This is a genomic window from Mesorhizobium sp. FG116 (genome assembly GCF_057809835.1).
This window is the reverse complement of sequence record NZ_JBMDKS010000026.1, coordinates 1-57,671: the sequence shown is the minus strand read 5'-3', so window position 1 is coordinate 57,671 and position 57,671 is coordinate 1. Positions and strand designations below refer to the sequence as shown.

Annotated in this window: 46 protein-coding genes (1 of these 46 running past the window's edge); 31 read left to right on the top strand and 15 right to left on the bottom strand. The window is 62.4% G+C overall.

What is annotated here, in order from left to right; all coding sequences use genetic code 11:
- From ACODTY_RS18660 to ACODTY_RS18640, 5 genes are all read left to right on the top strand, one after another.
- Positions 1 to 665: the 3' portion of an acetoacetate decarboxylase family protein gene (locus ACODTY_RS18660; RefSeq protein ID WP_488995706.1), read on the top strand. The gene continues 169 nt to the left of window position 1, outside the view; the window shows 665 of its 834 coding nt (coding positions 170-834); the start codon falls outside the window, past its left edge; the stop codon is at positions 663 to 665.
- The gene (locus ACODTY_RS18655; RefSeq protein WP_488995705.1) at positions 662 to 1,636 is read left to right on the top strand and encodes a 3-hydroxyacyl-CoA dehydrogenase NAD-binding domain-containing protein; all 975 of its coding nucleotides are present in this window, start codon (positions 662 to 664) and stop codon (positions 1,634 to 1,636) included. The genes ACODTY_RS18660 and ACODTY_RS18655 overlap by 4 nt, the downstream gene beginning before the upstream one ends.
- Before the next feature lie 122 nt (positions 1,637 to 1,758).
- Complete coding sequence (locus tag ACODTY_RS18650; RefSeq protein ID WP_488995704.1) at positions 1,759 to 2,247, top strand: L-2-amino-thiazoline-4-carboxylic acid hydrolase; 489 nt, start codon at positions 1,759 to 1,761, stop codon at positions 2,245 to 2,247.
- 3 nt (positions 2,248 to 2,250) lie between these two features.
- Positions 2,251 to 3,201 carry a glycine reductase gene (locus ACODTY_RS18645; RefSeq protein ID WP_488995703.1) on the top strand — a complete coding sequence of 317 codons (951 nt, stop codon included), beginning with the start codon at positions 2,251 to 2,253 and terminating at the stop codon, positions 3,199 to 3,201.
- Positions 3,191 to 4,189, top strand: a complete 999-nt coding sequence (locus ACODTY_RS18640) for an aldose epimerase family protein (RefSeq protein ID WP_488995702.1) — start codon at positions 3,191 to 3,193, stop codon at positions 4,187 to 4,189. Before ACODTY_RS18645 ends, ACODTY_RS18640 begins: the two co-directional genes overlap by 11 nt.
- A gap of 19 nt (positions 4,190 to 4,208) precedes the next feature.
- Here the strand turns inward: ACODTY_RS18640 and ACODTY_RS18635 are convergent, their stop codons facing one another.
- Positions 4,209 to 4,367 (bottom strand): hypothetical protein, encoded by a 159-nt coding sequence (locus ACODTY_RS18635; protein WP_488995701.1) that lies wholly within the window; start codon positions 4,365 to 4,367, stop codon positions 4,209 to 4,211.
- Between the two features lie 57 nt (positions 4,368 to 4,424).
- On the opposite strand from ACODTY_RS18635, the gene ACODTY_RS18630 reads away from it, so the two are divergent.
- From ACODTY_RS18630 to ACODTY_RS18605, 6 genes are all read left to right on the top strand, one after another.
- A complete protein-coding gene (locus tag ACODTY_RS18630) occupies positions 4,425 to 4,649 on the top strand; it encodes a hypothetical protein (protein WP_488995700.1) in 225 nt (74 codons plus the stop codon).
- Between the two features lie 192 nt (positions 4,650 to 4,841).
- Entirely contained in the window at positions 4,842 to 6,158 is a 1,317-nt protein-coding gene (locus tag ACODTY_RS18625) for an NAD(P)H-dependent oxidoreductase (RefSeq protein ID WP_488995699.1), read from the top strand.
- An 11-nt stretch (positions 6,159 to 6,169) separates the two neighbouring features.
- Complete coding sequence (locus ACODTY_RS18620) at positions 6,170 to 7,198, top strand: thiamine pyrophosphate-dependent dehydrogenase E1 component subunit alpha (protein ID WP_488995698.1); 1,029 nt, start codon at positions 6,170 to 6,172, stop codon at positions 7,196 to 7,198.
- On the top strand, positions 7,198 to 8,196 hold the full coding sequence (locus tag ACODTY_RS18615; protein WP_488995697.1) for an alpha-ketoacid dehydrogenase subunit beta: 999 nt from the start codon (positions 7,198 to 7,200) through the stop codon (positions 8,194 to 8,196). The genes ACODTY_RS18620 and ACODTY_RS18615 overlap by 1 nt, the downstream gene beginning before the upstream one ends.
- A gap of 3 nt (positions 8,197 to 8,199) precedes the next feature.
- Positions 8,200 to 9,534, top strand: a complete 1,335-nt coding sequence (locus tag ACODTY_RS18610; protein ID WP_488995696.1) for a pyruvate dehydrogenase complex dihydrolipoamide acetyltransferase — start codon at positions 8,200 to 8,202, stop codon at positions 9,532 to 9,534.
- A 129-nt stretch (positions 9,535 to 9,663) separates the two neighbouring features.
- Positions 9,664 to 10,032 carry a hypothetical protein gene (locus ACODTY_RS18605; RefSeq protein ID WP_488995695.1) on the top strand — a complete coding sequence of 123 codons (369 nt, stop codon included), beginning with the start codon at positions 9,664 to 9,666 and terminating at the stop codon, positions 10,030 to 10,032.
- On the opposite strand, the gene ACODTY_RS18600 is transcribed toward ACODTY_RS18605, so the two are convergent.
- Positions 10,029 to 11,000: a sugar-binding transcriptional regulator gene (locus ACODTY_RS18600; RefSeq protein WP_488995694.1), complete on the bottom strand. Its 972-nt coding sequence runs from the start codon at positions 10,998 to 11,000 to the stop codon at positions 10,029 to 10,031. The genes ACODTY_RS18605 and ACODTY_RS18600 overlap by 4 nt on opposite strands.
- A gap of 230 nt (positions 11,001 to 11,230) precedes the next feature.
- On the opposite strand from ACODTY_RS18600, the gene ACODTY_RS18595 reads away from it, so the two are divergent.
- The 5 genes from ACODTY_RS18595 (at position 11,231) to ACODTY_RS18575 (ending at position 17,007) form a co-directional block, all read left to right on the top strand.
- Positions 11,231 to 12,217 (top strand): ABC transporter substrate-binding protein, encoded by a 987-nt coding sequence (locus tag ACODTY_RS18595; protein ID WP_488995693.1) that lies wholly within the window; start codon positions 11,231 to 11,233, stop codon positions 12,215 to 12,217.
- Positions 12,218 to 12,336: 119 nt separating this feature from the next.
- Positions 12,337 to 14,040 carry an ABC transporter permease gene (locus tag ACODTY_RS18590; RefSeq protein WP_488995692.1) on the top strand — a complete coding sequence of 568 codons (1,704 nt, stop codon included), beginning with the start codon at positions 12,337 to 12,339 and terminating at the stop codon, positions 14,038 to 14,040.
- Positions 14,028 to 15,107, top strand: a complete 1,080-nt coding sequence (locus ACODTY_RS18585; protein WP_488995691.1) for an ABC transporter ATP-binding protein — start codon at positions 14,028 to 14,030, stop codon at positions 15,105 to 15,107. Before ACODTY_RS18590 ends, ACODTY_RS18585 begins: the two co-directional genes overlap by 13 nt.
- On the top strand, positions 15,104 to 16,282 hold the full coding sequence (locus ACODTY_RS18580) for an MBL fold metallo-hydrolase (protein WP_488995690.1): 1,179 nt from the start codon (positions 15,104 to 15,106) through the stop codon (positions 16,280 to 16,282). Before ACODTY_RS18585 ends, ACODTY_RS18580 begins: the two co-directional genes overlap by 4 nt.
- On the top strand, positions 16,270 to 17,007 hold the full coding sequence (locus tag ACODTY_RS18575; RefSeq protein ID WP_488995689.1) for a 5'/3'-nucleotidase SurE: 738 nt from the start codon (positions 16,270 to 16,272) through the stop codon (positions 17,005 to 17,007). Before ACODTY_RS18580 ends, ACODTY_RS18575 begins: the two co-directional genes overlap by 13 nt.
- Positions 17,008 to 17,020: 13 nt before the next feature.
- Here the strand turns inward: ACODTY_RS18575 and ACODTY_RS18570 are convergent, their stop codons facing one another.
- Together ACODTY_RS18570 and ACODTY_RS18565 are read right to left on the bottom strand one after the other, a co-directional pair.
- Positions 17,021 to 17,695, bottom strand: coding sequence for an HAD family hydrolase (locus tag ACODTY_RS18570; protein WP_488995688.1), 675 nt, complete (start codon positions 17,693 to 17,695; stop codon positions 17,021 to 17,023).
- A 75-nt stretch (positions 17,696 to 17,770) separates the two neighbouring features.
- Entirely contained in the window at positions 17,771 to 18,421 is a 651-nt protein-coding gene (locus ACODTY_RS18565; protein ID WP_488995687.1) for a hypothetical protein, read from the bottom strand.
- A 162-nt stretch (positions 18,422 to 18,583) separates the two neighbouring features.
- Here ACODTY_RS18565 and ACODTY_RS18560 point away from each other — a divergent pair, with 162 nt between their 5' ends.
- Genes ACODTY_RS18560 through ptsP form a run of 5 tightly spaced genes read left to right on the top strand, consistent with a single transcriptional unit; the run spans position 18,584 to position 23,293 of the window.
- Positions 18,584 to 19,021, top strand: a complete 438-nt coding sequence (locus tag ACODTY_RS18560; RefSeq protein ID WP_488995686.1) for a transcriptional regulator GutM — start codon at positions 18,584 to 18,586, stop codon at positions 19,019 to 19,021.
- Positions 19,022 to 19,074: 53 nt separating this feature from the next.
- Positions 19,075 to 19,836, top strand: a complete 762-nt coding sequence (gene srlA / locus ACODTY_RS18555) for a PTS glucitol/sorbitol transporter subunit IIC (RefSeq protein ID WP_156464962.1) — start codon at positions 19,075 to 19,077, stop codon at positions 19,834 to 19,836.
- A gap of 17 nt (positions 19,837 to 19,853) precedes the next feature.
- Positions 19,854 to 20,867 (top strand): PTS glucitol/sorbitol transporter subunit IIB, encoded by a 1,014-nt coding sequence (gene srlE, locus ACODTY_RS18550; protein ID WP_488995685.1) that lies wholly within the window; start codon positions 19,854 to 19,856, stop codon positions 20,865 to 20,867.
- 22 nt (positions 20,868 to 20,889) lie between these two features.
- Positions 20,890 to 21,270: a PTS glucitol/sorbitol transporter subunit IIA gene (locus ACODTY_RS18545; RefSeq protein ID WP_488995684.1), complete on the top strand. Its 381-nt coding sequence runs from the start codon at positions 20,890 to 20,892 to the stop codon at positions 21,268 to 21,270.
- A 46-nt stretch (positions 21,271 to 21,316) separates the two neighbouring features.
- Positions 21,317 to 23,293: a phosphoenolpyruvate--protein phosphotransferase gene (gene ptsP / locus ACODTY_RS18540; RefSeq protein WP_488995683.1), complete on the top strand. Its 1,977-nt coding sequence runs from the start codon at positions 21,317 to 21,319 to the stop codon at positions 23,291 to 23,293.
- A gap of 92 nt (positions 23,294 to 23,385) precedes the next feature.
- Here ptsP and ACODTY_RS18535 read toward each other — a convergent pair whose 3' ends face one another.
- The gene (locus ACODTY_RS18535) at positions 23,386 to 24,192 is read right to left on the bottom strand and encodes a hypothetical protein (protein ID WP_488995682.1); all 807 of its coding nucleotides are present in this window, start codon (positions 24,190 to 24,192) and stop codon (positions 23,386 to 23,388) included.
- Between the two features lie 154 nt (positions 24,193 to 24,346).
- On the opposite strand from ACODTY_RS18535, the gene ACODTY_RS18530 reads away from it, so the two are divergent.
- The 4 genes from ACODTY_RS18530 (at position 24,347) to ACODTY_RS18515 (ending at position 29,104) form a co-directional block, all read left to right on the top strand.
- Entirely contained in the window at positions 24,347 to 25,357 is a 1,011-nt protein-coding gene (locus tag ACODTY_RS18530; RefSeq protein ID WP_488995681.1) for a sugar-binding transcriptional regulator, read from the top strand.
- Between the two features lie 62 nt (positions 25,358 to 25,419).
- Entirely contained in the window at positions 25,420 to 26,160 is a 741-nt protein-coding gene (locus tag ACODTY_RS18525) for a FadR/GntR family transcriptional regulator (protein WP_488995680.1), read from the top strand.
- A 51-nt stretch (positions 26,161 to 26,211) separates the two neighbouring features.
- Positions 26,212 to 27,762 carry an alkaline phosphatase family protein gene (locus ACODTY_RS18520; RefSeq protein ID WP_488995679.1) on the top strand — a complete coding sequence of 517 codons (1,551 nt, stop codon included), beginning with the start codon at positions 26,212 to 26,214 and terminating at the stop codon, positions 27,760 to 27,762.
- A gap of 112 nt (positions 27,763 to 27,874) precedes the next feature.
- A complete protein-coding gene (locus tag ACODTY_RS18515; protein WP_488995678.1) occupies positions 27,875 to 29,104 on the top strand; it encodes an MFS transporter in 1,230 nt (409 codons plus the stop codon).
- Here ACODTY_RS18515 and ACODTY_RS18510 read toward each other — a convergent pair.
- From ACODTY_RS18510 to ACODTY_RS18475, 8 genes are all read right to left on the bottom strand, one after another.
- Positions 29,101 to 29,550: an RrF2 family transcriptional regulator gene (locus tag ACODTY_RS18510; protein WP_488995720.1), complete on the bottom strand. Its 450-nt coding sequence runs from the start codon at positions 29,548 to 29,550 to the stop codon at positions 29,101 to 29,103. The two genes, ACODTY_RS18515 and ACODTY_RS18510, sit on opposite strands and share 4 nt — an antisense overlap.
- 222 nt (positions 29,551 to 29,772) lie before the next feature.
- Positions 29,773 to 30,759, bottom strand: coding sequence for a thiosulfate ABC transporter substrate-binding protein CysP (gene cysP, locus ACODTY_RS18505; RefSeq protein ID WP_488995677.1), 987 nt, complete (start codon positions 30,757 to 30,759; stop codon positions 29,773 to 29,775).
- A 144-nt stretch (positions 30,760 to 30,903) separates the two neighbouring features.
- On the bottom strand, positions 30,904 to 31,950 hold the full coding sequence (locus ACODTY_RS18500; protein ID WP_488995676.1) for a sulfate/molybdate ABC transporter ATP-binding protein: 1,047 nt from the start codon (positions 31,948 to 31,950) through the stop codon (positions 30,904 to 30,906).
- A gap of 12 nt (positions 31,951 to 31,962) precedes the next feature.
- Entirely contained in the window at positions 31,963 to 32,844 is an 882-nt protein-coding gene (gene cysW / locus ACODTY_RS18495) for a sulfate ABC transporter permease subunit CysW (protein ID WP_488995675.1), read from the bottom strand.
- Positions 32,837 to 33,688, bottom strand: a complete 852-nt coding sequence (gene cysT, locus ACODTY_RS18490; RefSeq protein ID WP_488995674.1) for a sulfate ABC transporter permease subunit CysT — start codon at positions 33,686 to 33,688, stop codon at positions 32,837 to 32,839. The genes cysW and cysT overlap by 8 nt, the downstream gene beginning before the upstream one ends.
- A 27-nt stretch (positions 33,689 to 33,715) precedes the next feature.
- Positions 33,716 to 34,744, bottom strand: coding sequence for a sulfate ABC transporter substrate-binding protein (locus ACODTY_RS18485; RefSeq protein WP_488995673.1), 1,029 nt, complete (start codon positions 34,742 to 34,744; stop codon positions 33,716 to 33,718).
- A 266-nt stretch (positions 34,745 to 35,010) separates the two neighbouring features.
- Complete coding sequence (gene pbpC, locus ACODTY_RS18480; RefSeq protein WP_488995672.1) at positions 35,011 to 37,092, bottom strand: penicillin-binding protein 1C; 2,082 nt, start codon at positions 37,090 to 37,092, stop codon at positions 35,011 to 35,013.
- 4 nt (positions 37,093 to 37,096) lie between these two features.
- On the bottom strand, positions 37,097 to 42,565 hold the full coding sequence (locus ACODTY_RS18475) for an alpha-2-macroglobulin family protein (protein WP_488995671.1): 5,469 nt from the start codon (positions 42,563 to 42,565) through the stop codon (positions 37,097 to 37,099).
- Positions 42,566 to 42,834: 269 nt separating this feature from the next.
- Between ACODTY_RS18475 and ACODTY_RS18470 the strand changes: the two genes are divergently transcribed.
- The 6 genes from ACODTY_RS18470 (at position 42,835) to ACODTY_RS18445 (ending at position 55,669) form a co-directional block, all read left to right on the top strand.
- Positions 42,835 to 44,763: an autotransporter assembly complex protein TamA gene (locus tag ACODTY_RS18470; protein WP_488995670.1), complete on the top strand. Its 1,929-nt coding sequence runs from the start codon at positions 42,835 to 42,837 to the stop codon at positions 44,761 to 44,763.
- A gap of 25 nt (positions 44,764 to 44,788) precedes the next feature.
- Positions 44,789 to 48,964, top strand: coding sequence for a translocation/assembly module TamB domain-containing protein (locus ACODTY_RS18465; RefSeq protein WP_488995669.1), 4,176 nt, complete (start codon positions 44,789 to 44,791; stop codon positions 48,962 to 48,964).
- 306 nt (positions 48,965 to 49,270) lie between these two features.
- Positions 49,271 to 50,926, top strand: coding sequence for an ABC transporter substrate-binding protein (locus ACODTY_RS18460; protein ID WP_488995668.1), 1,656 nt, complete (start codon positions 49,271 to 49,273; stop codon positions 50,924 to 50,926).
- A gap of 163 nt (positions 50,927 to 51,089) precedes the next feature.
- A complete protein-coding gene (locus ACODTY_RS18455) occupies positions 51,090 to 52,124 on the top strand; it encodes an ABC transporter permease (RefSeq protein WP_488995667.1) in 1,035 nt (344 codons plus the stop codon).
- 13 nt (positions 52,125 to 52,137) lie between these two features.
- The gene (locus tag ACODTY_RS18450) at positions 52,138 to 53,295 is read left to right on the top strand and encodes an ABC transporter permease (RefSeq protein WP_488995666.1); all 1,158 of its coding nucleotides are present in this window, start codon (positions 52,138 to 52,140) and stop codon (positions 53,293 to 53,295) included.
- Positions 53,296 to 53,305: 10 nt separating this feature from the next.
- Positions 53,306 to 55,669, top strand: a complete 2,364-nt coding sequence (locus ACODTY_RS18445; RefSeq protein ID WP_488995665.1) for a dipeptide ABC transporter ATP-binding protein — start codon at positions 53,306 to 53,308, stop codon at positions 55,667 to 55,669.
- A gap of 46 nt (positions 55,670 to 55,715) precedes the next feature.
- On the opposite strand, the gene ACODTY_RS18440 is transcribed toward ACODTY_RS18445, so the two are convergent.
- Both ACODTY_RS18440 and ACODTY_RS18435 read right to left on the bottom strand, forming a co-directional pair.
- Positions 55,716 to 56,309, bottom strand: coding sequence for a transglycosylase SLT domain-containing protein (locus ACODTY_RS18440; protein ID WP_488995664.1), 594 nt, complete (start codon positions 56,307 to 56,309; stop codon positions 55,716 to 55,718).
- Positions 56,310 to 56,462: 153 nt separating this feature from the next.
- Complete coding sequence (locus ACODTY_RS18435; RefSeq protein WP_488995663.1) at positions 56,463 to 57,239, bottom strand: VOC family protein; 777 nt, start codon at positions 57,237 to 57,239, stop codon at positions 56,463 to 56,465.
- Between the last annotated feature and the right edge of the window lie 432 nt (positions 57,240 to 57,671).

Genomic DNA, 57,671 nt, shown 5'->3' with positions numbered 1-57,671 from the left:
TGCCGCCAGGTTTCGAAATCTACGGCGACCCGGTCGTCAAGATAACCTTCGCCTATTTGCGCAACCTGCCATGGCTTGCAGGCCGCGGCTACAACACGCTCGGCGTCAATGTTCCCGCCCGGTACAAGGGCAAGGTGGATGAGGCAGTCGGATCGCTTTGTCTCGTGCTTTGGGAAAACATGGCCGATCCGATCATGACCGGGCGCGAGGAACTGGGAGTCGCCAAGATCTATTGCGATCTGCCGCCGCCGCGCATCGTGGCCGGGCGCATGAATTGCGAGGCGTCCTGGTATGGCTTCCGCTTCCTCGATATGGACCTGGACGGTTTGCGCGAGGCCGACCTTGCGAAAGACAGGCTGGACCCGGGTCCCGACACGCAAGGGAATCTGCTTCACTATAAATACATGCCGAGGACCGGGGAGTGGGGCACGGCCGACGTGGCTCACGCGGCGCTCTCGCCCTCGCTGACTGCCGGCGAGGTCGTCGGCGCCAAAATCGGCACAGGATCGATCCGCTTCCAGCGCCCGGCATGGGAAGACATGCCGACGCAGTTTCGCATCGTCAACACGCTGGCCGATCTTCCGGTTGCCAAATCGCTTGGAACCTCGACCATAACGGTCCGGGGCGGCAATTTCGATCTCTACAACCAGCGTGCCCTATCGTGAGCGCCGACAGCATAAACGGACTTCACGGCGAAGCAGCGGTGATCGGCCGGGCGGACCTAAAGACAGTGGCGTGTGTCGGGCTCGGCCTCATCGGCACGAGTTGGGCGGCGGTCTTCCTGTCACGCGGGTTTGCCGTTTGCGCCACCGACACGGAAGAGCGCTCATGGCAGCGTGCACTGCCGATCATCGAGGCCAACATGGCCGATCTCGCCAAGATCGGTCCGGTGGTTGGCGGTTGGCGCGAGCGGTTGCGGTTTGAGCCTGATCTGGCATCGGCGGTGCAGGGAGCAGACTTCGTCCAGGAAAACGGACCGGAACAGGAAGCGGTGAAGGTCGACCTGTTCACGCGGTTGGATAGCGTGCTTGCGCCCGATGTGGTGATCGCGTCGAGCACGTCTGGCATCCCGATGTCCACCATCCAGAAGAATTGCAGGCATCCCGAGCGCTGCATCGTCGGCCATCCGTTTACGCCCGCCCATCTGGTTCCGCTGGTGGAAATCGTCGGCGGGGCGAAGACCAGCCCCGCTGCACTTCATTGGGCAAGGGCGTTCTATGAAAGCTTGGGCAAGACAGTGGTGCATGTGCGCAAGGACGTGCCGGGCTTTCTCGCCAACAGGTTCCAGACCCTTGTTTTGCAGGAGGCGTTGAGCCTTGTGAAGAACGGCGTCGCGACCGTCGAGGAAGTCGACGAGGCCTTCGTCAATGGACCCGGCCTACGCTGGGCGCTTTACGGCCCCTTTGCCCTGACGGCCTTTTCTGCCGGCGAAAAGGGCATCGGCGCAGCACTTCGCCGCTACAAGGGCCATCGCGAGAACGTGCTTGCCTCCATCCACCCGGTCGAAGTCGACAATGCGTTGATCGATGAAGTCGAGCGGCAGGTTGGCGAGTTGCCGGAACTGAAGGAGCCCGGCAAGGCCCTGCAGGATAGGGACCGGCAATTGTTGGAGCTGCTGCGCCATCTGCGGCAATAGGTTTTGACCTGAACTCACCCTTGATGACATGCGTGAAGGTTGCTTTGTGCAATTTTCGGTGTTCGGGCTGCTGCAATCTTGCCCACCATCGCCATCGGGCGTAGGCAGCAGGATCAGAGGTGATGACAATGAAAACCCCGTCCGATCTGCCCGTTCTTCTCAAACGCAGCTTGCAAGCGCAGGTGATCGGGCCGATCCATGCCGAGATGGTCGAAGCGTTGGGCAAGGAAAAGGCCGACGCCATTCTCGATTCGGCAATCCGCAAAGCTGCTATCGCCGAGGGCAAGTCATTCGCCGGCAAGGCGCCTGGCGGTGAGACCTCGATGGCTGAATTCATCAAGCTCTACGATTTGTGGACGGCGGATTCGGCGCTGGAAATAGAAGTGCTCGATGCCACCGAAGATACGTTCAACTTCGATGTGGTCCGCTGCCGCTATGCCGAGACTTATCGGGAGATGGGGCTTGGCCATATCGGCCACCTGATGTCATGCAATCGCGACGGCAATTTCTGCAAGGGCTACGATCCGAACATCCAGCTCGAGCGCACCCACACCATCATGGCCGGCGCGCCGCGCTGCACCTTCAGATATACCTACGAAAAGGCCAAGTGATCGGTGCCGAACGGGTCAGGCAACGCATCCGGCTTTGCGCCCTCGCATGATCAGCCGATCCCTTATCTTCAGCGGGTTCGAACCTACTATCAGGCATTGGGGTATGGCGCGCCTTACGAATGGGCGCACTATGCCAAGGTGCCTTTTCACCGGTTGCAAAAGCCGCTGGCCGAGTGCCGGGTGACGATTGTCACCACGGCCGCGCCCTACCAGCCTGATAAGGGCGATCAGGGGCCGGGCGCGCCCTACAATGCCGCCGCCAAATTCTATCAGGTCTATTCGGGCGATACCGCAACCGATCCCGATTTGCGCATTTCGCATGTCGCCATTGATCGCAAGCACACGACCGCAGAAGATATTGCGAGCTATTTTCCATTGGCCGCGCTGAGGCGTGCGGCAAAGCGTGGACGCATCGGTGCTGTCGCGCCGCGCTTTCATGGTCTGCCCACCAACCGCAGCCAGCGCACCACGCTGGAGGTGGACGGTCCGGACATACTCGCCCGATGCAAGACGGATGCGGTCGATGCGGTGTTGCTCGTCGCCAACTGTCCAGTCTGCCACCAAAGCGTCAGCCTTGTCGCGCGGCTTTTGGAAGCTAACGGCATTGCAACGGTCGTCATGGGCTGTGCCAAGGACATCGTGGAATATGTCGGCGTGCCGCGCCTTTTGTTCTCGGACTTTCCGCTTGGCAATGCGGCCGGGCGGCCGGGAGATCTGGCTTCGCAAGATGTGACGCTTGAGCTTGCGCTCGCATTGCTTGAGGCGGCCCCGGCGGCGCGAACCACGGTCCAGTCGCCGTTGATTTGGAGCTCAGATCCGGACTGGAAGCTCGACTATTGCAATATCGAGCGGCTTTCGCCTGATGAGATCCGGCAGAAGCGGGCCGATTTCGACGCGCAAAAGACAGTGGCTCGAGAGCTTCGCGAGGGGCAGGGCGGCAACCATGACCGGTAGCATGAATGCCCGCCTCGATCCGCTCACGATCCGCAATGGCGGGTTGTCGGCCAGAGTCCTTGCCTATGGCGCGACGCTTGCCGATCTGGTCGTGCCGACGCGCTTGGGACCAAAGAGCATCGTGCTGGGGTTCAACAACCTCGAAGCCTACAAGAGCCATGGCGCGTTTTTCGGTGCGATCGTCGGCCGCTGCGCCAACCGGATTGCCGGCGGTAAGGTAACGCTAGGCGGCAAGGACTATCAGCTCGACCTCAACGAGAAGGGCAGGACGCACCTGCATGGCGGGGCGGGTGGTTTCTTCGCTCGCTTGTGGCACGTCGAACGACATGACGAGACTTCGGTTCTCTTCAGCCTTGTCTCACCGGATGGCGATCAGGGTTATCCGGGTGAAGTGCGTGCGAGTTGCAGGTACACGCTCGCTCCGGACCGTCTTGCGATCGAACTGCGGGCTGAAGCGGACCGTGAAACGCTGGTCAACATGGCGGCCCATCCGTATTTCAATCTCAACGGCGATGGCACGGCACTCGACCATCGCCTGATGATCCCAGCGCAAGCCTATACGCCGGTGGACGATGCTTCGATCCCGACCGGCGAAATCCGGCAAGTGGACGGCACGGATTTCGAGTTTCGCGCCTTGCGTCCTATCCGCAATGAGGTGCTCGGGACCCATACCGGCTACGACCACAATTTCGTTCTGGCGCCTGCGCCATTCGCAAAGCCACAGCTTGCCGCTCGCCTCGAAGGCGATAGGTCAGGTGCGGCAATGGAGGTCTGGTCGACCGAACCTGGGCTGCAATTCTATGATGGCGGCTCGCTTCCGGTTGCCGAGGCATTGCGCGGAGGCGTTTCATCTGGGCGCTTCGGAGCCGTGTGCCTTGAACCGCAGCGCTTTCCAGATGCAGTCCACCAGCCGGGCTTCGCGGGGGCCGTGCTGCGGCCCGGCGAAATCTATTCGCAGGTTACGGAATTCCGCTTTTCGGTGATCTGATCGCCGGCCTATGGCCGCCTCAAGCCAGCGCCTGCCAGAGCCATATCCAGAACAGCGTGTTGCTGGCGATCAGGAATGTCCAGGTTTGGGCGCGGTGCGTCATGGCGAAACACGCTAACGTGCCACGGTTAACGGATTGATTGCGTATCAGTTGCGCGCGCAGAACCATTTGTCCCATATCGGCACAATTCCGGCTGGCATGGAAGCTGCATTCCGTTGCGGTATGAAGATATCAGTGCGCCCAGCCAAACGAGACGGTAACCCGAAGGAGCTCTTCGAGCGAGCAATCGTGCCCGAAGACGTGACCATGGACGGTGAGGAGACCGTACTTACCCTCATAGTGAAGGACATCTACAGCAAGGGTTCGAACCAGCGCTATACGATCACGCTGAGCGCCGACGACCTGGCGATGATTCTCGATAGCGCCGATATCGCCGAAGTGCTCAAGGCGGCGGAATAACAGCATCGCGCTGCGCTGCGACGCCCACATGCATCGAACGATTGTCGACGTTCTGGCCAGCCTCGTGCTGGCTTTTTCGCGTTGAGCCCTATGATCGGGCAGAATTCACCAAAATATGAACATTCGGCTTGATTGAAAGACACATGTTCATTAATCATAACTCAGCGGCAGGCTATCGCGGAGGAGTGAAGAATGAGCATCAACGTTGCCCCCATCGGTTTGGCACGAGACCTGAAGGAGCGTGCAGCCTCCGGCAAGCCGATCCGTATCGGGCTTATCGGCTCCGGCGAGATGGGGACCGATATCGTAACCCGTGTGGCGCACATGTCGGGTCTCGAAATCGGCGCGATTTCCGAGCTCAACATTCCCAATGCTCACCGGGCCGTCGACATCGCCTATCGCGAGAAGGGCTATTCGCGTGAGGTCTCCAATGCCGGCGACATGACCTCGGCCATCGAGGGCGGCAAGATCGCGGTGACCAACGATGCCGACCTCATCATCAACAACGAGCTGATCAACGTGGTGATCGACGCCACCGGCGTTCCGGCCGTGGGTGCCGAAATCGGCCTGCGCGCCATGGAGCATGGCAAGCATCTCGTCATGATGAACGTCGAGGCTGACGTCACCATCGGCGCCTATCTCAAGAGCGAAGCCGACCGCCTCGGCGTGACCTATTCGCTCGGCGCCGGTGACGAGCCGTCGTCCTGCATGGAACTGATCGAGTTCGTCTCCGCGATGGGCCACCCGATCGTTGCCGCCGGCAAGGGCAAGAACAATCCGCTCAACATCGATGCGACGCCGCCCGCCTATGAGGAAGAGGCCAAGCAGCGCAACATGAACGTGCGCATGCTGGTCGAGTTCGTAGATGGCTCCAAGACCATGGTCGAGATGGCGGCGATCGCCAACGCTACCGGCCTGGTGCCGGACAAGCCGGGCATGCATGGCCCCGCCGCGACGCTTGGCGAACTGTCCAAGGTGCTGGTGCCCGAGAAGGATGGCGGCGTGCTGTCGAAGGTCGGCGTCGTCGACTATTCGATCGGTAAGGGCGTTGCGCCCGGCGTGTTCGTCATCGCCGACATGTCGCATCCGCGCATTTCGGAGCGCATGGAAGATCTGAAGATGGGCAAGGGCCCGTACTTCACCTTCCATCGGCCCTATCACCTGACCTCGCTCGAAGTGCCGCTGACCTGCGCGCGCGTTGTGCTCTACGGCAAGGCCGACATGGTGCCGCTGGCCAAGCCGGTCGCTGAAGTCTGCGCCGTTGCCAAGAAGGACATGCAGCCGGGTGAGAAGCTGGATGCAATCGGTGAATATTGCTACCGAGCATGGATCATGACCGCGCCTGAGGCGCGCTCTGCCAAGGCCATTCCGTGCGGCCTGCTGCAAGGCGGATCGGTCACCGCGCCGATCAAGAAGGGCGAACTCATCACCTATGCCAATGCGGCGCCGGCTCCGGGTTCGAAGATTGCCGAACTGCGCGCCCGCCAAGACAAGCTGGTCTACGGTTAAGGAGGTCCAAGATGGCCACAGCCAGGAAAGCGATCTCGCCCGAGCAAACCAACCTGCCGTTCGCCTACCGGCAGTATTCGCCTGACCAGCTCAGGGATGTGCTGCGCAAGATGTATCTCATCCGCCGCTTCGAGGAAGGTGCGGAGGACAGCTACATGCGCGGCCTCATCCACGGCACCATGCACCTGTCCATCGGGCAGGAGGCGAGCGCCATGGGCATCTGCATGCCGCTCCATGAAGATGACCAGATCACCTCGACGCATCGCGGTCACGGCCACTGCATCGCCAAGGGCGCGGACGTGAAGCGCATGTTCGCCGAGTTCTTCGGCAAGACCACCGGATACTGCAAAGGCCGTGGCGGTTCGATGCATATCGCCGATGTGGCCAAGGGCAATCTCGGCGCCAACGGCATCGTTGCCGGCGGCATCCCAATTGCGGTTGGTGCGGCACTTTCAGCCAAGCGCATGAAAACCGGCAAGGTCGTCGTGTCGTTCTTCGGCGATGGCGCCAACAATGAAGGCGCGTTCCACGAAGCGCTCAACATGGCTTCGATCTGGAAGCTGCCGGTGATCTTCGTTTGTGAAAACAACGGATACGGCATGTCCACCTCAACCGCGCGCTCGACCGCGGTGAAGAACATTGCCGATCGGGCCGCCGCTTATTCGATGCCGGGCGTGATCGTTAACGGAAACAATTTCTCGGAAGTCGCCGAAGCCTCTCACGCTGCCGCCGAGCGGGCGCGGGCAGGCGAGGGGCCGACGCTGATCGAGTCCAAGACATACCGCTATCGCGGCCATTCCAAGAGCGACCGCAACCGCTACCGCACCAAGGAAGAGATCGAGGACTGGATCACCAATCGCGACCCGATCCTTTTGTTCGAAACCGAGCTCAAGGAGTTCGGCATCATTGATGAAAAGGGCATCGAGGTGGTGCGTGAATCGGTCAAGCAGGAGATCGCCGACGGCATCGAGTTCGCCAAGCAAAGCCCCGCTCCGGAGCTGAGCGATCTCGACCGCTATGTCTATACAGAGGTGGCGTGATGGATACGGCGGTGCGTGAACTGAGCTATGCGCAGGCCATCCAGGAAGCGATGGCGATCGCCATGGAAGCCGACGAGCGCGTGTTCCTCATGGGCGAGGACATCGGTGTCTACGGTGGCGCATTCCAGGTCACCGGCGACCTCGTCGAACGCTTCGGCACCGACCGGGTGATGGACACGCCGATTTCCGAACTTGGCGGTGCGGGTGTCGCAGTAGGCGCTGCCGTCACCGGCATGCGGCCGATCTTCGAGTTCCAGTTCTCGGATTTCGCCACGCTCGGCATGGAGCAGATCGTCAACCAGGCGGCAAAGATGCGCTTCATGCTTGGCGGTGAAGTTTCGGTACCGCTTGTCATGCGGTTTCCGGCCGGTTCGGGTACGGGTGCCGCCGCCCAGCACAGCCAGAGCCTAGAAGCCTGGCTTGGCCACGTGCCGGGGCTGAAGGTGATCCAGCCGGCGACGCCGCACGACGCCAAGGGTTTGCTTCTGGCGGCAATCGCCGATCCAGATCCGGTCATGATCTTCGAGCACAAGCTGCTCTACAAGATGAAGGGGCCGGTGCCGGAGGGTCACTACACGGTGCCGATCGGCAAGGCCGAGATACGCCGCGAGGGCCGCGACCTCACCATCGTCGCCACATCGATCATGGTGCACAAGGCGCTTGAAGCGGCAGAGACGCTTTCGGGCGAGGGCATGGATATCGAAGTGATCGATCTGCGCTCCATCCGCCCCATCGACCGCGAGACGGTGATCGGCAGCGTAAAGAAGACGTCGAAACTGCTTTGCGTCTATGAAGCGGTTAAGACGCTCGGCATCGGCGCGGAAGTCAGCGCCATGATCGCCGAGAGCGAGGCCTTCGACTATCTGGATGCACCTATCGTGCGGCTGGGTGGAGCGGAAATGCCGATCCCTTACAATCCCGACCTGGAAAAGGCGACCGTGCCGCAGGTGCCGGACATTGTTTCCGCCGCGCGCGATCTGGTCAAGGGAGTGCGTTAGGCGATGCCGGTCGAAGTCATCCTTCCCAAGGTCGACATGGATATGGCGACCGGGCAGATTTCGCGCTGGTTCGTTGCGGAAGGCGCGAGCGTCAAGCAGGGCGACGTGCTGTTCGAGATCGAGACCGACAAGGCCGCGATGGAAATCGACGCCCCTGCCAGCGGCATCCTCCGCAACATCACCGGCAAGGAGCGCGTCGATATCCCCGTCGGCCAAGCCGTGGCATGGATCTATGCCGAAGGCGAAGCCGCCGGGGCATCGCCGGTCGCGCCGCCTGCGGGCGAGACTCCGGCGAAGCCGGCAGAGGTCATCGCTGCCCCGGTAGCAAGCCAAGACAAGGATGAGGCTTCCGCCTCGCAGAACAGGCCGGAGAGCGACAGTGGCGGTGTCCGCGCCACGCCACTTGCGCGCAGGCTGGCGCGTGAAGCGGGGCTGGACCTCGCTTCCGTTTCCGGCACCGGTCCGCATGGCCGAGTGGTGAAGGCGGATGTCGAGGCTGCGATTGCCGGCGGTGGTGCGAAGGACGCCGCGCCGTCTGCGCCTGCCGCTGGTCCGTCGGCCGGTTCGGCTGCGCCTGCGGTCAAGCCGATGTCGGACGATGCCGTGCTCAAGCTGTTCGAGGAAGGCTCCTACGAACTTCTCCCGCACGACAACATGCGCAAAACCATTGCACGCAGGCTGGTCGAAGCAAAATCGACCATTCCGCATTTCTACCTCACCATCGATTGCGAACTCGACGCGCTTCTGGCGCTGCGCAAGCAGCTCAACGACGCCGCGCCGGTGCGGAAGACCGAAAAGGGCGAGGTGCCGGCCTACAAGCTCTCCGTCAACGACATGATCATCAAGGCGATGGCAATGGCGCTGGTGGAAGTACCGGACGCCAATGCGTCATGGACCGAAAGCGCCATGGTCAAGCACAAGCACGCCGATGTCGGCGTGGCGGTGTCGATCCCGGGCGGGCTGATCACGCCGATCGTGCGCCGGGCGGAAGAGAAAAGCCTGTCCGCGATCTCCAACGAGATGAAGGACCTGGCTTCGCGCGCCCGCACCCGCAAGCTGAAGCCGGAGGAATATCAGGGTGGCACGACGGCCGTCTCGAACCTTGGCATGTTCGGTATCAAGGACTTCGCCGCGGTGATCAACCCGCCGCATGCAACGATCCTTGCGGTCGGTGCGGGTGAAGAACGGGCGGTGGTGAAGAACGGCGAGATCAAGATCGCCACCATAATGTCGGTGACGCTCTCGACCGACCACCGTGCTGTCGACGGCGCGCTCGGGGCCGAACTCATCGGCGCCTTCAAGCGCCTCATCGAAAACCCGATGGCCATGCTGGTGTGATGGCCGGTGGCCGCTAAGGCTTCTGTTTGATCTTGCGCAGTGACCTCTCTGGAAGATCGGCTATATTGGGCTAGATATTGGAGATGCGGTCCGCTTGGCGGCGTCATCCCGGCTTGAAGGAGTTCACCCATGCCCCCGTTCCAGCCTTCCGAAGTCCGGAATTTCGTCTCCAGGCTCATGGGGGCGTCGCCAGCCGACATAAAGTTGGTGGCGCAGCGCCTGCACGACCATGCCTTCGAGCAGCGCATGTCGGCGGAAGATACCAAGGCCTTCGTGGGCGAACTCGGCTATGAGAGCCTTGAAGCGTTCTGCGCCGACATCGGCCTTCCGGCCCATATCGCCGAACGCTGGGGCCGCTTCGGGGTCTCGGGTGAAATGCGGCAGGTGTTCACGCTGCTTGCCAGCCAGCGACAGCGCATGGCCGAAGCCATCGCCGAGTTCGAGGAAATGACCCATGTCGGCATCGACGATTTCCTGCGCGAGCGCGGCCTGATCTAGCCTTCGCTGAGTGCCTTTGCCGTTTCGCTGTCGGTAATCAGCACGTTGGCCTCTACTGCTTTAAGTGCCGCGCGGATGGCTGCGATCTTGTGGTGGCCACCGGCAGCCAGCACGACATTGGGAATGGCGCTGACGACATCGAGGCCGATGGCCATGACACGGTCGTTGACTTCGTGATCGACCAGCTTGCCCGCCGCATCGACGAAATAGGACAGGATGTTGGCCACCGCGCCCTTTGCCTTCAGTGAAGGGATAAGCGCAGCGGGCACGATTGCGTGGCGGAAAATGGTGGCGTCGGGCGAGATCTCGCCGACCGTGATCAGTGCGATATCCGCATCCGCGGCGCGTCGCCTGACGTCGAGCAGTTCCGGTTGTTCCCACAACAGGTCGCGCAGGGCTCGGTCGTGCAGCATCACCGGCGCGGTGATCTGGTAGCTGTCCACACCCAGCACTTCTGCCACCTTGGCCGCGACGATCGACGGATTGATCCATTGCGAGTGCGGCAGCGAGCCGACCAGCCCGATCACGGAAGCCGATTTGAGCTGGCGTCTGGCCATGAAGGCGAGGCTGGCATGCAGCGTAGCGCCGCCACCGATGGCCAGCGTCATCCCATCCTGCATCTGATCGCCCAGATAAAGCGCAACGGCGTGGCCGATCGCCTTTTCCAGATTGTCCTTGTCCGAAGGCGTCGGTATGACCACCGCCGCATCAAGGTCCCAGCGCTTTTCAAGCGCGCGCTCAAGCGCCACCTGTGCAGCCGTTTCGGCATTGATGGTGGTGATGACGACGCCTTCGGCAGTGCAAGCTGCCAAGGTGCGCATCACCTTGACCCGGCTGACGCCGAGCTTTTCGGCGATCTGTTCCTGGGTCAGGCCTTCGACATAGTAGAGCCACGCCGTCTTCACGTTGAGGTCGGAAGACACCATCGGTACCTCGGTGCCAGGCTTGTCCGCCTTGCCTTTGCCCATCGCGCATGGCCCTCCGCATTCGCGCACTATCCTCCCGCATAGTGTGCCCACCGTGCGTGACGATTTTATCACCCTACCAATGTTCATTTGTATTTGACAATGAACAAATGAACATATCTTATAACTGCAGGCGTGTTGTCATCCACGGGTCATATACGCCGTGCAGGGAGGAGCAGGTTGTATCCGGATAAAGTCCGGAGACGCCGTGCACAGAAGATCAGGAGGTCTCAATGAAGACGCGTTTCATCACACTTTTGGCGAGCCAGATCGCGCTTGCCGCCATGCTCGTTTCGGGATCGGCCAGCGCCGATACGCTCACCCTTTATACGTCGCAGCCCGAGGCTGACGCGGCAAAGACGGTCGACGCCTTCAAGGCGGCTCATCCCGGCACGGAAGTGAACATCTATCGCTCCGGCACCAGCGATATCATGACCAAGCTGGCCGCCGAATTTGCCGCCAACAGCCCGCAGGCCGACGTGCTTCTGATCGCGGATGCGGTCAGCATGGAGCTTTTGAAGAAGGATGACCGGCTGCTCGCCTATCCGGAAGCCAAGCTCGACGGCATCGAGGCTGATGCCTACGACAAGGACAAGACCTATTTCGGCTCCAAGCTGATCACCACCGGCATTGCCTACAACACCGCCGCGGCGGAAAAGCCGGCACACTGGGCTGACCTTGCCAAGCCTGAGTACAAGGATGGCCTCGTTATGCCGAGCCCGCTCTATTCAGGCGCTGCGGCCTATCTGCTGTCGGGCTTTGCCGGCGATTCGACCTACGGCTGGGACTTCTTCCAGAAGCTGAAGGACAACAACACGGTCAGCGTTCGCGGCAACGGCGCGGTGTTGAAATCGGTGGCAAGCGGCGAGAAGCCTTACGGAATACTGGTCGACTTCATGGCCATGAATGCCAAGGCCAAGGGTTCGCCGGTCGAATTCGTGTTCCCCGAGGAAGGCGTGCCTGCCGTGACCGAGCCGGTCGCGATCATGAAGAGCGCCAAGAATGTCGAAGGCGCCAAGGCGTTTGTCGATTTCATCTTGTCGGATGCCGGCCAGAAGCTGGCGCTGGACATGGGCTACCTGCCGGCCAAGGCGTCGGTCGGGCGCCCCGCCTGGTTGCCGGAGGGTGTCGCCGTCAAGGTGATGACGTTCGACACCAAGGCGATCGTCGAAAAGACGGAAGCCGATAAGGCCAAGTTCTCCGAACTGTTCGGCGGGTAATCGACCAGTGGCCGTTCGCTGCGGCGGGTGATCTTGCCGCAGCGTTTCGACGCTCGCCGCAAAAGCGGAAGCTTCGTCGCATACAATGCGCACGTCAGCCGGGGTTTAGGAACGCAACCATGACTGCAAGGGTGAAGGAAAGCCGGGGCCAGGAAATGGCCCTGACGGCGGCGGTAGCCGTTGTCATCGTGCTTCTGTCGCTGCTGCCGATGCTGCGCCTCTTGAAGGAGGTCGTAGCGCCGGGTGGTGTCGTCTCCGACACGGCAATCCGCCTTGGCCTGTCTAGTTCGGCGACGTGGGTGGCGACATGGCATACGCTGGTTGTCGGCATCTTTGGCACGCTGCTTGCTGTCGTGCTCGGCACGTTCGTCGCGCTTCTGGTCACGCTCACCGACATTCGCGGGCGCGGCGTGCTTGTCTTGTGTTACGTCATGCCGCTGATGATTGCGCCGCAGGTGACGGCGCTTGCCTGGCTGCAACTGTTTGGCCCGGCCAGCCCATTCCTGAAGCTGCTCGGACTTGCACCGCCGCTCGGCACCCGCAATCCGCTTTATTCCACCGAAGGCATTATCCTGCTGCTCGGCGTTCAATACGGGCCGCTGGTCTTCCTTCTCGTGCGTGCCGGTCTACGCAAGCTGCCGCGTGAACTGGTCGAAGCCGCACGAGCAGGCGGCGCAGGCTGGTTCACAGTGCTGCGCACAGTGGTGCTGCCGCTCATGACGCCCTCTATAATGGCGGCAGCAGCACTGGCCTTCGTGTCCTGCGTCGGAAATTTCGGTATTCCCGCCTTCCTCGGCATCCCCGCCAACTACCTCGTGCTGCCAACGCTCATCTACCAGAAGCTGGCGGGCGGCGGTCCGGCGGTGCTGGGCGAGACGGCGTTCCTGTCGGTGCTGATCGGCATCATCGCCATGGCCGGCATCGTCACCCAGGAAATCATGAGCCGCCGGCGCGACTACCGCATTTCTTCGACGTCGCTGCCCGCTGAGCCTTATGAACTCGGACGTTGGCGCGTGCCGGTCGAAGCGGGTATTTGGCTTCTCATAGTATTGATCCTCGTGCTGCCTTTGTTCGGCCTTGTGCTGACCTCGCTCGTGCCGGGCTACGGCATTGCCCTTTCGACCGCCACCGCGACGCTCGATAACTATCGTTTCGTCCTGTTCGAACATGCCGGATCGAGGCGTGCATTCTTCAACAGCTTTGCCTTGTCCATTGCCGCTGCGGTGTTCGCAGTGCTTGTCGCCGTGCCGGTCGGCTACCTGATCGCATGGGGCAAGCAAAGGTGGATCAGGCTGGTCAACCTGTTGATCGAATTGCCTTATGCGCTGCCAGGCGTGGTGCTTGCCATCGCAGCGCTTCTGATGTTCCTGCGGCCGATCCCGTTCACCGGCATCCAGCTCTACAACACCATCTGGATCATCCTCTACGCCTATCTTGCCCGCTTTCTTGTGCTGGCGCTGAGGCCCACCGTCAGCGGTTACCACCAGATCGACCGGGCGCTTGAGGAAGCGGCACAGGTTGCCGGGGCAGGGCTGTTCACGCGCCTGCGCACCATCGTGTTTCCGCTGGTGGCGCCTGCTGCGATTGCGGGTGGGCTGCTCATCTTCATGACCGCGCTCAGCGAACTTACCGTCTCGGCGCTGTTGTGGTCTTCCGGGTCTGAAACCATCGGTGTCGTCATGTTCTCCTTCGAGCAGGGCGGCGATTCCAACTACGCGGCGGCAATGTCGGCCATCACGGTCGCGATCACCTTCGTCCTCATGCTGGTGACCAATCTGCTTGCCCCTTACCTTCCAAGTGGAGTGCTGCCATGGCGGGACTGACCATCAGCAATGTGACCAAGACCTTCGGCGATTATGACGCCGTCAAGGATGTGTCTCTCGATGTTCGCGACGGCGAGTTCCTTGCCGTGCTTGGCCCTTCCGGCTGCGGCAAGACCACTTTGCTCAGGGTTGTCGCCGGATTCGAGAAGATCAGTTCCGGGCAGATCCGCATCGGCAGCGACGTGGTTTCGGATGCCAGCGGCAGCGTGCCGCCGGAAAAGCGCCGCGTCGGCATCGTCTTCCAGAACTATGCGCTTTGGCCCCACATGACGGTGGCCGAAAATGTCGGCTATTCGCTCAAGGTCGCCAAGGTGGACAAGACCGTGGCTCGCCAGCGGGTGGCGGATGCATTGTCCCTGGTAAACCTCGATGGGTTGGCTGACCGGCGGCCCGCTAATCTCTCCGGCGGTCAACGCCAGCGCGTGGCCTTGGCGCGGTGCCTTGTCGCCGCACCTTCGCTGGTGCTGTTCGACGAGCCGCTGGCAAATCTCGACGTGCATCTGCGCGCTTCGATGGAAGACGAGTTCGCCGCCTTCCACAAGCGCACCGGCACCACGATCGTCTACATCACCCACGACCAGGCCGAGGCGATGGCGCTGGCGGATCGCATCGCGGTCATGGATCATGGCAGGCTGGCGCAGCTTGCCACCCCGCGCGACCTCTACCGCGAACCCGCCAACGAGATGGTGGCGTCCTTCATTGCGCAAGGCATCGTGCTTCCGGCCAAAATCATGAGTGCGGAGCAAGGGGGACATGTACGGGCCGAGGTGTTGGGGCAAGAGGCCGTGGTGCGCTGCCGTCCCGGTGAGCAACCGCGAGCGGACGCGAAAATCTGCATCCGTTCGCCCGATCTCGAGATCGCCGGCAAGGGTGAGGCTGGTTTCGACGCCACCGTCACGCGCGCCATCTATAAGGGCGGTGCGGTGCGCGTCGAGCTTTCACCGGTGCTTCAGCCCGACCTCCATCTGCATGTCGAGCGTCCGGAGCCGGGGTCGTTCGAACCCGGATCGCAGATCAGGTTGAAGATCACGTCGGGCTGGCTCATTCCGAACGGAAAACCGGCATGACGCTTTCAATCGAGCTTGCCGGCGGGTTCGGAGAAAAGGGCCGGACCAGCGTCGTCATCGACCGGAACGGACGGCGGGTGATGCTCGACGCCGGCATCAAGGTTGGTGCCAGTGGCAGTGAATATTACCCGCAGGTCGATGCCGTTGCCGATCTCGAAGCTGTGCTGATCTCGCATGCGCATGAGGATCATGTCGGCGCATTGAACTGGTTGTTATCGAAAGGATTTTCCGGCCGCATCCTGATGACAGCCGAAACGCACGACGAAGCGCCGGCGACGCTGGAAGCCTATGCCGAGCCCGAACTTTTGCGCGCCTTTCCCTTTCCCGCCGACAGGATCGAACTGTTCCGCCCCGGCGACCGTCTGGATGTCGCCGGCTTGAGGATCAGCACCGGACGTTCCGGCCACGTGGTCGGCGGTGTCTGGTTTGCCGTGGAGTATGACGAGAGCCGCGTTGTCTATTGCGCCGACGTGGTGCCGGACAGCGCCGTGTTCGTCATGGACCCGATCCCGGCATGCGATCTCGTCATGCTGGATGCTTCCTACGGGGCCGATCCGGTCTCAGGCACCGACCGCGCCAAGCAGATTGCCCTATGGATCGAAGCACACAGTCGCGGTTGCCTGCTGCCGACGCCGCTTTCCGGCCGGTCGCTGGAACTTATCGCTGCGATGCCTGGCCGGTTCGCTATCCATGCTTCGATGCGGCCATCCTTGCAGGCACAGATCGAGGCGGGCTCTGCGTTGAGGTCCGGGGCGGGCGAGGTTTTGCGCCAGCGCCTTGCGCAAGCGCTGGACTGGATTGACGGCCAGCCTTTGCCTGATTGCCCCTTGCTTGCCGATGATGGCATGGGCCGGGCGGGCCCATCCTCGCGCCTGATTTCGCTGGCTGATGCGGCCAACTATCCGATCCTGCTCAGCGGTCATCTGCCGGCCGGCACGCCTGGCGAAGTCCTTCATGCCAAGGGCCGTGCCGACTGGATCAGGATGCCGACGCATCCAACCGTATCCGGCAATACCGCGATCTGGGAGCAGGCCGGACTTCCCGCAGTGCTCGGACATTCATGCGGGGCAGGGGAACTATCGCGGCTGGCCGCATACATACCGGCGTTGCAGGTCGACCGCCGCACCGGCGATCGGCTGGCAATAGGAAACGGAGACATACGATGCGCATCCTGATTTCCAATGACGATGGCATCGATGCGCCGGGCATTGCCCGTCTTGCCGAGGCGGCACGGCGGTTGAGTGACGATGTCTGGGTGGTCGCGCCGGAGAAGAAGCACACCGCGGCTGGGCCGTCGCTGACGCTGGCACAACCCATCACCATGCAGCGACGGGCTGAGAAACGCTTTTCCTGTTCCGGCCGGCCCGCCGACTGCGTGATCACGGCGATGGCGTGGCTGTTCAAGGATCAGCCCAAGCCGGACCTCGTGCTTGCCGGCATCAATGACGGCCGCAACGTCGCCGAGGATCTCGCCTATTCCGGCACGCTCGGCATTGCCCGCGAGGCAAGCTTCTGGGGTCTTCCGGCCATTGGCATTTCGCGTGTGAAAAATCCGGCTATCGGTGCCGAGGATGAATCCTGGCTGGCCGGCCTGATCGGGTCGCTATGGTCCAAGCGCGCTGAATGGGCGGTGGAAGGGCATTGGCTCAGCATAAACCTGCCGACCGCGTTGCCTGCCGAAATCCGGCAGCCGCACATTGGCCGCGACAAGATTGGCCGCAACGCCGAAGTGATTGAAACCGATGGCGACCGCACTGTGCTTGTTCTGCCGCGCGGACGTGCGCACGCCACTAGGCCTGGCGATGAAAACAGCGTCGTCGATGGCGGCTCGGTCAGCATCAATCGGCTGAACTGGTTTGGCCAAACGCGCCTTGGCGACGACCTGGTCGCCAGCCTTTAAGGCCCGAGCCGGATCAGGCGGTAAAGCCCAACGCGCGAAGCTCGTTGTCGACTTCGGTCCAGTCCTTGCAGATCGCATCCGCTCCGCGCGCGGATAGCACTTCGCCGTGGCCGGCATAGCTGTGGCTTCCGCCCGTATAGCCGATTGCCGTCATGCCGGCAGCAACCGCGCCTTCGACGCCGAACGGTGAGTCCTCGATCACGACGCAGTTGGCCGGTTCCGCTCCCATGTTCTCGGCTGCGAAGAGGAAGATGTCCGGTGCCGGCTTGCCGCGTTTGACCATCGAGGACGAATAGATCGCCTCGCCGAAAAACGGAGCCAATCCAGTAACATCGAGGCTGTGGTGAATGCGCTCGAGCGACGAGGAGGACGCCACGCAGCGCTTCGTCTTGAGTGATGACAGGAATGCCGCGAGGTCGCGCGTCTGGGTAAGCTGCTCGCTAAAAAGTGCCTTGGTTTCCGCCCAGATATCGTCACCGGCATCTGCCGGAAACTGGTGGCCGGTAAGCTCCTTGATGCGAACGATGATGTCGGCCTGCTTCATGCCGATGCACTGGGCAATGATGTCGGCGCCGACGCCGCTCATGCCGTGCTTTAGGTAGACGCGCTCATAGGCGAGTGCGGCCAGCGGCTCGCTGTCCACCAGCACGCCGTCGCAGTCGAAGATGATCAGTGGGGATGATGCCACGCGCTGCCTTCTCCAATTCGCAAAACGTGCACATCGCTATAGTTGAAAATGCAAATGTTCAATAGTGCCGATGGATTACTGTGTGGGCAAACCTGTCGCAGGCTGGCCTGAGAGGGATTGCAGCACCTGTTGCATGGCCCGGCGCGACGGCACGTGGTCCGGCGAGATCCAGTTCGGTTCGCTGCCAAGGAAGCGATCAAGAAAAGCAACGGCATAAGTCGGCATTTCGGTGACGTTTTCCCGGTAGGACCACCATGTGCGCAGGTCATCGGCGCATTTGTCGATGGTCGGGGCCGTGCCGAACTCCTGTTCGTGGATGGCTGCTACCGCCGAGACGCAATAGTTGGTGTAGAGGAAGCCTTCCGGCCAGAAACGCACGATTTCCTCGGTGCTTTCCGGGCCTGCTGCCTCTTCCTTTTGGCGCGACACTTCGCTTGTTGCCTTGGCCGGATCCTGACGAATCAATTCGCGCAGAACGAGACCGGCCGCAAACACGATGAAATCTGCCCGGTCGATTTCCGCAAACTTCTTGTCGGCTTCCGCGATTTCGATCCAGTCGAGGAAGGCGCGGGTAAGCTTGGCGTCGTCAATGACGAAACGAATGCCGTAGGCTTCGGTCACGGCACGTGCACTGGCCCGAAAAGTGGCGCGAAACCAACGCAGTCGCCGCAGACGGTGGCGCAGGTCGGGCATTGACGCCAACTCATCCTTGAACCGAATATCCATCGCATAGTCCCTGTTTAGGGGTGATTCTAGCATGCCGATCCGCTGTGCCAACGGGGCTGTTGAAATCATACATATTGACACTCAAGAAAACAAATGTTCTCTAATTAAGCATGTTGCGCCACCGAGCGTGCGGCCGCGCGGAGGCTTGGGAGGAAGGGCCTGATGGCAATTTGGCAATGGGCATTGCTGCTGCTGGCGCTCGTCTGGGGGCTGCAGGCGCTCGGCGTGTGGATGCAGATGCGCCACTATACCGGTGTCTTCAAGGGCATCACGGAGAAGTACAGCGACGGTTTCGTCGGCGCGGGCAACAGCCGCGGGCGCTTCCGCAAAGGCACGATTGTGCTGGTGGTGGTCACGCCCGACCTGATCGTGCGCAGGTTTTTGATCATGAGCGGGCGCTCGGTGTTCACCAAGTTCAAGCGCCACGAGGAATTTGAAGGGGCAACCCTCGACAGCATCCGGTCCAACCCAGCAGTTCTTGGGGAGGGGGAACCCGGTGTGGCCGAGGCCGTGAAACGGGCGATCGAACAGATCGACCGCGCGCGGTCGGAGCCGGGGAAAGGGCCGGGCTTGTCCGGCTTGAGTGCAGCAAGCGCATAGAGGGCGCCGCAGGCCTACCGGGATAGTAGGGCAGCGCGGCATTAGGAGGAAAAATGTCTGTATTTTCAATGTTGGCGCAGCATGCCGACTTGGCCATGCAGAACCTGCATGTCGCGGGTTCGATGGTCTCGGATGCTGCCTTGCACGGCAAGCTTGCCGTGGAGCATGCCTCGGACCAACTCGTCGTTCTGGCTCAAGCGGATAGTGGCAACCTCACGGTCGACCAGTTCCGCGAAAAGCTGAACGAAGTGCAGCAGGAAGAGCAGCTTGGCTGGCTTACCGCCATCGGCAAGTACTTTATCGGCATCTTCCAGAAGGGCGGCGAAGTGTTTGCCGGCTTCGTCACCGGCATCATCCCGACGCTCGTCGTGCTGATGACGGCATTTTACGCGGTGACCGAACTGGTCGGCGAAGAACGCGTTCACGGCTTGGCACGCGGTGCCGGCAGGATCGCGCTCACCCGCTACACGGTTCTGCCTTTGCTCGCCGTGTTCTTCCTGACCAACCCGATGGCTTACACCTTCGGTTCGTTCCTGGAAGAAAAGCACAAGCCGGCCTTCTACGACGCGGCCGTTTCCTACGTGCACCCGCCGCTCGGCCTGTTCCCGCACATCAATCCGGGCGAATACTTCGTCTGGGGCGGCATTCTTGTGGCGCTTCTCGAGCTTGAGAAGAAGGGCGCTGTCGCCAGCGGTTACCACATCCAGGTGGCCATCTGGTACGCCATCGTTGGCCTCGTCGTCATCCTGTTCAAGGGCATGTTGACCGAACGCATCACCGCCATCATGGCACGCCGCCAGGGCGTTGAGCTTTAAGCGGGCGGGAGGAAAACATGGCCAAGACATACAAAGCCGTTAAGATTTCCAAGGGCTCCGGTGGTTGGGGCGGCCCGCTCGTCATCCAACCCACCGATCAACGCAACAAGGTGGTGTCCGTCACAGGCGGCGGCATTCATCCGGTCGCAGCCCTGATCGCCGAGATGACCGGCGCCGAAGCCGTGGATGGCTTCAAGGCGCCGCCGGTCGAAGGTGAAATGGCGGTCGTCGTCGTCGATTGCGGCGGAACCGCCCGGTGCGGAGTCTATCCGCGCAAGCGCATCCCGACCGTCAACCTGACGCCGGTCGGCCAGGCTGGGCCGCTCGCCCAGTTCATCACCGAAGACATCTATGTATCAGGCGTCAAGCCGGAGAACGTCGCCATGGCCGACGGCTCGGAAGCAGTGACAAGCGCGGGGGGCGCAGCATCCATGGCATCAAGCAGCAGCAGTTCGTCTTCCAAGGCGTCGGCGGCCCAACCACTGCCGAATGAAGGCGGCTTCGTAAATCTGATCAGCTCGATTGGCCGCGTCATGGGACGGGTGGTCGGCATCTTCTTCAATGCCGGTCGCCGCACCATCGACCAGGTCATCCGCAACGTCCTGCCGTTCATGGCGTTCGTGACCATGCTGATCGGCCTCATCCTCTATACCGGCATCGGTGACGTGCTGGCACAGCCGATGGGACCGCTCGCCAACAACATCATTGGTCTGCTGATCATCTCGGCCATCTGCGGCCTGCCGTTCCTGTCGCCCATATTGGGACCGGGCGCGGTGATCGCGCAGGTCATCGGTGTCGCCATCATCGGCCCGCAGATCGCCAACGGCACGATCTCGCCGGCAATGGCCCTGCCGGCGCTGTTTGCCTACAACACGCAGGTGGGCTGCGACTTCGTTCCGGTCGGTCTGGCGCTTGGTGAAGCCAAGCCGAAGACGATCGAGATCGGCGTGCCGGCGGTGCTGATCAGCCGCCAGATCATGGGGCCCGTCTCCGTGCTGTTCGCATGGGTCGTCAGCCTGTTCGTTCTGTAAGTTAGAAATCGAGGTTCGCCACATGACCGTTCTTTTGAGAACACGGGTTACGGCTATCGGGCCCGAAGTGGCGGACCTCGCCGAAGGCGGCGTTATCATCCTGTTCGCAGATGGCTCGCCGCCTGAACTGGCCGAAGTCTCCGTTCTGCACAAAACGGAAGAGGGGCCCAGCGTCGGCGCACCGCAGGTCGGTGCGTCGATCGCCATCGGCCCGGTATCCGCCACGATCACAGCCATTGGTCCGAGCGCGTGGGCGAAAGTGCGTGAAATCGGCCATGTCGTGATCACGTTCAATGGCGCCGGAAGCGCTGAAAGGCCGGGCGAGATATGCGCCTCGCCGGTCGAGACCGATGAACTCGTCGCCGCATTGAAGCCGGATACGGTCATCACGATCGCGGCCTGAAATCTGGCCGTTCCGCGGCCGCATTGAGAACAACAGAGTAGATGTGATGGAACGCTCGACGATCGTCAGGGTGCACGAAGGTCTGCATGCCCGCCCGGCCACAAGGTTCGTCAAGCTCGCCAAGAGCTTCGAATGCGAAATCGACATCATCAAGGACGGCAAGGCGGTCAGCGCCAAGAGTTCCGTCAAGCTGATGCTGCTCGGCGTCAAGGAAGGGCAGGAAGTCACCGTGCGCGCCAACGGCGCGGATGCCATCGAGGCGGTCGAGGCGTTGATCGCCTATCTCGAAAACCCGCGTGCCGGCCTGGAAGAAGACGACACGCCGAATGCCGATAGCGCAGTTGCGGCCGTGCCTCAGCCTGCAGCGCCGCCGCTGCGGGCCGCCCCCGCCTCCGATGCCGGTCTCTTCGGCATCGCAGCCAGCGAGGGCGTGCATCTCGGTCCGGCCTTCGCGCATTTCCCACCCGAAATCCGCTCCGACGGACGCTCGCTTGCAGCGCATGAGATCGAGCCGGAACTGACGAAATTCCTGGCGGCGATTGCCGCCGTGCGCAACCGCATGGACAAGGCATTGGCGGACGAGACGCTGGCAGGTGGCGATCGCGGCATTGTCGCGGCGCTGCGCGATATCGCAGGCGACGACACGCTGGTGGGCGACACGGTTGCGATGATCCGCGAGGGCACCGATGCCGTTGCTGCAACCATTGCCGTGAGTTCAAGGCTGGCGGAGGAATTTGGCGCGGTCGAGGACCCGTACCTCAATGCCCGCGCCGACGACATGCAGGCGGTGGGGCGGCAGATATGCCTGGCGCTGCTGGGGCAGGACGATGTCAGCCTCGAACAGATACCCCAAGGCGCGGTGCTGATAGCCGACGATATCGGCGCATGGGATCTCGCCCGCGCACCCTTGAAGCGCATTGGCGCCATTGTTTGCGGCCATGGCGGGGCGACGTCACACATCGCCATCATCGCGCGTTCGCACGGCATTCCCGCAGTCTTGGGGTTGGGTGAGCGGGTCGCTGAACTGCGCTCGGCAAAGGTCGTTGCGGTCAACGGCAATTCAGGCGCCATCATTGCCGATCCCGATGCCGGGGCACGTGCGGACTATGAAAAGCGCATGGGCGAGGCCAAGGCCGAACGCGATGCGCTGACCATGTACAGGGACACCGTGCCGACCCTTGCCAACGGCACCGTTATCGAGGTCGCGGCCAATCTTGGATCGCTGGAAGAAATCGAAGCGGCCAAAGAAGCGGGCGCCATGGGCGTCGGCCTTTTCCGCACCGAGCTCTTGTTCATGCGCCACATGCACCTGCCGTCCGAGGACATGCAGGCCGAGACCTATGGCGCGCTTGCCAAGGCATTTGCGCCATACCCGGTCATCGTGCGTACTCTCGACATCGGCGGCGACAAGCCGATTGCCGGCATCGAGTTCCCCGAGGAAGAAAACCCGTTCTTAGGCTGGCGCGGCATCCGCATGTGCCTCGACCGGCCGGATATCTTCAAGCAGCAGTTGAGGGCGCTTTTGCGCGCCGCGGTCCACGGCAACGTCAAGGTGATGTTGCCTATGGTTTCCGACCTCGACGAGGTTCGCAGTACCCGCGTGCTGATCGAGGACTGCAAGACGGAACTGAAGCAGCAAGGCATTGCATTCGGAGAGTTCGCGCTCGGCGTCATGATCGAGACACCGGCTGCGGTGTTGATTGCGCCGGCACTGGCCAGGGAAGTGGCGTTTTTCTCCATCGGCACCAACGACCTGACCCAGTATGTCATGGCCGCCGACCGGCTCAATCCAACCGTGGCCAAGCTCAACGACGTTGCCAATCCGGCGGTGATGGCGGCAATCGAAATGACGGCGAAGGCCGGTGTCGAGGCGGGCATCATGGTCGGCATGTGCGGCGAGGCGGCTGGCCGCCCCGATCTCATACCAGCGTTCATTCGCATGGGCCTGACCGAGCTTAGCATGAGCCCGGCGTCAGTTCCGCGTGCCAAGAAGGTGGTCGTCGAACTGGGCAAAGCCGGGTGATGCAACGCGGGCTTCCGTTGAATTTGATTCAGCGGAAGCGCTTACGGCGTTGTTTTTCCAGCCTTTTGGCTTCTTCGGGGCGGGTGCCTGTCTCAACGCAAGTGAAACAGCAACATCGCAAAGACCGGCGTAAGCTCGGCAATTGGATCGTTGCCGCGGCAGGCGGCTATGATCCTGTCGAGCCGCGCCTCGACCGCCAGCGCCGCGATCTCCAGAGGATCAGAATCCAGCTCTTCCGCCGAACCGATGCTGGCCAACCCGCAGGCGAGTGCCGCCGGCGCCAGAAGCGATACAGTCAGCGCGCTTTCGGCTTGCATCAGGTTCTTGACTGCACCTTCCGGTATCTCAAGCCTGAGTGGACGCTGGTGCAGGAATTCAACCACCAATGCGGCGCATATCTGCGCAACCTGCGCCGTGCGGTCGGTCTCGCCTGTCGTGTTGCCAAGCGCCGCCAGCAGGTCCGGATGGCGCTGCAGCATCGCAGCGTGGACGGCGGCAAAGCTTGCCTCATGGACGCGGTCGGCGCTGGCGTTCCTGCGCGCCAGCATGGTCTTGACCAGATAGTACATGTCGCGGCGGAATGCCCGCTCTCCGGCCAGCACGTTTTGCCTGCCGTTGAGAGGGAAATAGGTCTCGAACGAACGGGCCGCACCTGCCTGTCGCCCATCATAGGGCACCAGCGTTTCAGCCGCCGTCATGGCGTCGTCGAAGGCGCTCACGGCATGTCCGAGCAGGCCTTCGATCTCGCGGAGCGGAAACGGCACGGAGCCGCCCGCGCCCGGCAATGGCAACAGGTTGGAACGGCCGCTGTCGTGGCGGCGCTGACGGATGGCCTGGCGCACATCGCGCAGCCGATCCTTCAGGTTGATGCGTACCTCTTCGGAGATTTCACGCAGCATTTAACGCCTCGGCTTCGTCTGGGTCCCGTGCTGAACTGGTGCAGCGTCGAAAGTAGGATTGTTCCCAACACGCATACTCGGTCAATAGATCATATTGTGCAGTTGCGCCGAATTGCTAAGGAATGGTGAACGAATCTCGGGGGAGTAAAAAGCATTGGCAAGAAAGCCGCGCAGGAGCGCCGGGTCGGCCGACGACCAGGCAACCAGCCATGTGGCCAGCGAAAGCCGCAGCGATCGTCTCAGGATACGCGCGGCGTGGATGTATTTCATCGAGCAGATGACGCAGAACGAAATCGCCGATGTGCTCGGCATCGGACGCGTGACCGTGGTGCGCATGCTGGCCGAAGCGCGTGCGCGCGCCGAGGTCAAGATCGCCATTGAAAGCGAACTGGTCGAGATCGTCAGACTGGAAAGGGCGCTGGAAAAGGCGTTCGGCCTCGAACAGGCCATCGTTGCGCCCTTGTCAGCGCCGGAGGCCGATCCCATCCCGGCCATTGCCGCCAAGACCGGAAGCTTCGTGTCCGAAACCATGAAATCGGGCATGCGGGTGGGCGTGGGTTGGGGCCAGACCCTGTTCGGCAGCCTGCCTTTCATCAGCTCCAAATCGCTCAGCGACTTCAAGGTGATATCGCTTCTTGGCGGGGTCGGCGTGGCGCGCCGGTTCAATCCGGCGGAATTCGCCTGGCGATTCGCACAGGCCTTCCAGGGCGACGGCTATCTCATCCCGACGCCCGCCGTGGTCGACAGCGTTGCAACCAAGGTGGCGCTGGTCGAACGGTGCGGCCTGCAGGAAATCTTCCAGCTTGCCGATTCGCTCGATGCCGTGCTGGTCAGCATCGGCGGCATCGCTTCGGCCACGACGTTCTACCGCGGCGGGTTCCTCAAGGATTCCGACCGGGAGGCCCTGCTCGCGCGCGGAGCGGTCGGCGACCTTCTGTTCCATTTCTTCGACAGGAATGGCGATCTTGTCGATCATCCGGTCAACGATCTTGTCATGTCGGTCGAGGTGGATCGCCTGCGCCGCGCGCCCATGCGCATCCTCACCTCCGGCGGGCAGGAAAAGATCGAGGCGCTGCTTGGCGCGATGAACCTTTTTGCACCCACTGTGCTGATCACCGACGAGGAAAGCGCGCGCCGCATGCTCGACGCGCACAAAGCCGGCTAGCCTTGACACTTTCTCCGCCACCGTCTTTCTGACGCAGGCTCCGGCCCGTAGGCGAGGAAAGCATGGACGAGAAGAAATCCAGACCAAGGCCGTCCCGCTCGCGCGAGACGCTTTCCGATTCAGGGTCCAGCCTGCACGCCTCGCTTGCCAATGAAATCGGGCAGCGCATCGTGCGCGGCGACTATGCACCCGGAACGATCCTGCCCAACGAGGCGCAGTGGTCGCAGGAGTTCGACATCAGCCGCTCGGCCGTGCGCGAGGCGATCAAGATGCTGATGGCCAAGAGCCTGTTGGCGTCTCGACCCAAGATCGGCAGCCGCGTCGAGCCAAGGGAGCGCTGGAACCTGCTCGACCGCGACGTGCTGGCCTGGTACGCGGCTTCGCCTGACCGCGAGGCGTTCCTCAAGTCGGTGCAGGAATTCCGCCACATCATCGAACCCGAGGCTGCGGCCCTTGCCGCGACACGCCGCACCGATGCGCAGATGGCCGAGATATCTGATGCCTGTCGCGTCATGGGCACGGCGACTTCGCTGGAAGAGCGCACGGATGCGGACACGCGCTTCCATCTTGCCATCCTGCAGGCATCCGGCAACGATCTCATGGTGCCGCTCGGCGTGCTGATCGAGCAGGCTTTCCACCACCTGTTCCTGTTCACCACGCGCGAAGGTGACGATCTGGCGGTGGCGCAAGCACTGCACGAAACGGTGGAGCGCAACATTCGCCTGCGTCGCCCGCAGGCCGCGCGCCGCGCCGTGCGCAAACTTCTCGCCGCCACCGACAGGACTATTGCGCGCGGCTCCTGAAGGCTCCCATGATTGGGTTCGCAAACTGATTCCGGGAATGGGACCAAGTCGTTGACCGCTAAGCCGAATGTCCTGTTCATCTGCGCCGACCAGTGGCGGGCGGACTGCATTTCCGCGCTCGGCCATCCCAATGTGCGCACGCCCAATCTCGATGCACTCGCCGCCGATGGCGTGCTGTTCAAGAACCACTTTGGCCAATGCACGCCGTGCGGACCGTCGCGGGCGAGCCTGCTTACCGGCCTCTATTTGATGAATCACCGCTCGGGCAGGAACGGCACGCCGCTCGATGCCCGCCATACCAATGTTGCGCTGGAGGCCCGCAAGGTGGGTTATGAACCGGCATTGTTCGGCTATACCGATACCAGCATGGACCCGCGTGGGCGCGATCCGGACGATCCGGTGCTCACCGGCTACGACAAGGGCGTGTTGCCGGGCTTCGACGCGGCGCTCCATCTGCCCGACGACATGGCGGCCTGGGTCGCCCATCTCGAGACGCTGGGCTACAGCCTTCCCAATGGCCGCGACGATGCCTTTCGCCCGCGCCAGCCGTTCGACTTGCCGCATGATCGCGGCTTCCGCTTCATTCCCGCGATTTATCCGGCTGAGCAAAGCGAAACCGCCTTCCTGACCGACCGCTTCATCGACTGGATGTCGGAGCGCGAGCACACGCCGTGGTTCGCGCATTTCGTGTTCTATCGGCCGCATCCGCCGCTGATCGCGCCTGAACCCTACAACGCGATGGTCGATCCGAAGGACGTGGTTTTCCCCGCGCGTGCGCCTTCGCTCGCCGAGGAACGACGCCAGCATCCGCTGCTGGCCTACGAACTGGAGCGCATCGGCGAGCCGGGTAAGTATGACGAGCACAGCCCGTTCAATCCGGTCGAGGCCAACGACCTCGAAATCCGCCAGATGCGCGCCGCCTATTATGGTCTCGTGTCGGAGGTGGACCATCATCTCGGCCGCATCATCGCGCACCTCAAGGCGACGGGGCAATATGAGCGCACGTTGATCGTCGTCACCAGCGATCACGCCGAGATGCTGGGTCAGCATCATGTCTGGGGCAAGGAAATATACTTCGATCAGGCGTTCCACTTGCCGCTGGTGATCCGCGATCCGCGACCGGAGGCCGATGCCGCAAGGGGCATGCAGGTGGCGGCTTTCACTGAAGCAATCGACATCATGCCGACCATCCTCGATTGGCTTGACCTTCCAGTGCCGCGCAGTTGCGACGGCGCTTCCTTGCTCGGGCATGTTCACGGCGCGCCGCCGGCGAACTGGCGCGGGGAAGTGTTTTTCGAGCACGATTTCCGCACCGTGAAGGCCCAGCGGGCCGAGACCGCGCTTGGCATCAGCTCGGACGAGTGCAGCTACGCCGTCATCCGCGACGCGCATTACAAATACGTGCACTTTGCGGCATTGCCGCCGCTATTGTTCGACCTCTCCACCGACTCCGATGAAATGCACAATCTGGCCGACCGTCCCGAGATGGCAGCGGTCGTGCGCGACTATGCGCAAAAGATGCTGAACTGGCGTCTCACCCATGCCGAACGCACCCTGACCAACATGCAGTTGACCAGCGAAGGCGTGTTTTCGCGCCCCTAGATCTCCACCGAAGTTGGAGCGACGGCTTTCCGCGTGTGGTGCAGCAGCGCCGGGAACTGAGCGCGTATGCTCAGCCTGAACCACTATCAGGCGCAATCGGACCGGCGGCACAGTGCATACTTCCTCGACCGCATCCGGCGCTTCTCCCATTGACGGCCCCTATGCCTGGCTTCGGCTGACGATTTCGCTGATCCTCGGCACTATCGGCGGGGCGGGCATGTGGGCGGTGATCGTCGTTCTGCCTTCCGTACAGGCCGAATTCGGCATCGACCGCGCCAGCGCTTCACTGTCCTATGCGGCGACGCTGGTTGGCGTCGCTGTAGGCAATGTCATCGTAGGCCGGGCAATCGATACGGTCGGCTATTGGCGTCCGGCGCTGATTTCGTGCCTTGCCCTCGGTTCAGGCTTTATCCTTGCCTCGCTGGCGCACTCGAACATGCAGTTCGTCCTGGCGCACGGCTTCCTCATCGGTATCGGCACGGCGGCCAATTTCGGGCCGCTCATCGCCGACATTTCGCATTGGTTCCAGCGCCGCCGAGGCGTGGCAGTCGCGGTGGCGGCGGCCGGCAATTATATCGCAGGCACGATCTGGCCTGCGCTGATGCCGTGGGCAATCGAGGCGGAGGGGTGGCGTTTCACCTATGCCGGAATTGGCGTCATCTGTCTCGCCGCGATGATACCTTTGATCCTGTTGCTGAGGCGACCGGCGCCGCATGAAGCCTTTTTGGTGGAAGGCAATGCAAGGCCGATGCTGGCAAGCTCGCTTTCGCCGCGCGTGCTGCAAATCATGCTCGTCATTGCGGGGCTGTCCTGCTGCGTTGCCATGTCGATGCCGCAGGTCCATCTGGTGGCCTATTGCATGGACCTTGGCTACGGCATGGCGCGCGGATCGGAGATGCTGGCGTTGATGATGGCGGCCGGCATCATCAGCCGTATCGGTTCCGGCTTCATTGCAGACTGGATCGGAGGCGTCAGGACGGTGCTGCTCGGCTCGGTCCTGCAGTGCCTTGCGCTTTTGCTCTACATTCCGTTCGACGGACTTGCCTCGCTCTACGTCGTCTCGCTGGTCTTCGGCCTGTCGCAAGGCGGCATCGTTCCAAGCTATGCGGTCGTTATCCGCGAGTATCTGCCCGCGAAGGAAGCGGGGCAACGCGTCGGCATCGTCATCACCGCGACGATCCTCGGCATGGCGCTCGGCGGATGGATGTCCGGGTGGATCTACGATCTGACCGGCTCTTACGCGGCCGCGTTCCTCAACGGCATTGCGTGGAACCTGCTCAACATCTTCGTCATGCTGACGATCCTGTCGCAGTCGCGCAGGCAGGCTCAGGTGGCTGCCTAAAGCCCCGAAGCCAGATCGGCCGGAAAATCGTCGTTGTCGGCGTCGCGCATGGCGGCAAGGCTACGGTTGTCCAGCACGTCGGCAATCGCCTGCCTAACCTCCAGCATCATGTGACGGACTTCGCATGTCGTCTCGTCGCAGTCATCGCAACGCTGGTACTGTGTGCGGCTGGCGCAGGAAATCGGCGCCAGCGGGCCGTCGAGCACGCGGATGACGTGGCCGATCTTGATGTCTGCCGCCGAGCGCGCAAGCCGGTAACCGCCGTCTTTGCCCTTGCGGCTCTGGACAAAACCGGCGTTGCGCAGCTCGCCAAGGATTGCATCGAGGAATTTCTTGGGAATGTGGTTGGCAACCGCGATGTCGTTTACGAACGCCAGTTGCTCCGGCGGCAGGCGTGACAGGTGCACGAGTGCCTTCAGACCGTATTTGCCTTTTTTCGTGAGCATGCCCGAGACAGTTCTTGGAGTGGTCATGCGGCGGTATCACAAGCCGACTTTACGCATAGTCGCAAGCCTACCGTCGCTCTACGCAAGATAGGGCCCACTAAATCCATATACAATATAAAACATATTGATTTTTCGTGACTTTTCGGCCGATCCGGCAAAGTGGTCGCAAAAATGGAAAAGCCGGCGCGAAGCCGGCTTTCCCTTGGATTGGCTACAGACAGATCAGCGATTGCCGTAAATCTGGTCGAGCAGCGCGCCGGAGGCGAAATGCTCGGCCTGGACTTTGTCCCAGCCGCCGAACACCTCTTCCACCGTTACCAGACGGACATCGGGGAAGTTGGCCTTGAACTCAGCCAGCACTTTTTCGTCGTGCACGCGCAGGCCATTTTCAGCCTCGATCTTCTGGCCTGCCGGCGAATACAGGAATTCGAGGTAGGACTTGGCCAGATCGCGCGAGCCGTTGGCGTCCGCCACCTTGTCCACGATGGCGACCGGGAACTCGGCCAGCAGGCTGACCGAAGGCGTCACCTGCTCGAAATTGCCTTCGCCGAATTCCTTGCGCACGCCATAGGTTTCGGATTCGAAAGTGATGAGGACGTCACCCAATTCGCGCTCCACGAAAGTCGTGGTGGCGGCGCGCCCGCCAGTGTCGAACACCGGCACATGGTCGAAGATCTTGGTGATGAACTCCTTCACCTTGGCGTCGTCGTTGTTGAACTTCTCCTTGGCGTAGGCGGTTGCCGCCAGATAGGTGTAGCGCGCGTTGCCGGAGGTCTTCGGGTTGGGGAAGATCACCTGCACGTCGTCGCGCACCAGATCGTCCCAATCCTTGATGTTCTTCGGGTTGCCGGCGCGCACCAGGAATGACGGCAGCGAATAGAAGGGCGAAGCGTTGTTGGGGAAATCCTTCTGCCAGTCGTCGGTGACGAGGCCGTTCTTGACCAGGAAATCGATATCAGTGACCTGGTTGAAGGTAACCACGTCGGCGGCAAGGCCCTCGACGATGGCGCGCGCCTGCTTGGACGTGCCGGCATGCGACTGGTCGATGGTGATGCCGGGATGTTCGGCGACATAAGCCTTGTTGATCGCCACGAACAACTCGCGGGCAACGTCATAGGAAGCGTTGAGCAGCTTGTCGGCGGACCATGCCGAGGCCGAGGACAAAAGCAGACCCGCAGCGGCGGTGGCGGCAAGCAAAAGGCGTTTCATGATGGGCTCCAATGAGAGTGGTTCCATCATATAGCCGGAGCAGGCTTTGGCCTTCGAGGCACACCGCTGCCGCAATTGGAGGTTGAATAGAAATTCGACCTCACTAACCGCCTCTTTCGAGGCGATTATTCCAGTGCCTTCAAATCATTCCGCAGCAGATGGAAAAACCTTCCATTTGCGCGGCCTGAACGCGATGCGGCTCTTCTGTGCCGCCGGGTGATCGACCGGAAGCTCGATCTCGACACGCTCGCGATGACCGCCGATTTCCAGTTCCACGCGCTTGGTGCCTGCCACGCGCCTGATGGAAGCGACCGTGCCTGCAAGGCAACCGGCGCACTCGTCCAGCAATTCGACATCGTGCGGGCGGAAGAACAGCGTTGCCGGGCCGGCCGGCGCGTCGGGCGCGGCAAGACCGATCGGGCGGTCGGTCAGCCAGACCTGGCCATCCTCGACCTTGACCGGAAGCGAACTTGAATCGCCAATGAAGCCGTAGACGAAAGGCGAGTTCGGCTGGTCGTAGACCTCGTCGGCGGTGCCGACCTGCTCGATGCGGCCCTGGCTCATCACCACGACGCGGTCGGCAAGTTCCAGCGCCTCTTCCTGGTCGTGCGTCACGAACACGGTGGTGTGGCCGGTGGCGTCGTGAATCTCGCGCAGCCAGCGGCGCAACTCGCGGCGCACCTGGGCATCCAGTGCGCCGAACGGCTCGTCCAGCAGGAGCACCTTCGGCTCGATCGCCATGGCGCGGGCGAGCGCCACGCGCTGGCGCTGGCCGCCGGACAACTGCGCCGGATAGCGTTTTTCGAGACCGGACAACTGAACCAGGTCGAGCAGCGTCGAGGCGCGCTTGCGGATTTCATCCGCGGGCGGTCGCGTTGCAGACGGACGCACCTTGAGGCCGAAGCCGATATTGTCGGCCACGGTCATATGGCGAAACAGTGCATAGTGCTGGAACACGAAGCCGACATTGCGTTCGCGGATCGATCGTTCCGAGGCATCTTCCTCGCCAAAGAAGATCTTGCCGATCGTCGGCTGTTCCAGCCCGGCGATCAGCCGCAGCAATGTCGTCTTGCCCGAGCCCGACGGCCCGAGCAGCGCGATCAACTCACCTGAACGGATGTCGAGCGAGACATCGTGCAGGGCAGGGAAGGTGTCGAATTCCTTGCGGACGTTTTCTACGCGAACTTGCATGAGGTAACCCTGTCAATGTCCGCGTGTGGCGGCGATTTCAGCGCCGTAGCGCATTTCCAGAAGCGTTTTCAGCGCCAAAGTGACCAGCGCCAGCCCAGCCAGCAATGAGGCCACGGCAAATGCTCCAGCGGCGTTGTACTCGTTGTAGAGGATTTCGACATGCAAAGGCATGGTGTTGGTCTGGCCGCGAATGTGGCCCGACACCACGGAAACCGCCCCGAACTCACCCATGGCGCGGGCGTTGCAGAGCAACACGCCGTAGAGCAGGCCCCATTTGATGTTGGGCAAGGTCACGTACCAGAAGGTCTGCCAGCCGTTTGCGCCAAGCGAAATCGCTGCCTCTTCATCGCCCGTGCCCTGTTCCTCCATCAGTGGGATCAGTTCACGCGCGACGAACGGAAACGTCACGAAAACCGTTGCCAGCACGATGCCGGGCACCGCGAACAGGATTTCGATGCCGTTTGCCTTCAGCCACGGTCCGAGCGCGCTCTGCGCCCCAAACAGAAGCACATAGACAAGGCCGGAAATGACCGGCGAGACCGAGAAGGGCAGGTCGACCAGCGTCGTCAGGAAGGCCTTGCCCTTGAACTCGAACTTGGCGATGGCCCAAGCTGCGGCCACGCCGAACACCAGGTTGAGCGGCACCGAAATGGCCGCCACCAGAAGGGTCAGGTGGATGGCCGACAAGGTGTCGGGCTCGCCCAGCGTTTCGAAGAAATACCCGAGGCCCTTGCGCGAGGCCTCCATGAACACCAGAACCAGCGGCAGGACGAGGAATAGCGTCAGGAAGGTGAAGGCGATTGCCATCAGCCCCCAGCGGGCCGGCCGCGATTCCGTGATTCCGGAAGCGATTTCCGGATTTGGATCGGCAGCAAAAAGAACCGGATCAGCCATAGCGTTTGCGGCTCCATGCCTGCAGCAGGTTGATGACCAGCAACATGGCGAATGAGATCACCAGCATGATCGCCGCAATCGCCGTCGCCGCCGGATAGTTGAATTCCTCCAGCCGAATGACAATGAGCAGCGGTGCGATCTCCGACACGTTGGGCAGGTTGCCTGCGATGAAGATGACGGAACCGTATTCGCCGACGCCGCGCGCGAAGGCCAGTGCAAATCCGGTGACGATGGCGGGCGCAAGGCCAGGAAAAAGCACGCGCGTGATGGTTTGCCAGCGCGTCGCGCCAAGTGTCGCCGCTGCTTCCTCAACCTCCTTGTCGATCTCCTCGATGATCGGCTGCACGGTGCGCACCACGAAAGGCAAGCCGATGAATACCAAGGCCACGACAATGCCGGCCGGCGTGTAAGCGATCTTCATGCCGAGCGGCGCCAGCAAGGAACCCACCCAGCCCTTGGGTGCGTAGAGGCTTGTCAGCGCTATGCCGGCGACAGCCGTTGGCAGGGCGAAGGGCAAGTCGACCATTGCATCGACTATGCGCCGCCCCGGAAATGGGTAGCGCACCAACACCCAGGCAACGATGGTTCCGAACACCACGTTGATCAATGCGGCTGCAAGGGCCGTGCCGAAGCTGATCTTGAGCGCGTTCACGGTACGCCGGTCGGTGGCGATGGCCCAGAAATCGACCCAGCCCAGCGAAGCGGATCGCCAGGCCAGCCCGGACAGCGGTATCAGGATGATGAGGGTGAGGTAGACAAGCGAAAAGCCGAGCGTCAATCCGAAACCCGGAATGACACTCGGTTTCCTGAATCGCCACCCCGCTTGCGCGGAAGCTGTGGTCATGCGGTTCCTTGCTATGTTGTCCGGTGGTTATTGTGCCGGCTTGTAGACTTGGTCGAATATCCCACCGTCACCGAAATGGTAAGGCTGGGCCTTCTTCCATCCGCCGAAAAGCGGGTCGTCAATGGTGATCAGCTTGATATCGGGCAACGCCGCCAGATCTTCCGCCGGTACCAGGTCGCGCTTTGCCGGCCGGTAGTGGTTCTTGGCGATGATGGTCTGGCCTTCTGCGGAATAGAGGTAGCTCAAATAGGCTTCCGCGACCTTTCTTGTACCCTTGGCATCGACATTTGCATCGACGATGGCAACCGGCGGTTCGGCCAGGATCGATGTCGGCGGGATTACGATGTCGAACTTGTCGGCACCGAATTCGTCGAGCGCGAGATAGGCTTCGTTTTCCCAGGCCAACAGCACGTCGCCCAGTTCACGTTCCGCAAAGGTCACCGTGGAGCCGCGCGCTCCGGTGTCCAGCACGGGTACGTGCGCATAGAGGTTGGCAATGAACTGCTTGATCTTGCCTTCGTCGCCACCGTACTCGGTGTTCGCCCACGACCATGCCGCAAGATAGTTCCAGCGCGCGCCGCCGGAAGTCTTCGGGTTGGGCGTAATAACCTGCACGCCTTCCTTGATCAGGTCGCCCCAGTCCTTGATGGCCTTGGGGTTGCCCTTGCGGACGAGGAACACGATGGTTGACGTGTAGGGGGCCGAATTGTTCTCGAACTTCGAGCGCCAGTCCGGATTGATCTTCTTCGAATTGTCGACAATGGCGTTTATGTCGCTCTCGAGCGCCAGCGTCACGACATCGGCGTCAAGGCCGTCGATGACCGCGCGGGCCTGTTTGCCAGAACCGCCATGCGATTGCTGGATGGTGACGGTTTCACCGGTTTCCGCCTTCCAATGTTTGGCAAAGGCTTCGTCATAGACCTTGTAGAGTTCGCGGGTCGGATCGTAGGAGACATTCAAAATGGTCGTATCGGCGAGGGCAAAGCCCAGGGTGCCGAATTGAACTGAACCGGCCAGCAAAATGCCGAGCCACTTGTTGAGGTGAGAATGGGTCATTGGAACCCTCCGTTGAGCACAGCTTTACTCTACTGAAATTGTAGAAATTGGAATGCGCCCAGCATTGCGTTTTTACGTTTGAGACGGCGCTTCTGTTCCCAAAATGCCATCAGGAGAGGGAGATTTTTGCTCGACCATCTTCGCGCGGCTTGCCGTACGGCACAATAAATCTAGTGGCGAGGCATGTTATCGCGGATTTTTGCATCTGGATTGAGACAAGCGGATTCGGCCGAGAAATGCGAATCTTGTGAATCGCTTGGCGCGCTTTATTCCACAAACACCTTCACGCTGGCCGCGCGGCCGGCAGCATCGATGACGGTAAGAGTGGCGTAGCCCGCGCCATCCGGCTGCCACGTCGCCGTGCGGCGGCGGTCCTGCCCGACGAGAGGCTTGCCGTTGGCCAGCCACCTGAACGGCGCGCGCCCGCCTTGCAATTTCAACACCAGCGGCGTTGCGCCGGCTGAAGCAACATCCAGATCGACGCGGGCGCCGTCAGGTGGAAAGACGATATGCGGCGCGGGTTCGGTTGCGCTCGCGACGACAAGTCCATCGCCTGCTACGCCGAAGCGGGCCAGCGTTACCGGCAGGTCATCGCGCCGTGGCCGCAAGGTGCCGGCTGGTTGGCTGGGCAGCGGCACGGTCGCAATACCTGAACGGGCAAAGGCTTCGAACAGGATGGGAGCGGCGGAGACGTAGCCGGACAGGCCGGGCACTGCTCCCGCATCGGCCCTGCCAACCCATACGCCAAGCACGTAGCGTCCGTCGAAGCCGACCGACCAGGCATCGCGATAGCCGTAGGACGTTCCGGTCTTGTAGGCGATGCCGCGCACCGAAGCGCCTTCCGGTGGTTTGACGCCCGAGAGAATGTCTGTGATCTGCCAATTCGCCTGCGGGTCGAGCAGAGTCGTGGCCGAACCAGTAACCGGCGTGGCTTCGGTGCCATCGCGCAAGGGATGCACTTTGCCGCCATTGGCGAGGCCTGTGTAAAGCTGCACCAGATCGCGCAAGGTGATGCCGACGCCGCCCAAACCGATGGCCAGCCCTGGCGCTTCATTGGGCGGCAACACAGCATTTGCGCCCGCTTGGCGGAAGCGCGCCGTCAACCGTGCCGGACCCACCGCATCCAGTATGCGCACCGCCGGCACGTTCAGCGACAATTGCAGGGCCTGGCGCACACTGACATCACCCTGATAGCCCATGTCGAAATTCTTCGGCCTGTAGCCGCCGAAATCGGCTGGACTGTCCTCGATCAGCGTTTCCTGCGCCACCAGCCCTTGCTCGAAGGCGAGGCCATAGATGAACGGCTTCAGGGTCGACCCCGGCGAGCGCAAGGTGCGGGTCATGTCGATCCAGCCGGATCGCCCGGAATCCGTGAATGAGGACGACCCGACTTCACCCAGAATGTCGCCGGTGCGGGAATCGGCCAGCACCATCGCCACCGACAGTTTCGGGCCGAGCCGGATTGCCGCCTCGCGCGCCACGGATTCCAGCCCTTGCTGGACGCTCTTGCGGATGGTGAGTTGGGGCGGAACACCCGGCCTTGCGATCCGCAGGGCGGCAAAGCTGGCATGGGCAGCCAATGCGGGCAGGTCGCGCCGTGTCGCCGGTACGTCCTCCAAAGCTGCGCGCGCAGCCTCGCGTTCGCCAAGCATGTTGGCCGATACCATGCGCGCCAGCACCCGGTCGCGCGCAGTTTGCGCCGTCTTGGCGTTTCGGTCGGGACGGCGCTTTTCCGGCAGTTGCGGCAGCGCGACGAGCAGGGCTGCTTCCGACACGGTGAGGCGTTTCGGTTCCTGGCCGAAATAGGCCAGCGATGCCGCGCGCACGCCTTCCAGATTGCCGCCGTAGGGCGCCAGCGTCAGGTAGCGTTCCAGTATCTCGCGCTTCGAAAGTCGCCGCTCGATCTGCACCGCACGGGCGATCTGGCGCAGCTTTGCCCATACGCTGCGGCTTTCGCGCGGTTCGATCAGGCGGGCCAGTTGCATCGACAGCGTCGAGCCGCCGGAAACGATGCGGCCATTGCCGGCAAACTGCAGCGCCGCCCGCCCGAGCGCCAGCACATCGACGCCGCTGTGGTCCCAGAAGCGCTTGTCCTCATAGGCAACGAGCATGTCGATGAAGGCCTTGTCGACCTTGTCGATGCCGGTAGCGAGCCGCCAGTAACCGTCCGGTGTTGCGAAGGCGCGCAGTAACTGGCCGTCACGGTCGAGCACTTCGGCGGACACCGTCAGCTTCTGCGGCAACGGAGGAGGGTAGGCGCGGTCGAGTTGCCAGAGGCCAACCGAGCCAAGCGCAACCAATACGGCCGCGCCGGCTGTCCCGATTGCAAGTTTGCGGAGACGGGTCATCAGCCTACTGCGCCTTCACCTCCATCATGCCGGTGGCGGTGCGGGCCGAATATTGCGGCCGGTACATGTCCTCCACGCTTGCCGCCGGATGGGCGTAAACACCAGGCGTCACCGCACGCACGACATAGGCCAACGTCATGTCACGGCCGCCGTCGTTTTGGTTCGGATCGAACGCGGCGACGAAGCGGTCGTTACGGAATTCGAGATGCGCGGCCTCGGTCTGGCCAAGCCAGCCGAAGTTGGACAGTTGTGCGCTTGAGACCAGGCTCGGATTGTCGATCTCGAAGCCTGCCGGCAACAGGTCCGTCACCAAAACGCGCGACGGCCAGTCGTTCAGTTCGCGCACCTTCAGCACCACCACATAGCGTTCGTTCTGCTCGGCTTCCGTCACATTGGCTTCGGTGCCGTCGAGACGGTAGTAGGTGCGCTCGATGGTAAAGCCGTCGCCTCCCGCCGGCAGCGGCTGGCTGGGTGCCGCCACCGTCGTCACCACGGCTTCCAGCGGCGTCTTGCCGGTGTTGGCGATGGTGAGCGGGTTCTGGACAAGGTCGCCGCCGGCGATCTCGTTCGAATAGGCACCCTTGTGGGCAGCACCATCGACGCTCAGCGCGATGGTGTCGTTGCCATCCTTCAATGCGCGGGCGGCCAGCAGCATCCAGGCGTTGTCCTGCGTGCTCGTCCAGCGCGCCGCCTCGCGTTCCTTTGCCACCAGCTTCACCAGTTGCGGCACCACCGCAGGCGTCGGCTTGCTTTCCGCCGCCAGCGCCAGCATCGCGGCTCCGTCGCGCAGCGGCGAGGCGTAGTCGGCGCGGTAGTAGTCGAATTCGGTGGTATCGTCGGCCAGACTGAGCGCCGCCTCGAACGTCGCCTCCGAGCGTTGCGCATCGCCATAAAGTGCGAGCGCCGCGCCAAGCTGCGCCACCGCCATCGGGCTGGTGAAGGATTCAAGCTGCGTATCGGCATAATAGCGCAGGTCGCCGATGGAAGCCTTCTTGTTGCGCGCCAGCACGTAGAGCGCATAGGCGATATCGGTGCCGCGGTCCTCCACGTCCTGATCGTAGCCGAGCGAGTTCTGCAAATTGTTCAACGCCTGGCTCAATGCCTGCGCCGGCACCACATAACCCTGTTCGCGGGCGCGGGTCAGGAAGTCGGTTACATAGGCGTCGAGCCACAAATCGCCTGATCCGGGTCCCCACAGGCCGAAGCTGCCGGCGGAAGCCTGGTAGTTCAGCACGCGACCGATCGCCTGCTGCACTCGCTCATGCAGGTCCTTGTCCACCGCCATGCCGTAGCCCTTCGACATTTCGCTGACATAGAGCAAGGGTAGCGCCCGGCTGGTTGTCTGTTCGGCGCAGCCATAGGGATAGCGGTCGAGCGCCAAAAGCAGCGATGGCACATCGAGCGCCGACGATTGCGAGACACCGACGCTGACCGACGCGCCTTGCAACAGGCTTGCCGACAGCAGTTCCTTATCCACGCGCAGCGACTTGCCGGGTCCGAGATCGACCACCATACGCGTCGTCACCGGCAGTTGGGCAGGCCGTACCGGCAGATAGAGCGTCTGCTCGATGGCCGGGACATCGGCATGCGTCAGGCTTACCGTCACCGAGGCGTCGCCCGGTTCGACCGCGATCAGCGGAACGGTCAGCGTCTGGCGCTTGCCTTGCTCCATCGTCAGCTTCTGCGGCACCGCGTCGTCGCCGATGGTGATGTCGCCGGTCGTGGTGATGTTAAGCGCATAATCGCCCGCCGGACCATCCGTATTGGCGAAATCAAGCCGCATCGTCGCTGCATCGCCCGGCGCGAGGAAGCGCGGCAGGCCGGCGGTGATCACTACCGGATCGCGCACGATCACATCGCTCGTCGCATGACCGACCGCATCCTTGGTCCAGGCAACCGCCATCACCCGCACGGTTCCGTTGAACTGCGGGATGTCGAAGGCGACGTTCGCCTTGCCCTCGGCATCCAGTTCAACGATGCCCGAGAAGAAGGCCACCAGTTGTTCGGTCGGAGGGCTGCCTTGCGATTGCATCGCGGCTCCGTCGCCGCCGGTGCGCAGGCGGCCCATCGCGCCGAGCGAGCCGTCGATCAGGCGGCCATAAAGGTCGCGCATTTCCAGCCCCAGCATGCGCTGGCCAAAGAACCAGTCTTCGGGATCGGGTATCTTGTAATTGGTCAGGTTGAGAATGCCGAGATCGACCGCCGCAACCGTCACATAGGCCTTGCTGTCGGCTTCCGCGCCGGTCACCTGCACCGGGATCGACAGCACCTGTCGCGGTTCGGTCTTTTCGGGCGGCGTCAGCGTCACCGCCAGTTTCTTCGCGCCGGGATCGATCGACAGCCACTTCACACCGATGGCGCGGGCAGGCATGCGCGTTTCCTGCGCGTCGCCGGGCCTGAACAGCGTCGCCGTGACATAGGCGCCAGCGCCCAAGTCGTCACCGACCGGAATATCGACGGTGCCGCCCTCAGCCGGGATCGATGCTGTCACCGTCTTTACCAGCCGGTCCGCGCCGATCGCCACCAGAAGCTCGCCGGCGAAGTGCGGCGAGACCTTGAGCTTGGCCACGTCGCCTGCCGCGTAGCTGTCCTTGTCGAGCGCAATTTCCAGCCCGTCAGGCGTTTCCGTCGAGCTTGCCTCGACATACCAGCCGGCGTCGAACTCGTAGCTCGTCGCCGGGCCGTCCGGATCGGGCGAATTTACTTCCAGCCGGTAGCGGCCCCAGTCCACGGGCAGCGACACCGTGCTTTCCTTGTCGGCGGCGATATCGAGCGTGCCGTCGGCAACCGCCTTGGTGAAGGTCACCGGTTCATAGTTCCATGAGTTGCCGGAACGGTACCATTGGTAGTTCCGCTCGACCTTGACCAGCGACCAATTAGCGCCTGCCAATACCTTGCGTTGGCCAGCATCATCGACGGCGATCAGACTGAACTTGGCCGTTCCGCCTTGCGGCACTTCGGTAAAGTCGGGTCGGATGCCGATCATTTCGCCTTGCGGACGAATGTTGAGCGTCAGCGACCGCTCGACGGCCCGACCTGCGGTCTCGCGCATGCGCACCGTCACCTTGGCGTTGACCAGTTGCGTCGTCGAAGGCAGTTGATCGATCGCTACGGGGAAGGTCGCCTTGCCGTCGTCGCCCACCAGCGGCAGGTCGGCCAGCGGCGTCACCGAAGGTTCCCCGGCCTGCTCGTCGGCAAGGCCGAACACGAAGCCCTTGAAACGGTCCCATTCGCGCGTGGTCGAAAGCGTGCGCTCGCCTTCGATGGCAAGGCCTGCTGCCGGCGCGCCATAGAGGAAGCGCCCGTCAACGGTCACGTTGGCGGTCTCGCCGGCAGCCATTTCCGCCTTGTCGGCGGTCAGGTCGAACTCGATGCGATCGGGCACGAAGTCCTCGACCAGAAACATCTGGCTGGCAACCGCCGCCTGCTTGGGGTCGGTGTGGATCGCAACCGACCAGGTGCCGCGCATGGCGTTTGCTTCAAGCGCAAGCTCGACCGTATGGCCGCCGGCGGTCGCGCCGTCGCTGATGATCCGCCTGTCCTCGACGCCGTCGGGGCGGGTGAAGATGAAGGTCAGCGGCAGGTTGTCCACGGCCTTTGCGGTGTCGTCGCGGGCAAGCGCCGACACATGCACCGTTTCGCCGACGCGGTAGATGCCGCGCTCGGTCCAGGCATAGACATCGAGTGCGCCGGGCGCCGCACGGCCCCCCACGCCGCGGTCGGAGAGGTCGAAGCCGGCACGCGCCATGTCGAGGAAGACGAAATCCTGGTCGCCCTGCTTGGCCATCAGCACGGCTGGAACCATGCTGCCTTCGCCGCGTGTCAGGCCGGGGTTGAACACGGCGCGGCCATCCGCATCTGTGGTCGCGGTGCCAAGGATTTCATTGTTGCGGGCAAGCAGCGTCAGTTCCGCGCCTGCCAGCGGCTTGGCGCTGCCAAGCGAGCGGGCAAACACGCTCAAGCCGTCCTGTCCGGTATAAGTTGAAAGACCGATGTCGGAGACGACGAACCATTGCGTCGCGCGCGAGTTCCACTCGTCGCTGTGGTCATCCACCGGCTGCGCGGTCAGCACATAGACGCCCGGCTTGCGCTGCGGTAGCGCCTCGTCCACCGGGAAAGAGGTCGTGACTTCCTTGTTTAGGTCATTGGCGATTTCGAGCTGGCCTTCCCAAACGGGAGCGCCCATCTGGTCGGCGATGCTTGAGATATCGTAGCCATCCAGTTGCCGTAGGAACTGGTAGCCGGAAAGAAGCTGGGTCAGCGCGCGGTCGCCGATGCGGTAGAGCTTCATGTCGGCAGCGGCCATGTTGACGCTGACCATCGGGATGCCGCGCCGCGCGCCGGCCGGCAGCACGAAACTGTCGCCGGTGAAGCGTGCTGACGGCGCACGATCCTGCACATAGATCGAAAGCACGACCGGCGAGGCGATGACCTCGCCGACGGCTGCCGGCAGGCCGGAGCGGAACGAAACCTCATAATGCTGGCCGTGTTCGAGGCCTTCGACGCAGATCTGGCGATCCTTGGCTTCGATGCCCTTGGGCGACCCGCCGTCCACGCGCACGAACTGCGTGTAGTCAACGCCGGTCTTGACCAAATCCTCGGAAAATTGCGCGCAGATGCGCGGCGCGCTGGTGTCGGCATCGACGCTGTGCTCAATGATGCGGAACCCCTTGCGCGCCTTGAGATCCTCGTAGCCGGCGCGGACCGATGCCGAGTTCAGCAAGGCAAGGCTTGCCTCGTAAGCCTGCAAGGCCGGGCGGTAGAGGTCGCGGCGGTCGAGGCCGGCGGCAATCTGTGCCAGCGCATCGGCACGCGTCGTTTGCGTGCGCAGCAATTTATAGGCGTTGAGCGCGGCGGAAGTCGCATTGGCCTGCAGGTTCGCGGTTTCCTGGCTGTCGGTTGGCTGCGTCGCAAGCGTTGCGCGCGCCAGTTCAAGCCAGAGCTTGCCATCGTTTGGCATTGCCGAAACGGCGGCTTCATATTTCTGCATCGCGCCGCGGCTGTCGCCGGTCAGGGCCGACTGCTCAGCTTGGTTGATCAGCTCGCCCAAGCCGTCGCCGGGCTTGGGATAGTTCGGGCCGGTCAGCCTGTTGCGGTACTGGTCGGCCTGTTCGGCCATCCACGCCGGGAAGAAGGAAAGCGCGGGTGGCGCGCCGATGTCGGGGTCGCTGTCGGCAACCACCACCTTGCCTGCCGTTGCGCCATTGAAAGGCTTCAAGGCGTTGAAGTCGGACTTCAGGAAGCACCACTTCGCCTTGTTGTTATAGGTGAAGGCGCGGCAAGCCGGGTCGCCGAGGCAGGTGCTTTGGCACTGGTCGAGCGTCACGTTCTGTTCCGAGCGCAGGTCGAAGCCGAAATAGTCGGAATTCTGGGTGGTGACGATGCGCCGGGTTTCGGCGGCGAATGCCGCTCCCGTCAGAGCGAGGAAGAGGAGAATGAGGACGGGCAAACCACGAGCAGCGCGCATTGTCATCGCATTCCCTCCAGATGCTTCTGCCATGCCGGCAGGTTTCAAATATCGCTCATGCTTGTCAATCTGGCGACGGCCATGTGCCGTTATGTAACGGTTTCATTCTGGACCGATCGCCGCTATGCAGCCTTAAATTGAAGTCACGCATTCTTGCAAAGGGACAGAAGGAGTGAATTCCAACGTCTTCTCATTTCAGACAAGTGGATTGTGGCCGCTTTACGAAATGCGTGAAACTTCAGTCGAATTTTAACTTTGTGCGTTAAACAGGGGTGATGCTGAAGAGTATTGCGTTCAGAGCAGGAGGGCGGGAAGCGAAGCTGCGGCTTACGCGCGCGCTTGTGCTCGCGCTGCTTGGCTCGGCGGTTTTGCTACCCCAGATACAACCTGCAGCCGCCTTCGAACTGTTCGGCATCAAGTTGTGGGGATCGTCCGAGGACGACGATGCCGACATTGTCGACCCGATGCGCTACTCCGTCACCATCAACGCGCCGGATGCCGACAAAGACCTCATCAAGAAACTGGAAGCGGCCTCCGCGCTGAAGAGCGACGAAGACAGGCCCGTGTCCGGTTCGCTCGGCTTGCTGACCAAGGCGCGCGGTGACCGCGAGCAACTGGTGGCGGCGCTTTATTCCGATGCCCGCTACGAGGGCGTCGTCAATGTCACTATCGCCGGCCAGCCGATTGACGACCTGCCGCCGGATGCCGAATTCAAGGGTCCACAGCCGATTCCGGTCGTGATCGACGTTGCGCCCGGTCCGAAATTCACGCTTGGCGACATCGTCCTGAAAGGCGATGCCGCAGGCCTTGCCAGTGCCGATTTCGGCCTGATCGCGGGCGGCGACGCCAGCTCCGGCGCGATCCTCAAGGCCGAGGGCCTGATCGTGCGCGCATTGAAGGAAGAGGGCCGGCCTCTTGCGCAGATCACCGACCGCGAGATCGTGGCCGACCATAAGACCACCACGCTCGACGTGACATTGACTGTCGCTGCCGGACCCGTTGCCGGCTTTGGCAACACCACTGTCGAAGGCACCGAGCAGGTCGATCGCGAATTTACCGAATACATGACCGGCCTGAAGCGCGGCGCGCAATACTCGCCCGAGCAGATCGATCAGGCGCGCGAGCGGTTGCTCGGTCTTGAAGTGTTCAACAGCGTCACGCTCAAGGAAGCCGACCAGCTCGATGCCGACGGCAATATTCCCATCGCCGTCCAGGTCAGCGAGCGCAAGCCGCGCTATTTCGGTATCGGCGGCACGGTTTCCAACACGGAAGGTCTGGGGCTGGAAGGCTATTGGGGCCACCGCAACCTGTTCGGGCGGGCTGAAAAGCTGCGCATCGACGGTTCGATCAGCGGCATCGGTTCCAACGATCTTTCGGAGCTGAACTATAATGCAGGCATCATGTTCGAGAAGCCGGGTGTGGTTGGTCCTGCCTCGAAATTCTTCGCCAATCTGAAAACCGTCTACGAACATCCCGACGCCTATGACCGCTTCTCGGTCAAGGGCGGGGTCGGGCTTTCCTATGAGCTGACCAGATACCAGACGGTGTCGGCCGAGCTTTCGCTCGACTATTCGAAGATCACCGACGTCTTCGGCAAGAACGAGTTCCTGATCGCGTCGGTGCCGTTGCAATATGTCTTTGACAATCGCGACAACAAGCTGAACCCGACCAAGGGTTTCAGGGCGCTCGCATTCGCCGAGCCCAGTTACGACATCGAAAACGGCAATGCCTTCGTCAAGCTCAAGGGCGAGGGGTCTGCTTACTATTCGCTGTCGGATTCGAACAAGTTCGTACTCGCCGGCCGCGCGGCCATCGGCTCCATTCTTGGCGCCAGCGTCGACGAGGTGCCGGCGGACCGGCGCTTCTACGCAGGCGGCGGCGGGTCGGTGCGCGGCTATTCCTATCAAGGCATCGGCCCGAAGGACATCAATGGCACGCCGACCGGCGGCCTGTCGTTCTTCGAAACTTCGGTCGAGATGCGCATCGCCGTCACCGATACGATCGGCATCGTGCCTTTCATCGATGCCGGAACCGTTTCAACCAAGCAGTTTCCTGATTTTTCCGACGTGAAGGTGGGCGCGGGCGTCGGTCTGCGCTATCTGACACCGTTCGGACCGCTTCGGGTCGACGCGGCAGTGCCGCTGAACCGCGACCCGAGCGATCCGCGTTTCGGCATCTATGCCGGCATCGGCCAGGCATTCTGACGGGACTGAACGGCGAGCGGACTGAATGGCAATCGTGAGACGCATCCTGCGCGTGGTGTTTTATGCGGTCCTCGTCGTGGTGGCCGCAGCCATCGGCGCGCTTGTCGTTCTCACCACCACCGAGCGTGGCCGCGCCAATCTGGCCGGGCTGATTTCCAATGCCGCCTCGTCCGAAGGCAGCAAGGTCACCGTCAGCGGCATCGACGGCATCTGGTCTGGCAACCTCACCGTCGATCACGTCGTCCTCGAAGATACGCAAGGGCCGTGGCTGGTGCTGCGCGAGGTCGCGGTGGACTGGTCGCCGCTTGGCCTTCTGTCGCGCACCTTCCGCGCCAATCGCGTCGCCGTCGGGCGCATCGAGGCCGCGCGCGCACCGGTTGCCGATCCAAACGCCCAGCCGAAGAACAGCGACGGTTTCTCGCTGCCCGTTTCCGTGGACATCCGCGAGATCGACTTGCCTCAGATCGCGCTTGGCGAGGCGCTGGCCGGTGCCGGCATCGCTGAACTCGCCGCCAAGGGCGCTGTGCGGGCCGAACGCTCGCCGCTCGCCGTCGAGGCTGATCTCAATCTCGCACGCCATGACGGCAAGCAAGGCACGGTCGATGCCTCCGTGCACTTCCTGCCCGAAGACAATCGGCTTGACCTCGATGTGCGCGCCGACGAGCCGGCAGGCGGCATCATCGCCAACCTGCTCAAGCTGCCCGAAGCCCCGCCGGTCAACATCGTCGTATCCGGCAACGGCCCGCTCGCCGACTGGAACGGCCGCGCCGCCTTCAACGTCGATGGCCAGCTGGTCACCCAGATCACCGGTCGCCATCAGTTCACCGACAAGGGCAGCCGCGTCGAAGCCAAGGGCGACGGCGATTTCGCCGGCTTCGTGCCGTTGCGCCTGAAATCGCTGCTCGGCGGCAGGACCAATTTCGACCTTGCCGGCACAGCCACCAACGATGGCGGCGTCGAAATCGAAAACGCCACCTTCGACACCGCCGCCGTGCATGGCGAAGCCAAGGGCAGCATCAACCCCAAGGGCGCCAGCGACTTTTCAGTCGAGTTCAAGTCCGCCGGTCCAACGGTGCCGCTTTCCCTCGGCAGCGAGGAAAGCCCGATCGACATCGAGCTTAAATCGGCTTCGCTGCGCGCTTTTGGCGAAGGCAGCGCTCCTGCCGTCGATATCGAGGCGCGTCTGGCTAAGGTCGCGACCAACGTCACCAAGGTCGATAACATCGCCATGGCGCTGCATTCGGATGCCTTCGACGTTACCAATCGCAGCGGCCCCATCTCGGGCACCGTGACCGCCGACAAGATCGGCCTCGACAATCCCACCATCGCTCCGCTCATCGCCGGCAAGATCACCACTCAGGTGGACGGCGACGTGACGAGGGACACCATCAAGGTCAGCAAGGGCCTCATCACCAGCGATGCGCTCAAAGGCGGCTTCGACGGCCAGGTTTCGCTTGCCGACGGCTCCATCGAGGTGAACGTCAAGGCCGATGCCGCGTCCGCGGCGCTGCCGGTCGCCGCGCGCCCGGTGCTTGGCGAACGCACCACGCTCTCCGTCTCGGTGAAGCGCGATACCAGCGGCAATGTCACCGCCGACCAGCTCGACCTGTTGTCCGGCCCGCTGTCTGCCAGCGGTAGCGGTTCCTTCATCGACGGCCAGATCGCAGCCGACATCAAGGGCGCGCTGGCCGATATCTCCACGCTCGCCAAGGACGCAACCGGCGCGATTTCGCTTGCCGTAACCGCCAAGGGTTCGCCGCTGGCCCCAGACGTCGCGGCCACGCTCAACAGCGACAAGCTCGTCGTCGCCAATCGCGAGATCACCGGCCTCAAGCTCAGCGCCGCCGGCAAGGCCGATGCGGCCAATCCCGCCGCCGAGGTGACGCTAGCTGCCGATGTCGCCGGCCAGGCGCTGCAGGGCAAGGCCGTTCTCAAGACCACCGATGGACGGCGCGAGATCGACGGGCTTACGCTGTCGCTTGGCAAGAACCAGATTGCCGGCGATCTCGTGCTTGACGACGCGTTCCTGCCCGAAGGCAAGATCAGCTTCGAACTACCCGACATCGGCCCGTTGGCAGCCCTTGCGCTCGAAAAGGCCGAGGGCGAAGTGCGCGGCACCGTCGCCTTCACCAAGCCGGGCGGCATCCCGCAGGTCGACGTCAAGGCAAGCACGGCAGGCATTACGCGCGGCGACCTCTCGGCCAAGGGCGTCACCATCGACGCGCTCATCGCCAACTACGCGGCCGCTCCTGCAATCTCGGGAACGATCCGCGCCGACGGCGTCACTTCGGGCGGCACGGCCATCAGCGGCATCGCCGTCGATCTGGCCCGCGATGGCGACTGGACGGCATTCTCCGGCGGCGCAACCGTCAAGGACATTCCGGCCAAGGCCAAGGGCCGCGTCAAGGTCGCCGGCGGCGCAACCACCGTCGAGCTTGCGTCGGGAGACGCGACGTTCCGGGGCGTCAAAGCCAGCATCGCCGCGCCTTCAACCATTGCAATTGCCAACGGCAAGACGACGCTCGAAAAGATCGTTCTCGCCATCGGCGGCGGCAAGGCAACGGTCACCGGTTCGGTCGGCGACACTCTCGCCATCAACGCGGCACTTGCCGGTGTGCCGATTGCGGTCGCCAACAATTTCGCTCCCGGCCTCGATGCTTCCGGGTCGGTCTCGGGTACGGTCAAGGTGACCGGCGCGCCGGCAAATCCCAGCGTCGCCTACGACATCAAGACCTCCGGCGTGCAGGTGGCGCAGACGCGCAGCGCCGGCCTTGGCGCATTGAGCGTTGGCTCGTCCGGCACTTTCCAGGCCAACAAGCTGACCTTCACCGCCGACATCGCCGATGGTGCCGGCCTCGGCCTCAAGGGCGGCGGCAGCGTCACCACCGCCGGCGCGCCCAACCTGTCGCTTGATTTCAACGGCAATGTCCCGTTCGCCTTCTTGTCGCGCAAGATGGCGGCGCAGGGCCTTTCGCTCAGCGGCACGGCCAATGTCGCGGTGCAGGTGCGCGGACCCGCCTCCAAGCCCGTCATCAGCGGCTCTGTCCGGGCAAACGGCGCACGCTTCGTCGCCGCTTCGGCCGGCATCGCCATCAACGACATCGCGCTCGACATCGGCCTTGGCAATGGGGTCGCAACGGTCAACCGGCTCACCGGCACGCTCTCTTCGGGCGGTAGCCTGACAGCAGGCGGGACGGTCGGTATCGATCCCGCTTCCGGCTTTCCGGCCGACCTCAATCTCAAGCTCACCAACGGGCGCTACACCGACGGCCGCATCGTCACCGCCAATCTTGCCGGCGACCTTGCGATCAAGGGCCAGTTGGCCAGTTCCCCTGTGCTATCCGGCGTCATCAATCTTGCGCGCACCGTCATCACCGTACCCAACAAGCTCCCCGGCTCGTTGTCGGAACTCGGCGTGCAGCACAAGAATGCGCCTGCCGCCGTCAAGGAACAGGACAGGGCACTGCGTCCGGCAGGCGGCGGCGCAAGCGGCAGCGGCGCGGTTACCCTCGACCTCACCATCAATGCGCCGAACGAGATCTTCGTCCAGGGCAGGGGTGTCGATGCCGAGCTCGGCGGTTCGCTGAAGCTGACCGGCCCGACCTCGTCACCACAGGCGGTCGGCAAGTTCACGCTCAGGCGCGGCCGCCTCGAAATCCTCGGCAAGCGGCTGAATTTCACCGAAGGAAGCCTGAGCTTCTCCGGCTCGCTTGTGCCCTATCTCAACCTTGTGGCTGAATCGACCGCGTCGGATGCGACCGTCACCATCACCGTTTCCGGCGAGGCGACCAATCCGAAGTTCATCTTCTCGTCCGTTCCCGCGCTGCCGGAAGACGAGGTGCTGGCCCGGCTTATCTTCGGGCGCTCGATGTCGAATCTGTCGCCGCTGCAGATCGCGCAACTCGCGTCGGCTGCCGCCCAGCTCGCAGGCGTCGGCGGCTCCACCTCGCTGTTGCAGAATCTGCGCAACGCCATCGGTATCGACGACCTCGACGTGACCACCGACGAGAAGGGCGGCACCGCCGTTTCTGCCGGCAAATACCTTAACGACCGCACTTACCTTTCGCTTGAGAAGGGTGAGAAGCCGGGTTCAGGCAAGGCCCGCATCGACCTCAATGTCGGACGCGGCGTGAAGCTTCGCGGCGAAGCTTCCGATGCAGGCGAGGCCAAGGGCGGCATCTTCTACGAGAAGGAATACTAGCCGCGTCTGCTAGTTGACCGCTCGGCTTCTTCACGAGGATTTGCAGTGTCAGGCAGTCGTTGTCGGCGCCGGGCAGGCGCGTGGCAACATCATGCAAAGGCATGAAATGCTTGCGCCTTGCGTCGCGCGGAAATCAAAAAAAACGCATCGCCAATAACAAATTTACGCCAACTCTGTCGCAATCGCGCGTACCGCTCGCTTTCCAAAGTTGCACATTTGCTCAAGTTCCAAATTTATCGCCGCTTTTGACATCGGCGACGCGATGCGGAATGTTAAAAGGCGGAAAGCCAACAATGGGAGTTACAAATGAAAACCTATAAAAGTAATGGCGACCAAGTTCCCGCACATATCGTGGAAATGGCCGAGTTGGCGAAAGCCGGCAAGGTCGACCGTCGCGAGTTTCTTGCTCTCGCCAGCGTGTTCGGTGCTTCCACGGCGATGGCTTACGGCATGATCGGGCTTGCAGCGCCGACGCCTGCTCAGGCTCAGGACCAGCCCAAGAAGGGCGGCATTCTCAAGGTTGCCCAGTGGATCAAGGACCCGAAGGATCCGCGCAAGGCCGACTGGTCGGAAATCGCCAATGCCGAGCGCCAGGCGCTCGAGCCGCTGGTCAAGTACACCAACGACTACACCTTCCGCCCCTATCTCCTGGAAAGCTGGGACGTCAACGACGACGCCACCGAATACACATTGCATGTGCGTAAGGGCGTGACCTGGTCGAACGGCGATGCGTTCACCGCCGACGACGTCATCTTCAACCTCAAGCGCTGGGGTGACAAGAGCGCCGAAGGCAACTCCATGCCCGGTCGTCTCGGTTCCCTGGTCGATGAAAAGACCGGCAAGCTCGATGAAAGTGCCGTCACCAAGGTCGACGACAACACGGTCAAGCTGAAGCTTTCCAAGCCCGACATCGCGCTGATCCCGAACATGTGCGACTATCCGGGCCTCATCGTGCACAAGAGCTTCGATGAGAAGGGCGGCGACTTCAAGGCCTGCCCGATCGGAACCGGTCCGTTCGAACTCGTGTCCTACGATGTCGGCCAGAAGGTCGTCTACAAGCGCCGCGAAGACAACAAGTGGTGGGACGGCGAAGTCTATCTCGACGGCGTCGAACTGATCGACTACGGCACCGACCCGGCCGCCATGGTCAGCGCCTTCGAGGCTGGAGAGGTCCACACCAACTTCGAAACCTCCGCCGACTATGTGTCGATCCTCGACGGTCTCGACCTGGTCAAGTCGGAAGTCGTCACGGCATCGACCATCGTTTGCCGCACCAACGTCGCCAACAAGCCTTACGACGATGAGAAGGTGCGCCGCGCGCTGCAGCTTTCGGTCGACAACAATGTCGTCCTCCAGCTCGGCTACGGCAATGCCGGCACGGTCGCCGAAAACCACCACGTCTGCCAGATTCATCCTGAATACTATGAACTGGCGAAGGTGGCTCGCGACCCGGCCAAGGCCAAGGCGCTGATGGCGGAAGCCGGCCAGGCCGATTTCGAGCACGAGTTGATCACCGTGGACGAGGACTGGCACAAGAACACCGGCGACGCCATCGCCGCGCAGATGCGCGACGCCGGCATCAAGGTGAAGCGTACCGTCCTGCCGGGCTCGACCTTCTGGAACGATTGGACGAAGTACCCGCTGTCGATGACCAACTGGAATATGCGCCCGCTCGGCGTGCAGGTTCTGGCCATCGCCTACCGCACCGGCGAAGCCTGGAACGAAGCAGCCTGGTCCAATCCGGAATGGGATGCCAAGCTGAACGCTGCGCTTGCCGTGGCGGACGCTGCCAAGCGCAAGGAACTGATGAAGGACATCGAGCAGATCCTGCAGGATTCCGGCATCCTCATCCAGCCTTACTGGCGCAAGCTCTACAGCCACTCCGTGGCCGCGGTGAAGGGCTATGCCATGCACCCGACCTTCGAGCACGACTACGGTAAGGTCTGGCTCGACCAGGCCTGACCATCGAACCCAAAGGAGAAGGGAGACGTTGCTCTCCCTTCTCTTACGGGTGCTGTACGCAAGCATGCCGGCTTTGCGAAAATCACCTGACTTTTCGGGTCGGCTCATGCCAACGTTCGTGGGTTGATTGCACCTGACCCCGACCCTGCCGGCAGGGGGCGCCATGTTATCCTTTGTTCTGAGACGCCTGGGCACAATGGCATTGACCATGCTGTGCCTCACGCTCGTCGTGTTTTTTCTGGTCAATCTCGAGCCTAACCTGAAAAAACTCGCCATCAGCCAGACCGAGATGCACACTTCGGCGGAGCAGCTTGAAGGGTGGCTGGTCAATCACGGCTATCGCCAGAACTTCTTTGTCCGCTACGGCCAATGGCTGGGCGTCATCAAGAAAGCGCCGATCGTCGATCCGGCGACAGGCAAGGCATCGCAACGCTTCTCGTTCTGCAGCGATCCCGTCGAGCCGGTCTATTCAGGCGTGCTGCAAGGTGATTTCGGCTGCTCGACCAAGTTCAAGGCCGACGTCTCGAAGAAGCTGTTTCCAGCGCTTGGCGCTACCGGCATCCTCATGTTCTGGGTGCTGGCGGTCATGGTGCCGATATCGCTTTTGATCGGCATCCTCGCCGGCATGCGCGAAGGTTCTCGCACCGACCGCACCTTGTCCGTCGCATCGATTGCCACCACGGCGACGCCTGAATATGTCTCGGGCGTCATCTTCACCGTCATCTTCGCCTCATGGCTCGGATGGCTGAACGGCTCGGCGGCCTCCGCCAGCCAGGGCATCACCTTCTACAATTTCACGCTGCCGGTGATGACGCTCGCCATCTACGGCATCGGCTACATCGCCCGCATGACGCGCGCCTCGATGGTCGAGGTCATGACGCAGCAATATGTTCGCACCGCGCGGCTGAAGGGGTTGAGCTTTTCGTCCGTCGTCATCAAGCACGCGCTGCGCAACGCGCTCATCGCCCCCTTCACCGTCATCATGCTGCAATTCCCGTGGCTGCTCACCGGCGTCGTCATCGTCGAGGTGATGTTCCGCTATCAGGGCTTCGGCTACGTGCTGGTCGAGGCGGCAGGCAACAACGACATCGACCTCCTGCTCGGCTGCTCGCTGGTGTCGGTGTTCATCGTTCTTATCACGCAACTCATTTCCGACGTGGGTTACGCTTATCTCAACCCGCGTATCCGGGTTCAGTAGGAGGATCCGGACCATGCAGGTTGAATACATCGGAACCCTCGGCGTCATTTTCGGCGTGATCGCGCGCTTCTGGCCGACATGGCTGGCGATCGTGCTGATCATGGGCGCCAGTTTCTACTTCAAGAAGAAACTCGGCCTCTACGGCCAGTTGTTCGACAGCGGCGTCGGCATTGCCGGCGTCGGCATCTGCCTGTTCTGGCTGTTCACGGCAATCTTCGCTTCGACGATTTCGCCGTTCAATCCGCTCGAGCAGATCGTCGTCATGAAGGATGCGCTGCCCGGGGCCATCGAGCCCGCCTCGCACAAGGTGTTCCTGTTCGGCGGCGACAAGCTGGCGCGGGACGTGTTCTCGCGCATGGTCTATGGCAGCCAGATCGTGCTCATCATCGCACCGGCGGCTACCGCCTTTGCGCTCATGGTCGGCATCACGCTCGGCTTGCCTGCCGGCTACTATGGCGGGCGCATCGATTCCTTCCTGTCGTTCCTCGCCAACCTCGTATTGGCTTTCCCCGTCATCCTGCTGTTCTATCTTCTGGTGACGCCGGGCATCATGGACACCCCGATCCCCTATGGCATGGCCGGGCTGTTCTTCCTGTTTCCGATCATCTTCTTCTGTACGCTGTTTTGGACGCGCTTTAAGAAGCGACCCGATAGGCTCTACATCCTGCTCGGCATCACCCTGATCCTGGGCGGGTGGGTTTATGTCGGGCTGGTGTTCGACGCCGATCCGCTCGGCATCGTCCACATCGATCCCAACCAGCTCAACATCTTCGTGGCCGTCGTGTTCGCTTCGTCTCCCGGCGTGTTCCGCATCGTTCGCGGCCTCACCATGGACATCAAGACGCGCGACTATGTTGCCGCCGCCCAGACCCGCGGCGAAAGCCCGTGGTACATCATGCTGTGGGAAGTGCTGCCCAACGCGCGCGGCCCGCTCATCGTCGATGCCTGCCTGCGCATCGGCTACACCACCATCCTGCTCGGCACTCTCGGCTATTTCGGCCTCGGTCTCGCACCGGAAAGCCCGGACTGGGGTACAGCGATCAAGGACGCCAGCCGCCTGCTGCGCTCCTTCATCCATCCCGCGCTGCCGCCGACGATCGCGCTGATGTCATTCGTGCTCGGTCTTAACCTGCTAGCCGACTCGCTACGCGAGCAATCGATGAAGGATTGAGGAGCCAGCCATGAACGAAGCCGTCAAAGCTACGAACACAGCAGGCGCCCAACCCATCATCGAGATCGAGAACCTCTCGATCTCCTTCTTCACCCGCAAGGGCGAGATACCGGCGGTGATGGACTTCTCCTGTACCGTCATGCCCGGCGAGGCGATGGGCATCGTCGGCGAGTCCGGTTGCGGCAAGTCAACCGTATCGCTCGGCATCATGCGCGATCTTTCCAATGTTGGCAGGATCGTCGGCGGCCGCATCCGTTTTCAGGGCAAGGACATGGGCGAGATGTCGGAGGAGGAGCTTCGCTCCATCCGCGGCAACAAGATCGCCATGATCTACCAGGAGCCGATGGCAAGCCTCAATCCGGCGATGAAGATCGGCCAGCAATTGATGGAAGTGCCGCTGATCCACGACAAGGTGTCCAAGGACGAAGCCTACAAGCGTGCGCTGGAAATGGTGCGCGCCGTCAAGCTGCCGGACCCGGAGCGCATGATGCGCTCCTTCCCGCACCAGCTCTCCGGGGGCCAGCAGCAGCGCATCGTCATCGCCATGGCGCTACTGTCCAAGCCGGCGCTGCTTCTGCTCGACGAGCCGACAACCGCGCTCGACGTCACCGTCGAGGCCGGCATCGTTGAACTGGTCAAGGGGCTCGGCCAGCGCTTCGGCACGTCGATGATCTTCGTCTCGCATAATCTAGGCCTCATCCTCGAGACCTGCGACAAGATCACTGTGATGTATTCGGGCGAGGCGGTCGAGACCGGCGAGATCAAGGACGTCTTCGACCGTATGCGCCACCCTTATACGCAAGGGCTGTTCCGCTCGATCCCGTTGCCGGGCGCGGACAAGAATGCGCGTCCGCTCATCGCCATTCCCGGCCAGTTGCCCTTGCCGCACGAACGGCCGAAGGGCTGCAATTTCGGCCCGCGCTGCCACCACTTCGTGGAAGGCGTGTGCAACGCGGCTGAAATCCCGATGATCCCGGTCGCCGGGCATGAAGGCCATTTCTCGCGCTGCGTGCGCTTCAACGAGATCGACTGGGAGGCGCTGCCGCCCGGCACCAAGAAGGCCAGCGAGCCGGTCAAGCCCGGCGCGCCGGTGCTCAAGGTCGATAATCTCAAGAAGTACTACCAGGTCGGCGCCGGCGGCGTCTTCGGCGGCGGGGAGGGGCGCACCGTCAAGGCCAACGAGACCATCAGCTTCGAGGCCCGCGAAAGCGAGACCGTCGCCATCGTCGGCGAATCTGGTTGCGGCAAATCCACACTCGCCAAGGTTCTGCTCGGGCTCGAAACGGCAAGCTCGGGCGATGTCTCGCTCGGCAACACCGAGATCGAATCGACCCCGATCGAAAAGCGCAACGTCGACACCGTCTCCTCGATCCAGATGGTGTTCCAGAATCCGTTCGATACGCTGAACCCCAGCCATACCGTGGGCTCGCAGATCATCCGCACGCTGGAGAAGTTCAACGTTGGCAATACGCCGGCCGACCGGCGTCAGCGCATGCTGGAACTGCTCGACCTCGTGAAGCTTCCGCGTGCCTTCGCCGAGCGCAAGCCGCGGCAACTGTCCGGCGGCCAGAAGCAGCGCATCGGCGTTGCCCGGGCTTTTGCCGGTCAGGCTAAGGTTGTTGTCGCCGACGAGCCGGTCTCGGCGCTTGACGTGTCGGTGCAGGCTGCCGTCACCGAACTTTTGATGGACATCCAGCGCAAGAACAAGACGACGCTTCTGTTCATCAGCCACGACCTGTCGGTGGTGCGCTACATCGCCGACCGCGTCGTCGTCATGTATCTCGGCTATATCGTCGAACAGGGCACCACCGACCAGATTTTCTCACCGCCCTACCATCCCTATACCGAGGCGCTGTTGTCGGCGATCCCGATTGCCGACACGTCTGTAGTCAAGAAGCACATCGTGCTCGAGGGCGACATTCCTTCGGCCATGAACCCGCCCACCGGTTGTCCGTTCCAGACCCGCTGCCGCTACAAGCATCTGGTGTCGGACAATCTGTGCGAGACCAAGGTTCCGCCGGTGAAGGACCTTGGCGGCGGCCACAAGAGCCTGTGCTGGCTGACCGATGACGTTTTGGCAAAGATGGAGCCGGTGATCAGTTTCCAAAACGGCGATGCGGATGCCGATGCGACCAAGAAGGTGGCCGCCAAGCCTGCGTCCAAAGCAAAACCCGTGGCGACCGCATCGGCGCCAACCGAGGTTAAAGCTACTCCACAGGCGCAGCCAGCCAAGGCTGGCGCGGCACCCAAGGCCAAATCCGTGAAGGCCCAACCTGCAAAGCCTACGCCGGCAAAGGCCCAGCCCGCCAAGACCAAGGCAGCGAAAGCTCCGGCTAAAGCCGCGCCGAAGGCCAAGCCCGCCAAGGGCAAGTAGCGGCGGCTCCGATCAAGTCTCGGTATCAGCGATACCGAGGTCTTGGTTATTGCGTGCAGGTCTGTAGCTGCGCCGCGTAGTTGCGGGCCATCTCGTCCGTCTCGCGCGCGTATCTCTGGATCCCGCTATTGCTGCGCCAGTCGCCGCGCTTGTAGGCGGTCCAGCCGGAATAATAGGCGAGGTAGAGATTGTAGGTGTCGGTCCGGTCGATGCCGAGGCTGTCGGCGCTCTTGGCGTGATACCAGCCGACGAAGTCGATGGCGTCGGCAAAGCTGCTGCGGCGGGCGGCGAAGTTGCCGCTTTCGGCGCGGTACTGCGCCCAGGTTCCATCAAGGGCCTGCGAGTAGCCATAGGCGCTGGAAGGCCGCTTCCATGGAATGAAGCCGAGCAGTGTCGCGCGCGGCGGTTGGGCATTGCCCTTGAAGCCGGATTCCTTGCGCACCGTCGCCATCAGCACCGGCACCGGCACGCCATATTTGCGCTCGGTCTGTTCGGCCGCGGTGCGCCAGTTGCCGACGAATCCGTCGCGCTGGTCGAACACGGCGCAGACATTGTTGATCTGGCTCGGCGGCGTTGCGCAGGAGGCAAGCGCAAGCAGGGCAAGGATAGGAACAATTCGACTAAAACTGTACGCGGACATGGCCGCAGCTTTTATGCGCAATTCATAAAGGGAATCTTGCTGCGGATTTTAACACTTTTGCCGGAACGCGCGGCTTCGCGTTCCGATTCAACGTCTTCGCATCCAGAGTCTCCAATCCGGCTCAAGCCATTGGAAACCTGCTCTGCTTCGGCTTTAGCGCACTGGTGCTACAAGGCCGAAATGCGCCCCTTGCGGGTCGATGCAATTCATCGCCCATTGTCCGCCGGGCACTTCCATCGGGCCGAAGATGATCGTGCCGCCGCCATCGGTCACGCGCTTGGCGGCGGCGTCGATGGCCGGCACGTTGAAGTAGAATTGCCATGCCGGGGACGGCATGTTCGGCGGCCGGTTCATCATGCCGCCGTTCTGCTCGCCATTGACCGCAAACAGCTGGTAGATGCCCATCTCGCCCATGTCGATGCTGTTGTCCTCTTTCCAGCCGAACTGGCCGGAATAGAAGTCCAGCGCGGATTGCCAGTCGGTCGCCATCAGTTCGCGCCAACCGATATGGCCCGGCGTGCCCATCGCTACGGGGGGCTGGTCGGGGCCGTTCGGCTGCAACAGCATGAACACCGCGCCTTGCGGATCGGCGACGACTGAGAAGCGCCCCACGCCCGGAATATCCGATGGCTCCCGGTGCACTTTGCCGCCTGCCTTCTTCACCGAGGCGGTAGCCGCGTCGGTGTCGTCGGCGTGGATATAGCCAACCCAGGCCGGCGGCATGCCCATTTTGGCGGCCTCCTCGGGCAGGGTCATGACGCCGCCAACGCCGCGGTCGCCCACTTTCATCACAGTATAGCGCGGCATTCCGGAGCCGCCGTTGAACGGCTCTGCCCCCCAGCCCACAACCTTGGTGTAGAACGCTTCGGCTGCGTCCATGTCGGTGGTCATCAACTCGTACCAGAAGAAGGATTTCGCTGCGCTTGGCATGATGGCTTGCTCCTTGGCTGGGGTGGGATCGGTGGCAGTTCCATCATAGGACGATCATCGCGACGGAAACCCGACAATATTTTTTACGAACCATCGAAGCTGACACTTCCCGCCAACCGGGGAGCCGCCGTTAGGCGAGCACCGGCGCGCAACCTTTTCGCCGTCATCGGCCTCGCCTGAGCATTTCCGCGATGTCACGGAATGGATCCCGGACAGCTTTGCCTCACTTCGTTCGGCTCGCTTCCGGGATGACGCGCTGAGTGGGTCTCGCCTTAATGGATGCAAGGTCGGCCAAAGGCGCGCATCTCTACGCATGGTCACATGAAGCAGGAGCGCAACCCGTCCGCTCCGACACCTGAAGCCGGAGAGCTAACTCCTCCGCTTCGTCATCCCGGAATTCACTTTCGAGCGAAGCGAGAAAGGAATGTCCGG

What these genes read in the sequence shown, in the direction of transcription:
- ACODTY_RS18650 (WP_488995704.1), top strand. Translation starts at nt 1,759, where the DNA reads ATGACAATGAAAACCCCGTCCGATCTGCCCGTTCTTCTCAAACGCAGC.
- ACODTY_RS18640 (WP_488995702.1), top strand. Translation starts at nt 3,191, where the DNA reads ATGACCGGTAGCATGAATGCCCGCCTCGATCCGCTCACGATCCGCAAT.
- ACODTY_RS18635 (WP_488995701.1), bottom strand. Translation starts at nt 4,367, where the DNA reads ATGGGACAAATGGTTCTGCGCGCGCAACTGATACGCAATCAATCCGTT.
- ACODTY_RS18625 (WP_488995699.1), top strand. Translation starts at nt 4,842, where the DNA reads ATGAGCATCAACGTTGCCCCCATCGGTTTGGCACGAGACCTGAAGGAG.
- ACODTY_RS18620 (WP_488995698.1), top strand. Translation starts at nt 6,170, where the DNA reads ATGGCCACAGCCAGGAAAGCGATCTCGCCCGAGCAAACCAACCTGCCG.
- ACODTY_RS18615 (WP_488995697.1), top strand. Translation starts at nt 7,198, where the DNA reads ATGGATACGGCGGTGCGTGAACTGAGCTATGCGCAGGCCATCCAGGAA.
- ACODTY_RS18610 (WP_488995696.1), top strand. Translation starts at nt 8,200, where the DNA reads ATGCCGGTCGAAGTCATCCTTCCCAAGGTCGACATGGATATGGCGACC.
- ACODTY_RS18605 (WP_488995695.1), top strand. Translation starts at nt 9,664, where the DNA reads ATGCCCCCGTTCCAGCCTTCCGAAGTCCGGAATTTCGTCTCCAGGCTC.
- ACODTY_RS18600 (WP_488995694.1), bottom strand. Translation starts at nt 11,000, where the DNA reads ATGGGCAAAGGCAAGGCGGACAAGCCTGGCACCGAGGTACCGATGGTG.
- ACODTY_RS18595 (WP_488995693.1), top strand. Translation starts at nt 11,231, where the DNA reads ATGAAGACGCGTTTCATCACACTTTTGGCGAGCCAGATCGCGCTTGCC.
- ACODTY_RS18590 (WP_488995692.1), top strand. Translation starts at nt 12,337, where the DNA reads ATGACTGCAAGGGTGAAGGAAAGCCGGGGCCAGGAAATGGCCCTGACG.
- ACODTY_RS18585 (WP_488995691.1), top strand. Translation starts at nt 14,028, where the DNA reads ATGGCGGGACTGACCATCAGCAATGTGACCAAGACCTTCGGCGATTAT.
- ACODTY_RS18580 (WP_488995690.1), top strand. Translation starts at nt 15,104, where the DNA reads ATGACGCTTTCAATCGAGCTTGCCGGCGGGTTCGGAGAAAAGGGCCGG.
- ACODTY_RS18575 (WP_488995689.1), top strand. Translation starts at nt 16,270, where the DNA reads ATGCGCATCCTGATTTCCAATGACGATGGCATCGATGCGCCGGGCATT.
- ACODTY_RS18565 (WP_488995687.1), bottom strand. Translation starts at nt 18,421, where the DNA reads ATGGATATTCGGTTCAAGGATGAGTTGGCGTCAATGCCCGACCTGCGC.
- ACODTY_RS18560 (WP_488995686.1), top strand. Translation starts at nt 18,584, where the DNA reads ATGGCAATTTGGCAATGGGCATTGCTGCTGCTGGCGCTCGTCTGGGGG.
- srlA (WP_156464962.1), top strand. Translation starts at nt 19,075, where the DNA reads ATGTCTGTATTTTCAATGTTGGCGCAGCATGCCGACTTGGCCATGCAG.
- srlE (WP_488995685.1), top strand. Translation starts at nt 19,854, where the DNA reads ATGGCCAAGACATACAAAGCCGTTAAGATTTCCAAGGGCTCCGGTGGT.
- ACODTY_RS18545 (WP_488995684.1), top strand. Translation starts at nt 20,890, where the DNA reads ATGACCGTTCTTTTGAGAACACGGGTTACGGCTATCGGGCCCGAAGTG.
- ptsP (WP_488995683.1), top strand. Translation starts at nt 21,317, where the DNA reads ATGGAACGCTCGACGATCGTCAGGGTGCACGAAGGTCTGCATGCCCGC.
- ACODTY_RS18535 (WP_488995682.1), bottom strand. Translation starts at nt 24,192, where the DNA reads ATGCTGCGTGAAATCTCCGAAGAGGTACGCATCAACCTGAAGGATCGG.
- ACODTY_RS18525 (WP_488995680.1), top strand. Translation starts at nt 25,420, where the DNA reads ATGGACGAGAAGAAATCCAGACCAAGGCCGTCCCGCTCGCGCGAGACG.
- ACODTY_RS18510 (WP_488995720.1), bottom strand. Translation starts at nt 29,550, where the DNA reads ATGCTCACGAAAAAAGGCAAATACGGTCTGAAGGCACTCGTGCACCTG.
- cysP (WP_488995677.1), bottom strand. Translation starts at nt 30,759, where the DNA reads ATGAAACGCCTTTTGCTTGCCGCCACCGCCGCTGCGGGTCTGCTTTTG.
- ACODTY_RS18500 (WP_488995676.1), bottom strand. Translation starts at nt 31,950, where the DNA reads ATGCAAGTTCGCGTAGAAAACGTCCGCAAGGAATTCGACACCTTCCCT.
- cysW (WP_488995675.1), bottom strand. Translation starts at nt 32,844, where the DNA reads ATGGCTGATCCGGTTCTTTTTGCTGCCGATCCAAATCCGGAAATCGCT.
- cysT (WP_488995674.1), bottom strand. Translation starts at nt 33,688, where the DNA reads ATGACCACAGCTTCCGCGCAAGCGGGGTGGCGATTCAGGAAACCGAGT.
- ACODTY_RS18485 (WP_488995673.1), bottom strand. Translation starts at nt 34,744, where the DNA reads ATGACCCATTCTCACCTCAACAAGTGGCTCGGCATTTTGCTGGCCGGT.
- pbpC (WP_488995672.1), bottom strand. Translation starts at nt 37,092, where the DNA reads ATGACCCGTCTCCGCAAACTTGCAATCGGGACAGCCGGCGCGGCCGTA.
- ACODTY_RS18475 (WP_488995671.1), bottom strand. Translation starts at nt 42,565, where the DNA reads ATGACAATGCGCGCTGCTCGTGGTTTGCCCGTCCTCATTCTCCTCTTC.
- ACODTY_RS18470 (WP_488995670.1), top strand. Translation starts at nt 42,835, where the DNA reads ATGCTGAAGAGTATTGCGTTCAGAGCAGGAGGGCGGGAAGCGAAGCTG.
- ACODTY_RS18465 (WP_488995669.1), top strand. Translation starts at nt 44,789, where the DNA reads ATGGCAATCGTGAGACGCATCCTGCGCGTGGTGTTTTATGCGGTCCTC.
- ACODTY_RS18460 (WP_488995668.1), top strand. Translation starts at nt 49,271, where the DNA reads ATGAAAACCTATAAAAGTAATGGCGACCAAGTTCCCGCACATATCGTG.
- ACODTY_RS18455 (WP_488995667.1), top strand. Translation starts at nt 51,090, where the DNA reads ATGTTATCCTTTGTTCTGAGACGCCTGGGCACAATGGCATTGACCATG.
- ACODTY_RS18450 (WP_488995666.1), top strand. Translation starts at nt 52,138, where the DNA reads ATGCAGGTTGAATACATCGGAACCCTCGGCGTCATTTTCGGCGTGATC.
- ACODTY_RS18445 (WP_488995665.1), top strand. Translation starts at nt 53,306, where the DNA reads ATGAACGAAGCCGTCAAAGCTACGAACACAGCAGGCGCCCAACCCATC.
- ACODTY_RS18440 (WP_488995664.1), bottom strand. Translation starts at nt 56,309, where the DNA reads ATGTCCGCGTACAGTTTTAGTCGAATTGTTCCTATCCTTGCCCTGCTT.
- ACODTY_RS18435 (WP_488995663.1), bottom strand. Translation starts at nt 57,239, where the DNA reads ATGCCAAGCGCAGCGAAATCCTTCTTCTGGTACGAGTTGATGACCACC.